At 46.4% G+C, this 57,671-nt stretch carries 43 protein-coding genes (2 of these 43 running past the window's edge); 26 read left to right on the top strand and 17 right to left on the bottom strand.

The genetic code is table 11. The annotated features are described in order from the left end of the window. The 6 genes from AC1DFM_RS10040 to AC1DFM_RS10015 all read left to right on the top strand — a co-directional run. On the top strand, positions 1 to 1,048 hold the 3' end of the coding sequence (locus AC1DFM_RS10040; RefSeq protein ID WP_477076582.1) for a TonB-dependent receptor. 1,325 nt of this gene lie to the left of the window's left edge; 1,048 of the gene's 2,373 nt are visible here — the last part of the coding sequence; its start codon lies off the left edge, out of view; it ends in the stop codon at positions 1,046 to 1,048. A gap of 19 nt (positions 1,049 to 1,067) precedes the next feature. After that, entirely contained in the window at positions 1,068 to 2,312 is a 1,245-nt protein-coding gene (locus AC1DFM_RS10035) for a DUF4374 domain-containing protein (protein ID WP_477076581.1), read from the top strand. 24 nt (positions 2,313 to 2,336) lie between these two features. Next, positions 2,337 to 3,560 carry a PepSY-associated TM helix domain-containing protein gene (locus AC1DFM_RS10030; protein WP_477076580.1) on the top strand — a complete coding sequence of 408 codons (1,224 nt, stop codon included), beginning with the start codon at positions 2,337 to 2,339 and terminating at the stop codon, positions 3,558 to 3,560. A 184-nt stretch (positions 3,561 to 3,744) separates the two neighbouring features. Continuing rightward, on the top strand, positions 3,745 to 4,089 hold the full coding sequence (locus AC1DFM_RS10025) for a nuclear transport factor 2 family protein (RefSeq protein ID WP_477076579.1): 345 nt from the start codon (positions 3,745 to 3,747) through the stop codon (positions 4,087 to 4,089). A 128-nt stretch (positions 4,090 to 4,217) separates the two neighbouring features. Continuing rightward, the gene (locus AC1DFM_RS10020) at positions 4,218 to 5,072 is read left to right on the top strand and encodes a hypothetical protein (RefSeq protein WP_477076578.1); all 855 of its coding nucleotides are present in this window, start codon (positions 4,218 to 4,220) and stop codon (positions 5,070 to 5,072) included. A gap of 299 nt (positions 5,073 to 5,371) precedes the next feature. After that, the gene (locus AC1DFM_RS10015) at positions 5,372 to 6,241 is read left to right on the top strand and encodes an EamA family transporter (RefSeq protein ID WP_477076577.1); all 870 of its coding nucleotides are present in this window, start codon (positions 5,372 to 5,374) and stop codon (positions 6,239 to 6,241) included. A gap of 103 nt (positions 6,242 to 6,344) precedes the next feature. Here the strand turns inward: AC1DFM_RS10015 and AC1DFM_RS10010 are convergent, their stop codons facing one another. Then, positions 6,345 to 6,926 (bottom strand): RNA polymerase sigma factor, encoded by a 582-nt coding sequence (locus AC1DFM_RS10010; RefSeq protein ID WP_477076576.1) that lies wholly within the window; start codon positions 6,924 to 6,926, stop codon positions 6,345 to 6,347. A 162-nt stretch (positions 6,927 to 7,088) separates the two neighbouring features. On the opposite strand from AC1DFM_RS10010, the gene AC1DFM_RS10005 reads away from it, so the two are divergent. From AC1DFM_RS10005 to AC1DFM_RS09955, 11 genes are all read left to right on the top strand, one after another. Beyond that, positions 7,089 to 8,108: a FecR family protein gene (locus tag AC1DFM_RS10005; protein WP_477076575.1), complete on the top strand. Its 1,020-nt coding sequence runs from the start codon at positions 7,089 to 7,091 to the stop codon at positions 8,106 to 8,108. Positions 8,109 to 8,370: 262 nt separating this feature from the next. Further along, entirely contained in the window at positions 8,371 to 11,628 is a 3,258-nt protein-coding gene (locus AC1DFM_RS10000; RefSeq protein ID WP_477076574.1) for a SusC/RagA family TonB-linked outer membrane protein, read from the top strand. Positions 11,629 to 11,650: 22 nt separating this feature from the next. Beyond that, complete coding sequence (locus AC1DFM_RS09995) at positions 11,651 to 13,300, top strand: RagB/SusD family nutrient uptake outer membrane protein (protein ID WP_477076573.1); 1,650 nt, start codon at positions 11,651 to 11,653, stop codon at positions 13,298 to 13,300. Positions 13,301 to 13,329: 29 nt separating this feature from the next. Continuing rightward, on the top strand, positions 13,330 to 14,610 hold the full coding sequence (locus tag AC1DFM_RS09990; RefSeq protein ID WP_477076572.1) for an IPT/TIG domain-containing protein: 1,281 nt from the start codon (positions 13,330 to 13,332) through the stop codon (positions 14,608 to 14,610). A gap of 2 nt (positions 14,611 to 14,612) precedes the next feature. Next, positions 14,613 to 15,746 carry a family 20 glycosylhydrolase gene (locus tag AC1DFM_RS09985; RefSeq protein ID WP_477076571.1) on the top strand — a complete coding sequence of 378 codons (1,134 nt, stop codon included), beginning with the start codon at positions 14,613 to 14,615 and terminating at the stop codon, positions 15,744 to 15,746. 329 nt (positions 15,747 to 16,075) lie between these two features. After that, positions 16,076 to 16,597, top strand: coding sequence for an RNA polymerase sigma factor (locus tag AC1DFM_RS09980; RefSeq protein WP_477076570.1), 522 nt, complete (start codon positions 16,076 to 16,078; stop codon positions 16,595 to 16,597). 42 nt (positions 16,598 to 16,639) lie between these two features. Then, positions 16,640 to 17,653 (top strand): FecR family protein, encoded by a 1,014-nt coding sequence (locus AC1DFM_RS09975; RefSeq protein WP_477076569.1) that lies wholly within the window; start codon positions 16,640 to 16,642, stop codon positions 17,651 to 17,653. Between the two features lie 24 nt (positions 17,654 to 17,677). Continuing rightward, positions 17,678 to 21,199, top strand: a complete 3,522-nt coding sequence (locus AC1DFM_RS09970; protein ID WP_477076568.1) for a SusC/RagA family TonB-linked outer membrane protein — start codon at positions 17,678 to 17,680, stop codon at positions 21,197 to 21,199. A gap of 11 nt (positions 21,200 to 21,210) precedes the next feature. After that, entirely contained in the window at positions 21,211 to 22,596 is a 1,386-nt protein-coding gene (locus AC1DFM_RS09965) for a RagB/SusD family nutrient uptake outer membrane protein (protein WP_477076567.1), read from the top strand. A gap of 60 nt (positions 22,597 to 22,656) precedes the next feature. Then, positions 22,657 to 23,712: a TlpA family protein disulfide reductase gene (locus AC1DFM_RS09960; protein WP_477076566.1), complete on the top strand. Its 1,056-nt coding sequence runs from the start codon at positions 22,657 to 22,659 to the stop codon at positions 23,710 to 23,712. 9 nt (positions 23,713 to 23,721) lie between these two features. Beyond that, positions 23,722 to 24,969: an amidohydrolase family protein gene (locus AC1DFM_RS09955; RefSeq protein WP_477076565.1), complete on the top strand. Its 1,248-nt coding sequence runs from the start codon at positions 23,722 to 23,724 to the stop codon at positions 24,967 to 24,969. Positions 24,970 to 24,983: 14 nt separating this feature from the next. On the opposite strand, the gene AC1DFM_RS09950 is transcribed toward AC1DFM_RS09955, so the two are convergent. Then, positions 24,984 to 25,391, bottom strand: coding sequence for a hypothetical protein (locus AC1DFM_RS09950; RefSeq protein WP_477076564.1), 408 nt, complete (start codon positions 25,389 to 25,391; stop codon positions 24,984 to 24,986). 166 nt (positions 25,392 to 25,557) lie between these two features. On the opposite strand from AC1DFM_RS09950, the gene AC1DFM_RS09945 reads away from it, so the two are divergent. Then, positions 25,558 to 27,576, top strand: coding sequence for a hypothetical protein (locus AC1DFM_RS09945; RefSeq protein ID WP_477076563.1), 2,019 nt, complete (start codon positions 25,558 to 25,560; stop codon positions 27,574 to 27,576). Between the two features lie 69 nt (positions 27,577 to 27,645). Here the strand turns inward: AC1DFM_RS09945 and AC1DFM_RS09940 are convergent, their stop codons facing one another. Genes AC1DFM_RS09940 through AC1DFM_RS09925 form a run of 4 tightly spaced genes read right to left on the bottom strand, consistent with a single transcriptional unit; the run spans position 27,646 to position 34,494 of the window. Then, entirely contained in the window at positions 27,646 to 28,818 is a 1,173-nt protein-coding gene (locus AC1DFM_RS09940; protein ID WP_477076562.1) for a redoxin family protein, read from the bottom strand. Between the two features lie 16 nt (positions 28,819 to 28,834). Beyond that, a complete protein-coding gene (locus AC1DFM_RS09935; protein WP_477076561.1) occupies positions 28,835 to 30,067 on the bottom strand; it encodes a TlpA family protein disulfide reductase in 1,233 nt (410 codons plus the stop codon). Between the two features lie 33 nt (positions 30,068 to 30,100). Beyond that, on the bottom strand, positions 30,101 to 31,426 hold the full coding sequence (locus AC1DFM_RS09930; RefSeq protein ID WP_477076560.1) for a RagB/SusD family nutrient uptake outer membrane protein: 1,326 nt from the start codon (positions 31,424 to 31,426) through the stop codon (positions 30,101 to 30,103). A gap of 11 nt (positions 31,427 to 31,437) precedes the next feature. After that, positions 31,438 to 34,494 (bottom strand): SusC/RagA family TonB-linked outer membrane protein, encoded by a 3,057-nt coding sequence (locus tag AC1DFM_RS09925; RefSeq protein ID WP_477076559.1) that lies wholly within the window; start codon positions 34,492 to 34,494, stop codon positions 31,438 to 31,440. 306 nt (positions 34,495 to 34,800) lie between these two features. Between AC1DFM_RS09925 and AC1DFM_RS09920 the strand changes: the two genes are divergently transcribed. From AC1DFM_RS09920 to AC1DFM_RS09905, 4 genes are read left to right on the top strand one after another with little or no spacing between them, the layout of a single operon-like run. Beyond that, the gene (locus AC1DFM_RS09920) at positions 34,801 to 35,799 is read left to right on the top strand and encodes a LytS family sensor histidine kinase (protein ID WP_477076558.1); all 999 of its coding nucleotides are present in this window, start codon (positions 34,801 to 34,803) and stop codon (positions 35,797 to 35,799) included. Continuing rightward, a complete protein-coding gene (locus tag AC1DFM_RS09915) occupies positions 35,792 to 36,853 on the top strand; it encodes a sensor histidine kinase (protein WP_477076557.1) in 1,062 nt (353 codons plus the stop codon). Before AC1DFM_RS09920 ends, AC1DFM_RS09915 begins: the two co-directional genes overlap by 8 nt. Before the next feature lie 4 nt (positions 36,854 to 36,857). After that, complete coding sequence (locus AC1DFM_RS09910; protein ID WP_477076556.1) at positions 36,858 to 37,553, top strand: LytR/AlgR family response regulator transcription factor; 696 nt, start codon at positions 36,858 to 36,860, stop codon at positions 37,551 to 37,553. 41 nt (positions 37,554 to 37,594) lie between these two features. Continuing rightward, positions 37,595 to 38,203 (top strand): hypothetical protein, encoded by a 609-nt coding sequence (locus AC1DFM_RS09905; RefSeq protein ID WP_477076555.1) that lies wholly within the window; start codon positions 37,595 to 37,597, stop codon positions 38,201 to 38,203. A gap of 76 nt (positions 38,204 to 38,279) precedes the next feature. Here the strand turns inward: AC1DFM_RS09905 and AC1DFM_RS09900 are convergent, their stop codons facing one another. Then, positions 38,280 to 39,575: an EndoS/ChiA family endoglycosidase gene (locus tag AC1DFM_RS09900; RefSeq protein WP_477076554.1), complete on the bottom strand. Its 1,296-nt coding sequence runs from the start codon at positions 39,573 to 39,575 to the stop codon at positions 38,280 to 38,282. Positions 39,576 to 39,952: 377 nt separating this feature from the next. On the opposite strand from AC1DFM_RS09900, the gene AC1DFM_RS09895 reads away from it, so the two are divergent. Beyond that, positions 39,953 to 40,579, top strand: coding sequence for a hypothetical protein (locus tag AC1DFM_RS09895; protein WP_477076553.1), 627 nt, complete (start codon positions 39,953 to 39,955; stop codon positions 40,577 to 40,579). 54 nt (positions 40,580 to 40,633) lie between these two features. Here AC1DFM_RS09895 and ppsA read toward each other — a convergent pair whose 3' ends face one another. Next, positions 40,634 to 43,054 carry a phosphoenolpyruvate synthase gene (gene ppsA, locus AC1DFM_RS09890; protein ID WP_477076552.1) on the bottom strand — a complete coding sequence of 807 codons (2,421 nt, stop codon included), beginning with the start codon at positions 43,052 to 43,054 and terminating at the stop codon, positions 40,634 to 40,636. Between the two features lie 209 nt (positions 43,055 to 43,263). Here ppsA and AC1DFM_RS09885 point away from each other — a divergent pair, with 209 nt between their 5' ends. Continuing rightward, on the top strand, positions 43,264 to 43,764 hold the full coding sequence (locus AC1DFM_RS09885) for an Lrp/AsnC family transcriptional regulator (RefSeq protein ID WP_477076551.1): 501 nt from the start codon (positions 43,264 to 43,266) through the stop codon (positions 43,762 to 43,764). Between the two features lie 55 nt (positions 43,765 to 43,819). On the opposite strand, the gene AC1DFM_RS09880 is transcribed toward AC1DFM_RS09885, so the two are convergent. From AC1DFM_RS09880 to AC1DFM_RS09870, 3 genes are all read right to left on the bottom strand, one after another. After that, positions 43,820 to 44,350 (bottom strand): helix-turn-helix domain-containing protein, encoded by a 531-nt coding sequence (locus AC1DFM_RS09880; RefSeq protein WP_477076550.1) that lies wholly within the window; start codon positions 44,348 to 44,350, stop codon positions 43,820 to 43,822. A 188-nt stretch (positions 44,351 to 44,538) separates the two neighbouring features. Further along, the gene (locus AC1DFM_RS09875; protein ID WP_477076549.1) at positions 44,539 to 46,563 is read right to left on the bottom strand and encodes a beta-L-arabinofuranosidase domain-containing protein; all 2,025 of its coding nucleotides are present in this window, start codon (positions 46,561 to 46,563) and stop codon (positions 44,539 to 44,541) included. Positions 46,564 to 46,702: 139 nt separating this feature from the next. Beyond that, complete coding sequence (locus AC1DFM_RS09870) at positions 46,703 to 48,001, bottom strand: purple acid phosphatase family protein (RefSeq protein ID WP_477076548.1); 1,299 nt, start codon at positions 47,999 to 48,001, stop codon at positions 46,703 to 46,705. Between the two features lie 147 nt (positions 48,002 to 48,148). On the opposite strand from AC1DFM_RS09870, the gene AC1DFM_RS09865 reads away from it, so the two are divergent. Continuing rightward, positions 48,149 to 48,934, top strand: a complete 786-nt coding sequence (locus AC1DFM_RS09865) for an alpha/beta hydrolase (RefSeq protein WP_477076547.1) — start codon at positions 48,149 to 48,151, stop codon at positions 48,932 to 48,934. Between the two features lie 3 nt (positions 48,935 to 48,937). Here the strand turns inward: AC1DFM_RS09865 and AC1DFM_RS09860 are convergent, their stop codons facing one another. Next, positions 48,938 to 49,393 (bottom strand): carboxypeptidase-like regulatory domain-containing protein, encoded by a 456-nt coding sequence (locus tag AC1DFM_RS09860; RefSeq protein WP_477076546.1) that lies wholly within the window; start codon positions 49,391 to 49,393, stop codon positions 48,938 to 48,940. A gap of 159 nt (positions 49,394 to 49,552) precedes the next feature. On the opposite strand from AC1DFM_RS09860, the gene AC1DFM_RS09855 reads away from it, so the two are divergent. Beyond that, positions 49,553 to 50,401 carry a protease complex subunit PrcB family protein gene (locus tag AC1DFM_RS09855; protein ID WP_477076545.1) on the top strand — a complete coding sequence of 283 codons (849 nt, stop codon included), beginning with the start codon at positions 49,553 to 49,555 and terminating at the stop codon, positions 50,399 to 50,401. A gap of 112 nt (positions 50,402 to 50,513) precedes the next feature. Here AC1DFM_RS09855 and AC1DFM_RS09850 read toward each other — a convergent pair whose 3' ends face one another. From AC1DFM_RS09850 to AC1DFM_RS09830, 5 genes are all read right to left on the bottom strand, one after another. Continuing rightward, positions 50,514 to 51,365, bottom strand: a complete 852-nt coding sequence (locus AC1DFM_RS09850) for an NAD(P)-dependent oxidoreductase (RefSeq protein ID WP_477076544.1) — start codon at positions 51,363 to 51,365, stop codon at positions 50,514 to 50,516. A 256-nt stretch (positions 51,366 to 51,621) separates the two neighbouring features. Next, on the bottom strand, positions 51,622 to 53,064 hold the full coding sequence (locus AC1DFM_RS09845) for an alpha-L-fucosidase (RefSeq protein ID WP_477076543.1): 1,443 nt from the start codon (positions 53,062 to 53,064) through the stop codon (positions 51,622 to 51,624). 9 nt (positions 53,065 to 53,073) lie between these two features. Further along, the gene (locus AC1DFM_RS09840) at positions 53,074 to 55,122 is read right to left on the bottom strand and encodes a glycoside hydrolase family 2 protein (RefSeq protein WP_477076542.1); all 2,049 of its coding nucleotides are present in this window, start codon (positions 55,120 to 55,122) and stop codon (positions 53,074 to 53,076) included. Positions 55,123 to 55,135: 13 nt separating this feature from the next. Beyond that, a complete protein-coding gene (locus AC1DFM_RS09835; RefSeq protein ID WP_477076541.1) occupies positions 55,136 to 56,719 on the bottom strand; it encodes a RagB/SusD family nutrient uptake outer membrane protein in 1,584 nt (527 codons plus the stop codon). Between the two features lie 17 nt (positions 56,720 to 56,736). Next, a protein-coding gene (locus AC1DFM_RS09830; protein ID WP_477076540.1) for a TonB-dependent receptor crosses the window boundary here: on the bottom strand, positions 56,737 to 57,671 show its 3' portion. It continues 2,419 nt past the right edge of the window; the window shows 935 of its 3,354 coding nt (coding positions 2,420–3,354); its start codon lies off the right edge, out of view — the gene reads right to left on this strand; the stop codon is at positions 56,737 to 56,739.

Raw genomic sequence — 57,671 nt, 5'->3', positions numbered from 1 at the left:
CTTTGTATTGAATAATGTATACTCCACCTTCAACAGGAAAGGAACAGATGAGCTGTTTCCATCTGATGAAAAATACCAGCAGCCACAGAAAGTGACTAAGAATATAGTGGGGCTGGGATATAAATTTGATTACAATGAGAAATGGAATACCTCGCTGTTTGTAAAGAATTATCAGCAGCATAATCGTTTCTCTGTTCGCTACAACCCCAGCGGTAACTGGGGGGACATTGCCTACGAGTTAGTAGAAACAAAATTCAGTAAGCTGGGATATGGCGCGGCTACCACTTACTTTTTGCTGCCGGCATTACAACTGAAAACATCGTTCGAGAGAAGTTACCGTTTACCGGAGCCGGAAGAGTTGTTTGGCGATGTGGTGAATCTGGATGGTAACCTGAATCTGAAACCGGAAACAAGCGACAACTTTAACTTCGGCGTAAATTATCAAACGCATATCCGCGAGGCGCATCGTTTCAGCTTCGACGCTAATTTCCTGTATCGTAACGCCAAAGATTTTATTCGTCCGGGATTCGCGAATAATCACGGAAAGCAAACCAATTTCAATCAGGCCGCTGTTACCAATGTGGGCGTAGATGCAGAAGTAAGGTACTCGTTCTTGCAGTTGTTTACCGCCGGCTTTAATGTTACCTATCAGAATTTGCGCAATAATACCGAGTATGAATTAGAACAGAAAAACAGGAGTCCATTGTACCGGGATCGTATTCCCAATTTGCCGTATCTGTTCGGAAATGCAGATGCCTCCCTGTTTTTCAGGAATGTGCTGAAGAAAGGCAACAACCTTACACTGGGATACAACTTCTTGTATGTACACACCTATTATCTCTCCTGGCCGGGACAGGCAGCTGAAAAGCAGGAAATTCCCCGGCAGTTTTGCCAGGACGTGAACATGGTATACAGCCTGGCTAATGGCCGGTACAATATCGCTGTAGAATGTAAGAATCTGGTAGATAATAAACTCTTTGACAATTTCAGTCTGCAGAAACCTGGTCGTGCTTTCTATGCCAAGCTGAGGTATTTTATTAGTAAATAAAAAATAACCCATCATCGTGATGAAAAATATATGGAAGTGCTTACTGCTGGTCAGTAGCATGGTTTTGACGGGCATCTCCTGCGATAAAGAAGACCCATTGGATAGTATTGATTTTGTAGAAGGAACGCCGCAGGGGCTTTCTAAGTATGTGGTAACGGTCACGCCTATAGGTACTACCGGCATCGCGGATATACTCCTCACGGCTGATAGTCTGGATGGCGGATCTATTACTACAGCTCGCAATGGTAAAGAGCAGGATGGTTCCTATCGTTACTACGTGACACATAAAGGACGTTTCTTCAGTTTGCTGTATGGACAGGGAAACCCCGGCGCCGTGACCACCTACCGTTTTACACCGGCAGGTAAACTGGTGAAAACATCCAATTTCCAAACGGAAACCGTACAGGCATTTACCAAGGTGAATGATGAACTGCTGTTGGTGAAGATACCGAGAAGTGGCGCCAATGAAACCGCTACCATGTACCGCATTGATGCGCTGAAATCCAGGATTGTGGGAAACGATAGTGTCAATATTGTGAAGCTGGCGGCCAATGGTGAGCGGGCGCATTTTACCTGGTTCACGCAGGTAGGCGATAAGGTGTTTGCTCCTTACATGAGCATCAAAGGATGCTGCAATGATGCCTTTGGTACCCAGTACCCCGATAGCAGCTGGATCGCTGTGTTCTCTTATCCGCAGCTGAAGTTACAGCATATCATCCGGGATAACCGTACCAGTTATCTGGGTGCTTATTTCAACAACGGTTTAGGCGTGATGGAGAATGGCGATGTATATGGTTTTTCCGCTGCAGCCGCTACTAACAATGGAAAGATCACCACTACCAAACCTTCTGCTGTGGTAAGAGTGCTGAAGGGCGCAAAGGAGTTCGATAAGAGTTATTTCTTTAACCTGGAAGAAGCCTCCGGCGGGCATCATGTGGCTACACAAACCTACCTGGGCGACAACGTGTTTCTGTTGATGATGTATGAAACGCCTAATGCCGTAAGTGGTCGTTTACGCATGGCGCTGGTGAACGTGGTACGGAAAACATTTACCTGGGTGAGTGGCGCGCCTGCAGAGATTTTAACCACCTCGGCGGCGTATAACAACAATACGTTATCGACCAATGGGAAAACCGGTTATATGGGTTTAAATACCACCACTGGTAGCTGGGTATATAAAATTGATATTGCAACGGCAACGGCTACACGTGGTTTAACGGTAGAAGGGGGCAAGATCACCGCCATTACAAAAGTTGACTATTAATCATCCGTTTAAGCAGTGCAAAAAATGAATAGTTCAAAGAAAGCGACCGGGAAGAAAACCCAATCCCGGTCGCTGTTTTACCGCATTTCCGCCTGGCTGCATCTGTGGCTGGGACTTGTATCGGGTATTATCGTCGTGATTATTTGTATTACGGGTTGTATCTACGTATTTAATGAAGAAATTACCGGGTGGACGGAGCCGGAGGCCAATGTGCCGGTACAATCACAGGCGCTGGTGACCCCTTCGCAAGTGATGGCGGTAGCAGGAAAAGTATATCCCGGAAAACAGGTGGGCTACCTGTTATATAAAGAAGGCAAAGCCATAGAAGCCAATATTGGCGGGCGTCGTGGAGGTTCTACACTGAAAATACATCCGTATACCGGTGAAGTGATCAGCAAAACAGACCGCAAAGAAGGAGACGTGAGCTTTTTCCGGTGGGTACTCAATGGTCATCGTTTCCTTTGGTTGCCTTTTAAAATAGGGCGTCCGATTATCAATTACAGTACCCTGGTTTGTGTGATCACGTTAATCAGTGGGTTGGTATTGTGGTGGCCTAAAAAATGGAATAAAAGCACCCGCAACCAGCGTTTTAAAATAAAATGGGGCGCCAGCACCAAGCGTATCAACTATGATTTGCATAATGTATTGGGTTTTTACGCATTACTGGTGCTTTTTGCTATTGGCGTGACCGGCATGGTGTATGGACTGGAATGGTGGAGTAAAGGGCTGTATTGGGCTACTTCAGGCGGTAAAAGTCTCCCTGAATTTGTGGAGCTGAAATCAGATTCTTTGCAGGCCGATAAACATCATTTCGATAACCTGGGGCAAAAGATGGATATCGCGTGGAAAAAGACCATTGGCCAGCATCCGGAAGCTACCGGGTTTTATCTCGGGTTGCCGGATACCACTAAAAGTCAGGCCACCATATCAGTGATCGTTTATCCTTCAAAGGGACAATACTACAATAACCGCCGTTACGCGTATGATCAGCATACACTGGAGCCGCTTACCGGCAACAAATTATATGAGCAGTCTTATGCGGAGGCTGATTTTGCGGGCAAGTTGCGGCGCATGAATTATGATATCCATGTAGGCAGCATACTGGGTTTGCCTGGTAAGTTCCTGGCATTTTTTGCCAGTCTTATTGGGGCTACCTTGCCTGTTACCGGGTTTATTATCTGGTGGGGCAAGGGCCGGAAAAAGAAAACCGCGCCAGCTGGTAAAAAGGCCAGCGCAGTGAGTGTATAACTTACAATCCGTCGTAGATTTGAAGGGGGGCTGCATCTACGGATGCGCCCCTTTTTGTATTCATTGAGTAACAAGTGCCGCAACAGATGCCCTGAATGCGGAATTTTGTACCCTGAAATGGACATATCCGGCCCTAAAAGAACGGTATGATTTTTTCGCGGCTATTCATAAAATCTAGTGTACGATGGAAAAGATTAACCCGGTATCCGACAACGCGAAAGTGGTACTTTCCCTGATACAAGCCATTAATGAAGAAGATTTTGACGCAGCGCAGCGCCTGGCGAACGAAAACATGACCTTCGAAGGCGTACTGGGTAAGCGGGAAGGCGCGGCCGCTTATTTTGATGACATGAGAAAAATGAAGCTGAAATACGATATACAGAAAGTATTTGCAGATCAGGAAGACGTATGCCTGTTTTATGACCTTACTATGTCTGGTAAAACCATTTTCGGCTGCGCCTGGTACCACCTGGACGGTGGCAAGGTAAGTTCACTAAAAGTGATTTTTGATCCCCGGCCTTTCCTGTAATGCATGAAATAGCGATTTGTTGTGCGTTTTAAAATTATCGGGATGTTTTTTTAAAAGAAAACATCCCGATAAAGTATTAATTTCCCCTTGCTTATGAACTTTTGTTGTTTACCTATATTCATACTACCATGCGGATCGCTTATGTTTTTGCTTTGTTTTTCGGTTTGTTATTGAGTGCCGGCTGCGGCAGTAAAAAAGACAATACCACGCCTGCTCCTGAAAAGAAAACACCTGTAGAAATACATATTAATCACACCTATAGAAACTATGGAACCTATGGTGTTAAAGGGATTTACCTGGGTGTTTTGTATAACCGTGTCATCGCGGAGCCAGTTACTTTTAAGGTGCAGATTTCCCGGACAGATGGAAAGCCGGATACTGTGATTACGACTGTCATTCCATCAGGGTTTAAAAACCTGGTGCGTAGTGATATTGCCGGTAACGGTATTATGAATTTGTATGAAAAATATATTGGAGACGGATATAAAGAGGGGATAAAGATATTGTCGATTGATTGTGAGAACAAACAACTTTCTTTTTCCGAAGACCGCGATCCGGAGAACCACCTGGATTTTATTACCCTCGCGGATTTTAAATCGAATGACATTGCCATACGTTATCATGGTTACAGTGAATTTACCGGTATGGATTTTCTAAAGTCAAATAAGACCTATGCTTTTTCGGCTGGCAAGGAGCTGCGGGCGATTTCTGAAACAGGCCAGCAGCCTACCTTATTTGTGGGCCAGCAAATAAAGATGCCTTATTTCAGATATTATTACCGTGGAGATCATGGCACGGAACTGAATAATATGGAGGAGATTGCCGAGGGCTCCGGTTCCACAGTGGTATTTACCATTATCCGTGTAGGAGACAAGAGTTTTGACGCCACTTTTTCCGGTAAGGTATGGTCAAAAAATGAATCTGATACCCTGGTGATCCGGGAAGGTATTTTGACGAACGCCATGCTTCCCAGAGCACATTGATTTCTTAGATAATAGTGGCGCCACCGTTACCGTAACGGTGGCGTTTTTATTGCAGCATAGGAGAAGCCAGATTTTTTTTCTATCTTGCTTTAATAATAATATTCAATTACATGCACCGCATTTATTCCAGCACACCTCCTCCTGCTGTTGTTGTTTTCTAGGAAAATAACCAGCATATCTTCTACTTAGCCGCTGTTCCGGATGCCGGAAGCAGCAGGTTTGTTATAGCTGTCTAAGTCTTTACGACCTGGTTATTTTTTCGTGCCCTTTATTCTCCTTTTTCTATTTAATCGAAAATAATGACCAGGTATATATTAATGGTTTTCGCCGGGGCGTGCAGCTTTGGCATACTTTCCACATTTGTAAAATTAGCTTACCGCGAAGGGTATACGCCCGCTGAAATATCGGCCACACAAGCCTTTACGGGCATGATCGTATTGTGCCTACTATGGCGGCTATATCAAAAAAATAGCACCACGATGAATGCGCGGCAGTGGGGCGGACTACTGCTAACAGGCGCCAGTATTGGATTTACCAGCTTTGTATACTATGTATCTGTGGCTTATATCCCGGCTTCTGTGGCGATTGTTGTATTGATGCAGTTTACCTGGATAGGGCTGCTGCTCGAATGGTTACTATTCGGAAAACGGCCATCGGGGCTACAGTTAATCACCACGGCATTAATTATTACCGGCACCTGGCTGGGCAGCGGATTGGCCACAGGTGGCTCACTGTCGTTGTCTGTAAAAGGATTGGGGTATGCGGGTGCATCGGCTTTTTTGTATGCGGTATATGTTGTAGCCAACAGCCGCGCAGGAAAACAGTTAGCGCCGCTGCAGAAAAGCGCCGTGATCATGATTGGCTCTACTATCGGTATTTTATTAGTGAATGCAGCGCCGTTATTGGCCAGCACACATTTTAACGCAGGCCTGCTGAAATGGGCGTTGTTTCTGGCGTTATTTGGTACTATTATTCCACCTTTGTTGTTTGCAAAGGGCATCCCTAAAATAGGTGCGGGTATCAGCGCTGTGATCATGACAGCCGAGTTGCCGGTAGCAATTGTATGTTCTCATTTCATTTTACAGGAGCCGGTAAATGGCTGGCAATGGGTGGGAGTGGTGCTGATGTTATTGTCTATACTGCTGCTGAATAAAGAGCAGAAGGCATAAAGCAAAAAGCAAAAAGCTATTTTAGCGAGTGATCAAAGCGTATCATTATTTGCAGTGTTCACTCGCTAAAATAGCTTTTTGCTTTACGCTTTCAGCTTCTTGTTCAGCTGTGAAAAACCGTGGAGAGCGCCACCAGCAATAGTCCATAGTCCCTGAATTCCTCCCGCATTACCTGCAGGGATTTCCCCATATGCTTTTCCACTGCTTTCACGGAAATGCCTAAACGTTGCGCAATTTCCTTATTGGACAGGTGATCGCGTCTGCTGAGCAGGAATACTTCCCGGCTGCGTTCCGTTAATTGGTCCAGGGCCGCGGCAAATCTTTTCTCCAGCAGCTTGTAGTCATAGGCATGCTCATTTTCTGCTGTTTTGGTAATAGGGAGATGTTGATGATGTTGCTGATGTAACAGTGAATTACGCAATTCATTGAGGATGCGGTTGCGCAGGGCGCCGTGAAGATAAGCACTGAGATTTTGTATGCCGTTGAGCGTTGAGCGTTTTTTATACAGGGTAGTAAAAATGTCTTGTAGCATGTCTTCCAGCAGATGTGGTACTGGAAATTTCTTATAGGCATGGTTGTATAGTGTAGCAGCATAACGTTGGTACAAGGTTTCGAAAGCCTTGTTATCATTATTCGCCAGTAATGCTATTAATGCGTCATCCTGTAGTGCAATATACTCCGTCATGCGTACCCACTTATGCCGGTATAGTTTTGGTGTCCGGCCGCCATAAAGGGCAAAAGATATAAAAAATGGGTGGTTACCGGTAATAAAAGCAGAAAATTAATTTCATAAAGGGGGTAGGGTAGGTGATAAGTGCCGTGTCTATACCAACAGACAACCAAAATAATGAGTGATCAACAACTGATTGGATTATTGGAAAAATACCTGCAGGGCCAATGTACAGAAGACGAACAAGCGGCGCTGGAATCCTGGTATGAAAACTACAGAACAGCTCAAATGCCTGACAGGGGCGATGTGCAGCCGGATTTGCTGCGCATGTACACGGATATTACAGATCGTTTAAAGCAGGAAGGTGAATGGCAGGAAGCTCCTGTAGCGGTTGTGCGTAATGCCTCGTTCAAATGGTGGAAGATGACCGCCGCCGCGGTATTGCTATTGCTGGCAGCTTCAGCCATATGGATATGGTTGCCCCGGGCTAACCGTCAGCTGGCGCTGGATACGCCTGAAGGCGTGCGGAAAAAGGTGTCGCTGGACGACGGTACCCAGGTATGGCTCAATGTGGGTAGTCATCTCACCTATCCCGCCAATATCAGCAGCAGTAACCGGGAGGTATATCTCCGGGGAGAGGCTTTTTTCGAGGTAGCTCAACAGGCCACGCATCCTTTTGTGATTCATACGGCCGACCTGAATGTGCAGGTATTGGGTACCCGCTTCAATGTGAAAGCTTATGAGGGAGAAGGCAGCATTGAAACTACACTGGTAGAAGGCCGGGTGGCCATTAGTCGCCATGGCAACAGCCTGGTACTGGAGCCCGGTGAAAAAGCCATTCTGAAAAAGAAAACTTCCGCGACGAATAAATTGGCGGTGAACGGACGTATGGTAGACTGGGGCGATGTATTACTCATCGTGGAAAAAGTGGCGCCTGATGTGAGCAGTCAGGAGGTGAGCGAACTGGTATGGATGGATAACCGTCTGGAGTTTAAAGATAAAACATTCCCGGAGCTGGCCAGGCTGATGAGCCGCTGGTACAACCGTAAAATTATATTAACGGATACATTTCCGGCAGATTATAAATTCAAAGGCACTTTTAAGCAAGAAACTGTCACCGACGTGCTGAAAGCATTACAGATCACAGCCGATTTTAATTATACCATAAAAGGAGATACTATTTACATACATCATTAGTCAACCAGATCACAAAAACAGTAACACGATGAAAAACAATACGCCGATTCCACCAGAACCTGTATAACACTCTCTTTCCGCCAAAAAAAGAGGGAAGTGTCGCCACACCTCCCTTTTAAAAGCTAAACATGGAACGAAACAAGTAGTCCGTGAGGGATTTTTATTGTTTCAAATGTCTAACGTTCAATTCAAATGTATGAAAAAATCGCTGTGTTTAAAAACAGCCCTTTCCAACTATTTAGTGAGAAAAACATTCTTGTGTATGAAGCTTTGCCTCATCCTCATTACGGCTTTCATCCTACAGGCGCGTGCCGATGTGCACTCGCAGAGCCGGTTTACGCTTAACAGCAAGCAAATTGCATTGCATAAGCTACTGGAGTGGGTGGAAACGAAGAGCGACTACCGTTTCCTGTACAACTACAAAACCTTTCCGAAAGATGAAAAGGTAGATGTGAATTTCAAAGAAGCCACGCTCTCTGAGATCCTGGACCAGGTACTGGCCAAAAACTTTCGCTACAAAATGTTGGAAGGTGGACTGGTGGCTATTTCTGAAAGTACGGTAGACATAACAATATCGGGTAAGGTAGTGGCGGAAAATGGTCAGGAGCTCCCCGGCGTAAGTGTGCAGTTGAAAGGTACCAGTAAAGGAACCGCTACTGATGTAGATGGTAACTTTAAAATGACCGTACCGGAAAATGGAACCCTGGTGATTTCCTATCTCGGGTATGAAACCAAAGAAGTGCCGGTAAAAGGGAGTCAGCAGTTATTGATTAAACTGAAAGCAGCAGAATCGGGCCTCAACGAGGTAGTGGTATTGGGCTACGGACAAAAACAAACCAGGCAAAGTGTTACCGGTGCGGTATCCAGCATACAAACCAAAGAGCTGAAACAAAGCCCTGTGGCCAACTTATCCAATGCCCTGGCCGGAAGGCTTCCGGGTTTGATCACCGCACAACACTCGGGTCGCCCGGGTAGCGATGATGCGCAGCTGTTTATCCGCGGTATTGGTACTACCGGCGCGACCAACCCGCTGGTGGTCATAGATGGTTTGCCCAGGGGAGATGCCAACATCGGTCAGCTTGATCCGAATGAAATAGAATCCGTGTCTATCCTGAAAGACGCCTCCTCTACTGCATTGTACGGGATAYAAGGCGCCAACGGGATTGTACTCGTTACCACCAAACGCGGAAAGGATGGCCCTCCCAATATCCAGGTAAATATGCAATATGCTTTGCAGCAGCCTACTAATTTTCCCCGCTTCCTCAGCTCGTACGAGTCTGGTGTACTGGAAAATGAAGCCGCTAAAAATGATGGCATGCCTGCTGTATTTACAGACCAGGAACTGGAATATTATAAAACCGGCCTGAAACCATATGACTACCCCAATACCGACTGGTACAGCGAAATGATCCGGAAAAACTCACCGCAGAAAACACTGAATATTAATATCGGTGGTGGATCGAAGTATGTAAAATATTTCGTTTCCGGATCTTACCTGCGCCAGGAGCCTATTTACAACCACGCCAATGAGAACATCTACGGCATCAAGTATAAATACGATCGTTTTAATTTCCGTTCTAACGTAGATATCACCCTGGACAAAAATACGGACCTGCAGGTGGATCTGGCATCGCGACTGGAAAACAGAACCAGTCCTTCCGGCGACCGTGGCAACAACGAATTTTTCTGGGTGGTATTATCGCAGATGACGAATCGCCTTACGCCCCGGCTCAACCCCAACGGGAGCATCGCTTCCGGTACCATGCGGGAGGACTTTTATAATCCTTATGGACTGATCACCCGCAACGGCTACCTCGATGCCTACTGGCATAGTACCAATGGTAGTGTGGCATTGACCCGCAAGCTGGATTTTATTACGCCCGGCCTGAAAGTAAAAGGGCTCTTCACTTTTGAAAACTACGGTGATATTAACTTTGCATTGGATCAGGAATTTGATTCCTATCGCTATAAATCCAATCCCGGTGGAGAAGGTACCTATACCCAACACCGCAAAGCTACCAGCCTGCAACGCTCCGGCTTTTCCAGCGGAGAAAGATATTATTACTATGACCTAAAACTCATGTACGACCGCGATTTCGGCAAACACGCCGTAAGTGGTTTGTTCCTCTTTAACCGTAATTATCGTTCCCAGTCGGGCAACCTGCCACGGGTATACGAAGGATATGTGGGAAGAATTGCCTATAACTATGCGACCAAATATTACCTGGAATTCAACGCCGGTTACAATGGGTCGGAGAACTTCCCTCCGCGTAAGCGCTATGGATTTTTCCCGGCTATTTCAGCGGCATGGATCGTGAGCCAGGAGAATTTCATGAAAGATCAACATGCGTTCAGCTTCCTGAAAATGCGCTTCTCTCATGGATACGTGGGTAACGACCAGGTGAACGGCGGTCGTTGGCTGTATTTATCTGACTACTCCCGTGGTGGCGGATTTACCTTTGGTAGCGTGGCTTCCGGCGCAGGGGGGTATTATGAAAACAGGATTGGTAATCCCGTTATTACCTGGGAGAAAGCCGCTAAAACAGACCTCGGTATAGAAACCGGTTTTCTGAGAGATAAGCTGAAATTTTCTGTGGACTTCTTCAATGAACTGCGTAAAGATATTCTCGTATCGGCTCGCACCATTCCCGGCTATATGGGTATTACGGCAGACCTGAACAGAAATATGGGTCGTATCCAGAACAGAGGGATAGAAGCAGAATTGAATCTCAACGCTAATGCCGGCCAGGTAGGCTTGTTTGCAAAATTGAATTACCAGTTTGTGAAAAATAAGATCCTGGAACTGGATGAACCCAAGTTGGCCTATCCTTACCAAAGCCAGGTAGGACTGCCTATCGGCTATGACCTGGGATACATTGCAGAAGGACTGTTCCAGAGCCAGGATGAAATCAATAAAAGCCCGAAACAAACCTTTGCACCATTGATTCCCGGTGATATCAAATACAAGGATCTCAACGGTGATAACAAAATCGACGAGGCCGACAGAACGATGCTGCCGATGTTGAATGTGCCTACTGGTTATTTCGGCGCCACTTTCGGCATCGATTATAAGGGAATAGATGTGAGCGTATTGTTCCAGGGCGCTACCGGTGGCCGCCAGATATATTCTTCGCAGCTTACCGCCAACTACCGCGAAAGCTATCGTCCCATTCATGAGGGCAGATGGACACCGGAAAATGCAGCCAATGCTACGTTCCCGGCTTTGCACCTGTCAGAAAGTAACATGGCCAATAATTTCGTTAGCTCTACTTACTGGATCAGAAAAACCGATTACGTGAAGTTGAAGAATGCGGAAATAGGTTATCGCTTGCCGGCTCATTTACTGAAGAGCGTAAAAATAAAGAGTGCGCGTATTTATGTGAATGGTATGAACCTGATTAGCTGGGATAATGTAAAAGACCTGGGTATAGATCCGGAATCCAACACCGGCGGACGCTGGGGCTGGCAACCTTATCCGATTATGCGCATATATAACGCAGGTATTACCATCAATCTTTAATCACGGTAGATAAATTATAATGATGAAAAAGGTATTCATAAAAACAGGGATTGCTGCCGTGCTGCTGTGTGCAACTGCCTGCAGTAAAAATTATCTCGACAGAAAGCCCAGTGACCTGATCACAGAAAAGGAAGTATTTTCCAATATTGAAAATACAGAGGGCTTTGTCAATACTATTTACCAGAGCTTACCGAATATGTTTAAACCGGGATCAGCCTGGGGTTTAAACAGTGCTACGGATGAAACCAACCAGAGTATTGATAACTCGGCTTCTTATCCGGATGCAGGTAACTTTAATACCGGCTCTATGAGTCCATCGAATTTTCCGATGTCTGATCTGTGGAGCAGCTACTATGGAAAAATCCGCGCCTGTAATAAGTTCCTGGCTAACTATGACCTGGTGCCCGTAGATCCCAATTATCCGGAACGCCGTGGCCGTCTCAAAGGAGAAGTGTTGCTACTGCGTGGCTACTATTATTTTGAGTTGATGCGTACCTGGGGCGGACTGCCTTTGCTGTTGACGGAAAAGAGCCCTTTCGATGATCCGGCCAGTCTTTACTATAAACGCAACAACATTGACGAAGTAACGGCCAGCATTCTGAAAGACTTGCAGGAAGCCGGTAGCTTGTTACCGGTTACTTACGCCGATCGTCCATCTAACTGGGGACGTGGCAGCAAAATGATTGCCATGGCGCTGGAAGGACGGGTACGTTTGTTTTATGCCAGTCCGTTGTTTAATCCTGGCAATGATCTCTCCCGCTGGCAACAGGCGGCGTTAGCATGTCGCGCTGCATTGGATACGGCTGTCACCAACGGCTATACGTTGAGCGATAGCTACCCTGATATTTTTACGCAGTATTTCAACCGGGAAGTGATCTGGAGCCGTCCAGCCCCTGGCGCTTTCGGCGATGGTGGTATTGACCGCGAAATGAATCCCCGTAGTGCCAACGGTTATGGTAACGTTACGCCTTTACAGGAGCTGGTAGATGACTATGAAATGAAAAAGAGCGGTTTACCTATTACAGATCCTAATTCCGGCTATATCGCACAAAGGCCTTACGAGGGAAGAGATCCCCGCTTTGAAGCTACCATCCTGTATCCTGGGGCTACCTGGAAAGGAAAGATACTGGACCCTAATGGTGCGGATGCCCCACGTTCCGGACAAATTTCCACCAACTACTGGCAGCGTAAATACCTGCTGCCTTCTGTGGACCTGTTTTCCGGTACCGGTGGAAGTGATCGTAAATGGGTGCTGATCAGAACTGCAGAACTATATCTCAACTATGCAGAAGCGCAGAATGAAGCGGCAGGTCCTGGTGCAGATGTATACAATGCATTGAATGCGGTGCGCGCCCGTGCAGGAATGCCTGCCTACAGTGGCGGCGATCAGGCAGCTTTACGCGCTAAAATCCGTCACGAAAGAAGAATAGAACTGGCATTGGAAGATCATCGCTTTTGGGATGTACGTCGCTGGAAAATAGCAGAGCAGGTGGATAATAAAGATGTACACGGGGTAGTCGTTTCCGGTAGTGGGAACGTTACCTACACCTATCCGGTGATAGAGAAGCGGGTATTTGACGCGAAGAAAAATTACTGGTTGCCTATTCCGCAAAGCGAGATAGACAAGGTGAGTGGTCATAATCCTGACTTCACACAAAATCCCGGTTGGTAACTGTCACTGTTTCACTTAAACAAGAACGAATGAAAACTATATTATATCGTTTGCAGATACTGCTGCTGATAGTGGTGGCAGCCGCCTGTAAAAAAGACAAAGGCTTTGTACACGACAACAATGCCCCGGTGATCGTAGATAAATTTACGCCTGAATCGGGTGCTGCAGGCACAGAAGTGCTCATTTATGGCAGCAACTTCACCACAGATACGGCTGCTGTCAGCGTTACCGTAAATGGCGTAAAGGCCCTGGTGGAAGGTGTTATCAGCGATCATATCCTGGTAGTGATACCGGAAAAAGCAGGTAGTGGTAAAATCACCGTGACCATTAACGGAAAAACTACTACCGCCGCAAAAGAGTTCGGATATATCACTTCCTATAAAGTAAGCACGCTGGCCGGCAACGGTGCTGCGGGTTTTTCTGATGGGAAGGGCATTTTCTCTTCTTTCAATTTTAATAAAAGATGTGGGCTGGATGTAGACGACGCTGGTAATATTTATGTGGCAGATGCTGGCAATTATCGCGTGCGTAAAGTAGCACCGGATGGTACGGTGACCACCCTGGCCGGTAACGGTAATGGCGGATACCAGGAAGGTAAAGGCGCCACTGCACAGTTCTCTCTGCCGCTGGATGTTGCGGTTGACAAAGATGGCACCGTGATTGTGGCAGATCCGGCCGACTGGACCATCCGCAGGGTTACTGCTGATGGCACTACTTCTCTCATTGCCTGGGGCGAAGCCTGGGGAATTGGCATCGACAAGCGCAATGGCAATATCTATTATGCCAACGCCCGTGGCTCCGGCAGCATTTTCCAGGTAACGCCTTCCGGTACGGCCACAGAGATCATTAAGAATCTCGTGTATCCGGTGGATGTAGCCGTAGACGACAAAGGCAACCTGTATGTATCAGAGAATGGTACTTCTATGATTAAAAAATTTGCAGCAGATACCTGGGAACCTACGGTGATTGCGGGGGCAGCTTATCAAACTGGTTTGGTAAATGGAAAAGGTACAGATGCCCGTTTTGACTATCCATGGGCTATTGCTGTAGATGCGAACAACAACCTCTTTGTGGCAGGTAATGGCACCGGCGATGGTTCTACGGTGAATACGAATCAATGTATTCGTAAAATCACCGCCAACACCTGGGACGTGACCACCTACATTGGTGGCAGCACCGCCGGATTTGCGGATGGCGCGGGCGCTGCGGCCCTGTTTAGCGCACCTACTGGTGTAACAGTAGATAAAAACGGGGTGGTATATGTATTGGATAGAAATAATAACAGGATTAGAAAAGTAATAGGAGAATAAATATGACCAGGTTAAGGAAGATGATATTAGCGGGCTGTTTGATGCTGTTATTCTTTCAGGTACGCGCACAACAGCCCGCTCCTTTTAAATGGAATGTACTTCCCGTAAAAGGATTGTTGTTGAGTGTGCCGCAACGGCAGGATGTACCATTGCTCTGTGATTTTATAAAAAAAGCATTGGTAGCGGAAGGTGTGAATACGCTGGCATTAAGAATTGAATTGGCCTATAAGTTTAAATCTGATCCGGAAGTAGCCGAGTGGAATGGTATCACCGAAGAAGACCTGAAACAGATTGTAGCGGCATGTAAGGAAGCGAAGATCCGGTTTATTCCAACAGTGAACCTGCTGGCGCATCAGTCCGAGCAAACGGAGATAGGACCGCTGTTGAAGAAGTATCCGCAGCTGGATGAGTCGCCGGATTTTAATCCGCCGGTGCCCTGGAAGGATGGTGGAATGTTCGACTTCTACAGTAAGTGCCTGTGTACACAGCATCCGGATTTATTCAACATCATTTTTCCTTTGGTGGATGAACTGATTGCTGTCACCGGCGCTGATGCCTTTCACGTGGGCCTTGACGAAGCCTGGATCATCGGGTATAATAAGTGTCCACGTTGTGGCGGCAAAGATCCGGCGGAACTGTTTGGGGCTTATGTAACCGCCCTGCATCAGCATCTCAAAGAAAAAAAATGCCAGATGTGGATGTGGAGCGATCGCCTGATAGATGGTAAGGAAACCAACCTGCTGGCATGGCAGGCCAGTATGAACAATACCGCCAGGGCCATAGATATGATACCGAAAGATATCATGATTTGTGACTGGAAGTATGAAGATGCGCCTCCAACGCCTGCCTACTTTGCCGTGAAAGGATTCCAGGTATTACCTTCTTCGTGTGGAAAGGAATCGTCTGCCATGGTGCAGCTGGAACAGGTATATGCTGCCCGTAAAAATGCGCTGCAGGCCGATTTCTCCCGCACGCTGGCGGAGCGTATGCCCGGTATATTTGAAACCATGTGGGTAAATACGAAAGAGTTTATTGATGGATATTATGGGCGCAAAGGTGTTCGCCCGGGCACTATGGCCAACGTAAATACCTTTAAAGCATTGTTTGCAGAAATAAGAAAGAAAGAAAAAATGTAAGGCAGTGGATGATCGGAGCGGATTTTGTCTGTGAGCAGGATTATTCTGATTATACTGATTTTTATTTTTGATTTTAAAAGATAAAGGGAGATATAGGCATATGCTTATATCTCCCTTTATCTTTTTTATCTTCCCAAATTCTTAAAAAACAAAATCAGTATAATCAGAATAATCCTGCTCACAGACAAAATCCGCTCTGATCATCCGCTAAAATGGCTTTTTGCTTTCCGCTTTCTGCTTTCTGCTCTTTTATATATCTTTGGCCTCAACCAAAACACGAGAGAAACGCCTGTAGGCGATGTGGTATGCCTGATGAACGCGATATCTGGATGAAATTTTGTGCTGGTGAACAAGCTGCATTCCGTGAATTATATGATACATATTATTCGCGCATGTTTGTTTGGGGCTGTAAGTGGTTGGATGGCGACACGGCTTTCGTAAAGGATCATCTGCACGATTTTTTTATTTATATCTGGGAGAAGCGGGCCAATTTGTCGTCTGATATCAACGTATCAGCTTACCTGCTCACCGCCTTTAAACGGCGTTTAATTGAACAATGGGGGAAGAAAAAGAAGCTGACCGATGTGAGCAGCCTGATTAATCTTTCCGCGGAGGCCCAGGAAGACAGCGATCTTTTTACTGCACAGTTTACCCGTATACAACAGGCTTTACAAACATTAACCCCGGCCCAAAGAGAGGTTATTGAGCTCCGGTTCCTCCAAAATATGTCCCTCCAGCAAATTGCAGACGCTAAAAATACCAGTCTCCGTACGGTCTATAACCTTACCCACAGGGCGATTGTACAGCTTCGTCAGGAGGTGGGCAAAAAAAATATTTTTTTTCTGTGGTAAATCCATCCTGCTTTTCCCTCTGTATAGAAAAAGCACACGGGCATGGCCAATATTTCAGTAGACCAGTTAATAGGACAGCCGTCGTTTATTAATTATTGTTTTCATACGAATGAAAACGACGTCAACTATTGGAATAACTGGATCGCGGCTCATCCGGAGCATGAGGCTATTGTTCAGGAGGCCACCGGCATGGTGAAAGCCGCCGGCTGGCTGCTGGTGGCGGAAAAGGAAAAGCCGGCAGCCATGGCTAAAATGGACGCCTGGTTGCTGGAAACAGCTACGCCTGTACGCCGTATGCGCTGGTATTATCCGGCTGCAGCTGCCGCGGTGCTGCTGTTGGCAGCAGTATGGTATTTCCGCCCTGCGCCGGTGAAGGAACAGCCGAAACTGGCTACCGCCGCAACTCCTCTTAAATTATATTACAGCAATACCAGCGGCGCCATGCAAGGATTTGTGTTGCCGGATAGCAGTTATGTACTGTTAGAAAGTGGCGCCAGTCTGCAACTAGACAGCGCCTTCGGCAGAACCATCCGCAGCATGGCCCTGAATGGAACGGCTTATTTTAAAGTATCGCGTGATCCGCTGCATCGCTTCGAAGTAACAGGAGGCAGCTACATTGTAACCGCACTGGGCACCGCTTTCCGGATGACGGCCACCAACGGGACATTACAGGTGTTGCTGGAAACGGGTAAGGTGATGGTAGAAAACAATCAGCATGGGGTACGTAAGCTGGTGGCTTATTTGCAGCCTACAGAAAGCCTGCTGATAGATCCATCTCACCAAAACAAACAACAGCAGCACACCTTTACAGCAGCCACCCTGAATGCCTGGAAGGCACAGGAAATGGTATTTGACCACACTCCTGTACAGGATGTGATACTGCAACTGGAGGCTAGTTATAATATTAAGATTCAAATAAAAGATAACACGCTACAACAGGAAGTTTTTTCAGGACGATTTAAAAATGATGCATTACCAGCGGTATTGGATGTACTGTGTTTTACTTTAAACAAGCAATATCAATTCATTGATTCAACCAATGTAATAATTCAATAATCAACCAAAACCATTCGTAGTATTATGTATTTACGTTTTTGCCGGTTATCCGCGAGGATAACGAGTAGACATTCCCATGCCTTGTTTGCGATGATGATGGTGTTAGTATTTACACTGGCGCTATTGCCCGCGCAAGCGCAGGAGAAGAAGCAGGTAGCTTTGGAGAAAGTCCCTGCTGAGAAGGCGTTTCGCAGCTTGTCGGCCTTGTATAAAGTCCGCTTTTTTTACGCTGGTTCTGCCATTTCCGCCAGTGAAATGATCAGTATTCCTGCCGGTGAAAAATCACTGGAAGAAGTACTACAGTACCTCACAGCACATTATCGTTATGCGTTTCGCAGAAATGATAATATGATCAGTGTGAGCCGGGTGACCACCGCTACGCCGGCATTGGCCGAGCGCAGTATCCGTGGGCGTATCGGCCTGTATGAAGGCGATGGCATTGTGTATAATGCAGGGGTGACCATCCGGGAAGCCGGCAGCACCAATGCCGCTATCACCGATGAGAAAGGGTATTTTTCCATGAAGCTCAAAACAAACGAAGCACAGCTGAGCATCAGCTGCGTGGGCTATGAAACGAGTGAACTGGAAGCGGGCGACAGAAGTATGGTCAATGTTACGCTACGTCAGTCTTTACGCAATATCCCCGAAGTGGTGATTTCTACGGGGTACCAGTCGCTGGCCCGGAAAAACACTACCGGCGCTTATTCCCAGATTGGCAGCGCGGAAATACAACGCAGAAGCAGCCAGTCGCTCACCAGTTTACTGGAAGGAAGTATCCCCGGATTAACGCTGGCTACGGGTTATACCGGTACGAGTAAAGACCGTCAGCAGAATGGCATCAATATCCAGGTACGTGGTGGTAGCGCCATACAAACAGAACGTACTGCGCCACTGATCATCGTAGATGGATTTCCGGTGAATCAGTTACCGGATAACATGAATGACGTGGAAAAAGTGGATGTGCTGAAAGATGCGGCTGCCGCTGCTATCTGGGGAGCCAGGGCTTCCAATGGCGTGATTGTGGTGACAACTAAAAGAGGGAAAGAAGGAAAACTGAAAGTGAACTACGCGACTAATATGTACTTCACACAGCGTCCGGACTATTCCACATTGAAACGTGCCAACAGTGCAGATCTGGTGGATTACGATAAAGAACTGTATGATAGAGGGTTCATTAAGCCCTACATCTTCGAAGGATCACGCGGTGGATATTCTCCTTCTTTCGACCTCCTCTTTCAATTGGATAAGGGGTTGATTACAGATGCGGAATTCAAACGTAAACAGGACTCATTGGGAAGTATTTCCAACCGTTCGCAGGTGAGCGATTTATTGTTGCGTACCGGCGTACGGCAGAACCATTACCTGTCGCTTTCCGGCGGCGGTAAAGGATACCGCTTTATGGTGTCTGGCTCGTACGACAAAGGTAAATCTGTGTACATCACGGATAAAACCGAATCGATGCAGTTAAATACGCGGGGCGATTTTGAATTGAATCCMAATCTGCGTTTCAATGTAGATATCAATAGCGTATTCCAGGATCTGAAAACTGCGCCCAATATCAGTGGGAATATACAGCAGCTGGCGCCTTATCAGTTGTTGGTGGATGCGAACGGAAATTACTTATACGACTATACGGATTTTAATAAGGCTGCCAACGATGAGTTAAAACCCTTAGGTTACGCTGATAATGGCCGGAATTTGCTGCAGGATGCCAGATTATCCAATAACAGAAATAAGAACTTCGGATTAAGAACCAATGTAGGGGGTGAATGGAAAATTATTAAGGGACTGACACTGAGTGCCGGATTTTTGTATGACCGTATGAAGCAGAGTGGCCGTGATTTAGTATCACAGTACTCCTCTGATCAGCGTGTTTATATTAACCAGTTTACCACGCTGGATGGCAATAAAGCGATATACAACCTACCACAGGGTGATCGTTTGAACCAGTCGGAGTATACTAATAACAACTGGGCGTTCCGTTCTCAGCTGAATTATACCAACCTGTTTAAGGGCAAGCATTTTGTGAATTTTATTGCCGGTACAGAAGTGAAACGTTACGTGTCAGAAGGATTTACCGCCACAAAATTTGGGTATAATGATGACTTACAGAGCTGGGTGCCGTTTGATCAGAAAATGTTGCTGAATGGCAACCAGAAGTGGTGGGATGGGAATTATATCCCGGTGTATGATGCCACCAAAAATGATCTGTTTTCCTACAATGATGAAAGACAAAGATCTTATTATGGTACAGGCACCTATACTTACAATGATCGCTATACTTTTACCGGTAGCTATCGTGTAGACCAGTCGAACTTATTTGGTACTGATCCTAAATATCGCCGTACGCCGTTATGGTCATTGGGTGGCGCCTGGGATATAGCCCGGGAAGAGTTTTTCCATATGGATAATGTGAGCATGTTAAAGTTGCGTGGCTCCGTGGGATTAACGGGTAACTTTGATCGGACTACTACACCATTATTGGTGGCCAATCGTCTTTATTCTGCCAAGCTCAATGAGTTTTATGCGAGGGTCAACAACTTTAACCCCAAGCTGCGTTGGGAAAGAACCCGTACCGTCAACCTGGGAGTAGATCTGACGATGTATGATGGCCGTTTACAGGTCAGCGTAGATGCATATAATAAATATGGCTATGACCTGTTAGGGAACACGTTGCTGGACCCTACTGTCGGGTTCACCAATATGAAAATCAATGCTGCCAAAATGAGGAACAAAGGTATTGAGCTGGCTATACAGGGCAATATCATTGAAACCAGGCAATTCAAATGGAATAGCCGTTTGAACGCCGGTTATAATAAAAACGTGATCGTAGAGAATAAAATTCCGGATGGTAGTCCTGAGTTAAACCGGATATCCGGTACTACACAATATGTAGAAGGATATGCAAGGGAATCGGTGTGGAGCTATCGTTGGGCAGGACTGGATGATCATGGTAATCCACAGGTATATGGTGATAAAGGTGAGAAGGTAAAAGTAGCGCAGTTCTCTTCGTTGGTAAATAGTGGTACTTATCGTGCACCTTTCTCTGGTGGCTTTACCAACGTATTTACCTATCGTGGATTTTTTGCCAGCGCACTCACCACGTTCAATTTTGGTAATGTGCTCCGCCGTGAAATGCCGGATATGTATGGTTATTCTTTCTCCAATGCGTTGAATTACCAGATTAAAGATCGCTGGCGTAAACCGGGTGATGAAGCCAAAACAGATATTGCAGCGATCACGCCATCTTTTGATCCGGCCGACTTCTACGATGGAAGAGAACGTGCGATGCAATATTCTTCCAATAGCGTAATTCCGGGTGATTATATCCGTTTACGTGAAATACAGTTGGGCTACAACCTACCAGCTTCTTTGTTAAAAGGCTCTTTCCTGAGAGGGGTACACCTGATTGCACAGATGAACAACGTGGCCTTATGGAAGAAAAATAAATACGGTATCGATCCGGAAGCTATTGATCCAATGAATGGTAGCTATTATTTACCGGAACCTAAGGTAACAACCATTACCATTCGTGTTGAACTGTAAAAAAAGAGATCATGAAGAAATTAGCGATATACTCAATAACGTTGCTGGCGCTGTTTTCCAGCAGCTGTAAAAAATTCCTGGACGTAACGCCCAAAGGAAAGTTTCTGCCTAAAACAGTGGCAGAGTATGAACTGTTTATGAATGATCCGCTGATAGCGGATGCCGCCTATGGATATGAAGAATGGATGACCGATGATGTAGCGTTGACGGATGATGGCCTGGGATTGCTGGGAGATAGTCGTAGTGCCAGGAGCTATCTTTGGGCGAAAGACCTGTTCAAGGTAATGGAAGACGACGGAGAATGGAATGGGTTGTATAAGAATATCTATAACTGCAATCTGGTATTGCAGGAAATAGGCACCGCTACAGGTGGTACCCCGGAAGATGTAAGTCGTATTACCGCCGAAGCGAAGATCCATCGCGCTTTTGCATATTTCCACCTGGCGGGTTTATTTGGCAACGATTACCAGGCAGCTACCGCCGGTACAGATCTGGCCGTTCCTATACTGCTGGTGCCGGACCTGGAAGCTAAAACCAAACGCGCTACCGTAAAGGAAGTGTTGGATCAGGTGATCAAGGATTTGTCGGAAGCGTTAGCAGAAAGTGGCTTACCGGATATGGGCAGAAATTATGTACATCCTGGTAAAGCGGGCGCTTATGCCTTGCAGGCAAGAGTGTACCTGTATATGGGTAATTATGAACAGGCGCAGAAAGCGGCATCTGCTGCACTGGCCTTGAAAAATACCTTGTTGGATTACAATACGATCAGTTTCAGTAATCCGGCAAAACCATATAGCGGTTTAAAGGGTCTTCCGACAGTAGATGCCAACCCGGAAAATATTCTCTCCAGAACTACCAGCCAGGGCGGCATTATTGCGCGTTTTATGATTAACCCGGAGTTACTGGGTATATTGGGAGAGAAGGACTTACGCTACGTATATTCGTTTACGAGAATTCTGAAAAATGCCTCTTATCMTGTCAATCCTTATCCTGATTATTTCGCTAACTATATTAACTACAGTATAGGTGTACCAGAAATGATGCTGACAAAAGCAGAATGCATGGCCCGTAGTAATAGTAAAGACGAAGCCATCAATCTGTTGAATACTCTGCGTCAGAAAAGGTTTAAACCCGCTGAATACACCGCGCTAACGGCTAGCACAGCAGAAGAAGCTCTGGTACAGGTGCTGCAGGAAAGGAGAAGAGAACTGATGTACCACGGCGTACGTTGGTTTGATCTGAAAAGATTGAATCGTGATCCACGCTTCAAAAAAGATCTGACCCGCAGTTATAAGAATGTGACTTATACCCTGGAAGCGAATAGCGCCCGCTACCTGTTACAGATTGCACCGAAAATTATTACTATAAACCCAGCCATTATACAAAATCCCAGGTAATCACCTGTTCACAGGCGGACTAAAAAATGCTTTTAGTCCGCCTTTTTTAAAAAATTGTATATGAAATTTTTAAACGCGCTTTCGGCGGTATTGCTGCTTGGTACTGCTACCCAGGCACAACAGTTAACTTTTACGACTGCTTTACATGCAGAGAAAGAAAAAGTAACCATTTACCGGGAGTGGCCTACCCGGCAGTTGATAGATACGCTGCGGCTTTCCGGCGGTACGGTTACTTATACGCTGCCTACAGGTGCAGGCGTGTATTCCGTTCGTTTGCGGAAACCTTTTGTGGATGCTGTTTTGTTGGAAGAAGGGGAGAAGGTGACGATCAATGTTACCAAAGATACGGCGGTGATAGTGAAGGGTGGCGCACTACAAAAGAAGTGGAGCGATTTTGAGAAAGCCATCAAACCAGATGAGAAGGCCTGGAATGAATGGGGCCATAAATATGAAACAGCACCTAACCTGGAGGAGAAATTAAAAGCCAATACTGAAAGCAACCGATATGCGGAAAAAGTGAATCAGAAAAGGTTGGCTTTTGTATTGAATAATGCGGGTAACCTGGCTGGCGCCTGGATGGGCTACTACTATGCTTTTGCCTGGTCACCGGACAATCTCGAAAAACTGGTGCCGGCATTTCAGCAACACCCTGCTGCACAAAGCACTTATCAATTATTATCAGACAAACAAAAGGCCGCCGCGGCTTTTAATATGACCGGTAAAAAAGCGCCGTTGTTTACCTTACCTGCTATGAATGGCAGTAACATCGCATTGGACAGCCTGTTTAAACAGCATCAGTATGTATTATTGGATGTATGGGCGTCCTGGTGCACTCCCTGCCGCGCTACCAACCGCAAACTGGCGCCCCTGTACGAAAAGTTCAGCCAAAAAGGAATTGGCTTTGTATCTGTTTCCGTAGATGAGAAAAGAGAATTGTGGGAGAAAGCGGTGGCAGCAGATAAGATCCCATGGACACAGCTGTTAAGTCCTCACGGGATGAACAGCGAATTTGTAAAGCAGTACAAAGTACAATCACTGCCAGCTACTTTCCTGATCGATAAAAACGGTACCATTATTCAGCAACACATTGAGGTGGCTGACCTGGAAAAATTATAACTACTTTTTATGAAACAAGGCGTATTGCTATTACTCGCGTTGCTTGGCTTCGCGCCGCACAGCCGTGCCCAGCTGTTGCTGAAAAATGCCACTATCATTGATGGCGATGCTGGGGTAAAGCCCCGTATAGGATCTATCCTGGTGCGTAATGGCATCATTGAACGGATCATTGAAGATGGTTCCATGCCCACCGAAAAGGTAACGGTGATGGATTGTACGGGTCAGTTTATCACACCCGGACTGATGGATGCGCATGTGCACCTGGCCACGGTAGATATGGATGATCAGAAAGGCATGCATCTGAAAACAGATAGTATCCTGGAAAACATGATCCGGCATGGCATTACCACCGTGCGGGATATGGCGGGCGACGCCATTTTCCTGGCGGAGTATAAAAGGAAAACGGCCACCGGTCAACTAACGGGACCGGATATATTTTATGCAGCGCAGTTTGCGGGCCCCGGGTATTTTGACTTAATGAAAGGAGGACGCCGTGGCGACAACGATCTGGGTAATACTCCCTGGTACCGCGCTATTACACCGAAAACAAATTTGCAGTTGGCGGTTGCCGAAGCCAAAGGTGCGGGCGTTACCGGCATTAAAGTGTATGCAGATCTTACCAAAAAACAAATAGCGGCTATTACAGAAGCAGCACACGCACAGGGTATACAGGTATGGAGTCATGGTACCGTGTTCCCTGCCAAACCGGCGGATGGCGTGGCGGCTGGTGTGAATAGCTTATCTCATGCAGCGGATCTTTGTTTCCAGCAGCTGGCAGGAGATACTTTGAACTTTAGTAAATCATGGGAACAAATCTACAAGCATTTCGTACTGGATACCCTCGTGCAACGAAAATTACTAACAGGCATGCAGCAACGGAATATTTTCCTTGATCCCACTATTTTCCATGCCACCAATAATAAAATGTGGAATGCGCTGACGATTACCCGGATGGCGCACCAATTGGGCGTAAAGATTGTTACAGGCACCGATTGGATTTATCCGGAAAAGAATGAAGCGGTGCCATTAGAGCAGGAAATGGCATTGCTGGTGAGCAAGTGTGGGTTAAGCACTGCGGAGGTAATTCAATGCGCTACCCTTAACGGTGCGGCTGTTACTGGCTTGCAGGATAGGGGCGTGGTGCGTGTTGGTAAACGCGCAGACTTATTGATCACTAAGGTAGATCCATATATTAATTTAGCCACGCTGTTTACGCCGGCAACGGTGATAAAAGATGGTAAGGTATTGCGTTGGTAATAACCGTCGGGATGCTATTTCAACGGTACCATACAGCGTATATCCGTATCGTTGAAATAGTCTTCCAGGCAATAACCCTGTGGATCAATGTCCGGTGTATCCAGTAATCGCTCAAAGGTGGGCGTTATCGCCATGAGGTGCTGTTGGTACTGATGTAAGACTTCGCTGATATAAACCCCCTTGCGGACGGTAAAACTCCTCAATCCATACTGATCCCCTTCCCCTGGTGTTTTAGCCGCTACTGCCGCCCTGTAAACAATGCCGTGGCCTCCTTCCGGGCGGGAGATCCCATATAGGCGTCTTCCGGTCATATCTCCGAGCAAAGCTGTCAGTTTTTCGAAAGCGGGCTGTATGCCCATTGGAAAAGAATCTGCCTGCACATAAAATACTTCGATATCGTGTTCCAGGGTAATGGTTTCCATGGTGTGATGATTTAGTAGTTTCCTAAAGGTACCCGGTATTCCTGGTTCGCATACGGTGTAAACACGACAATTTGAATGGCATATTGGGCCAATTAATTCACGCAATCGTTTGTTCGGGTATTTCTGGGTAAAATCTGTTAACATTATCCCATTCAACAATTGATGTATGAAAAATAATTGGATTGGCAGTCTGGCCCTKGTGTGCCTGCTGGCCATACAACTGCCCGCACCCGCCCAGGTGTTTTATGCCGGCAAAGCCCCGGCAAAAGCGGTGACCCTACCCGGAAAGAATGTGTTGGAGAATGCCGTGCTGGAAGTAAACCTGGGAATGATAAAGGAGCAATTGGGCCCAGTGACGTTCCGCGATAAGTTATCATCCACGCAGGTGCAATTTGCCGCTAATCAGTTGTTCATTTTAAAGTTGAACGATGGCAGCACGTTGCTCCCATCCGATTTTACGGTGACCAGCCGCCAGGAGCAAGGGGTGGCAGCGGCGCCAGCGGCCATCCGCGGGGTAGACCGCCTACCAGGGAAGCAGCTGGTATTGGGCTTGTCCAACAAAGCACACCGCATCAATATGGTATGGCGCATTGTATTACACGACAACTGCAATTTTATTCAACAATATTTCCACTTCACGGACCCGCAACATCACATTCAGGATTTATCGCTGGTGAATATTCCGGCGGCGGCAAAACCGGTGCTTTCCGGTGTGGTGGATGGTTCGCCGGTGTTGGTGGACAACCTGTTTTTTGCATTGGAGCATCCGATGGCGCACCAGGAAGAAGGCGCCACCATGACACAAAGCAGCGTAGCGGCTTCGGCCACACTGCGCTCCGGCGACGGTTTTGACGTTAGTGTTGCCTGGGGAGTTACGCCTGCGGGGCAACTTCGGCGGGGTTTTCTAACTTACCTCGAGAAAGTAAGGGCAGTACCTTATCGCGTGTTTCCCCATTATAATTCCTGGTACGACGTAGGATATGATGGTCGCGAAATTACAGAGGCAAATGCGCTGGATCGTATCCGGGTATTTGGGGATAGCCTGGTGGTAAAGCGCAAAGCCAGGATGAGCGCCTTTTTATGGGATAGTGGCTGGGACGATTATAACCGGCTTTGGTATTTCAGTAGCAAGCTGCCCAATGGTTTTAAGAAGATGGAAGCGCTGGCCCGCCAGTATCATGCGGCCATGGGCGTATGGGTATCACCCTGGGGTGGTTATGACCAGGAAAAGATCAGTCGCCTGGCGAGCATTGAGAAGCTGCATTTGCCATTTACGCCCAACGACAATGGTTTGAGTTTAGCGGACCCGCATTATTTCGATTATTTCATGAAGCTCACCGCAGACTTTGTGCAACACCAGGGCGTAGTGAGTTTCAAGTTTGATGGAGTGGGCGCCGGTAATGGCGTTGGAGGAGCAGGAGAGAAGTATGCGAAAGATGTGGAATCATTTCTGCGGGTGATTACCGGTTTGCGCAAAATAAAACCGGACCTGTATTTTAACCTGACAGTGGGCACCTGGCCTTCTCCCTACTGGCTGAATTATGGCGACGCCATCTGGAGAGCCGGTGAAGACATGGGCTTACTGGGCGCAGGTACTAAAAGACAACAATGGATGAACTACCGCGATGCGGAAGTATATAAAAACATCGTACAACGTTCACGGCTATATCCACTCAATGCATTGATGTATCATGGCATTGTAGTAAATAATGAAAATGGCCTGGGTGCGTCGTTTACGAATGATGAGGCAGGACTGGCAGAAGATGTATGGGCATTTTTCGGTAATGGTACCGGTATGCAGGAGTTGTATATTAATCCGCACCTGATGAGTGCCAGTGGCTGGGATATATTAGCGAGCGGGATGAAGTGGTCGGCACAGCACCGGGACCTATTATCCGATGTACACTGGATAGGCGGCGACCCTGGTAAGGAAGAAGTATATGGCTTTGCGGCATGGAACCATAAAGAAGGAACGTTGACATGGCGGAATCCATCTGCCAAAACAACAAAAATTACTTTCCGGTTAAAAGAAGTACTGGAGTTGCCGGAAGGCTATCATACAGGGTTTTCGGCCTTTAATGTGATCAATAATACCGGAATTGGTAATATGGATAGTGAAGAGAATATTACCATCACACTGGCGCCATTTGAAGTGAAAGTGTTGGAGTTAACGCCAGTGAAATAACAAGCAGGTAATGCCTGAGGGGGCTTACGATAAAAGGGTGTACCGGGTAATGCCGGTACACCTTTATTATTAGATGCCGAGGATGGCTTTTAGTTTTTGATCCAGTTCTTCACCGCCATTACCAACGATTTTGAACAATACTTTACCGGTTTTATCCAGTAGTATTTTGGTAGGGAAGCCGGTAATACCATATGACATGGCCAGGTTATTGGTGGCTTTGTCGTAGTTATTCAGTACCTGTATCCAGTTGATGCCATCATCTTTAATGGCTTTTAACCATGCGGCTTTGGCGTTGTTGATATCATCTGCTTTTTCATCTGCAATACCTACAATTTCCAGCCCTTTGTCTTTATACTTTGCGTATATTTCTTTCAGGTGAGGATGACTGGCTCTGCATGGGCCGCACCAGCTGCCCCAGAAGTCGAGCAATACATATTTTCCGCGGAGGGAAGATAGCGTAAAGATGTTATCCTGGTTATCTTTTTTGTTGAAGTTGATCACAGCGCCTTCGCTGGTAGCTTTGGCGCCAGTGATGCGGGAAGACAGGTATTTACCGAGGTAAGTATCTTTGTACGTATCGCTCAGTTTATTGAATGCCTGTTCATACGCCACCGGATCGAAATCGCTTTGCAGCCTGGTGAGTAAGTTAACGCTTAAAAATGACTTGGGATGAGCCGCAACGAACGCTTTCTGCATGGCAGTGAGTTCTTCGGTGGTTGCCAGCATTTCCGCTACTGCGGCTTTTTTCGCGGTGCTGTCTTCCGGTTTACGCATCCCGGCAGTTTTTTTACGCAGTTCCCATATCTTGGCAGTCAATGGCATTGATTTTTGCCTGAATGCATTCATTTCTTCATTGGCTTTATCTCCTTTTACAGTGGCCTTGTAGAGCTCTTCTGCATCACCCGTGATCTGTACATTCGTTTTATCCGATAGGATAATTTCCAGGGCGGGTGCAGGCATAAACATACCGCCTTTCACCATTTCGAATTTGCTGGCTGGATGACGGCTGAAGAAGGTGGCTATTAGAGGTTCGTTGATGCTACCAGAAAATACAAACTCGTCGCCTTTATGCGAGATGGCGGTATCTACTTTGTGACCGTCTGCGGTAACATAAGATATGGTCAGTTTATAATCTTCCTGCCCTTTGATGTGAGCCGTTACTTTGTAGCTTTTCTGCGCGGTGGCGGGGAGAAAAGAGGCCAGCAGCAAGCTGCCGGCCATTAAGAGGATGTTTTTTTTCATGGTTGGTGTATGATTTTTAGAATCCCATCATTTTAACAGCGCCGGCTTGACTCGGTGCTGCTTTGGCGCCTTTATTCAGACTTTCCTTTATTTTAGCTTCTGCTTCTTCGCCATAGCCGGTGAAGCGCTCCAGGATTTTGCCTTCGCGGTCTACCAGGTACATGGTAGGGATACCGGAAAACTGGAATTGCTCCATGGTTTTATCTTTGTTGTCGCTCAACATTTGTTCCCATGGCATTGCTTCTTCCTTCATGGCTTTTTTCCACGCGTTTTTGTCGGTGTCAATAGAAATGCTCACTACTTCGAAGCCTTTGTCTTTATAGCTGGCATACAGTTCTTTTACCTTTGGAATGGCTTGTCTGCATGGACCGCACCAGCTTGCCCAGAAGTCAACCAGCAGGTATTTGCCTTTGTATTTTTCCAGTCCGGCCAGTTGACCGTTAGCATCAGGATATTGTACACTCGGCATTGGTTGGCCTGATTTCAGGCGCATGGCTTGTGCTTTGTTAGTGATGATAGTTTCTTTTAAATCTTTGGCTTCGGTTAACCAGGGATAGCGCGCAATTAACAGATCCAGCATTTTCATGGCTTTATCATATTTCTCGCCTGCTTCTGTACCCGCCATGCCACGGATTGCAGATACGATTACCGGACGGTCTGCATAAGATTTTATCAGAACTTCCTCGCGTATTTTGTAATCTTCACTCATCGGGTTATACTTTTTGGTATTTTTCATATAACCGTACCAGGTAGTATCCGTTGCTTTCTTGGCATAATATTCCATGTTATATTCATCGATCATCCGGCGATAGCTAAGTTCGTTATTCAGCGAACTCATGTTGATGAAATTATTATCGTAAGATCCTTCTACATAATTGTAGTGAGGTACTTTTACTTTGTAGCGGGCAGTATCATAGCCTCTCATGGCTACCTTTACATCTGCATCACTCCAGAACGTTGCGTGGTCCCAGTTCATGGCATTGAGTTGGTAAACGCCCTGGTGATCCTGTTTGATGTTGAAGGAAAAGGTATTGTCTTTCCCAACAACGCAGGAATCTACCACTACTGGTTTCCCTTTCAGGTTATCTTTCAGCAGAAATACTTTGTTAACATCCTGTTTAGGATCGGTAAATTCTACACTACCTTTTACCGTAATGGCTTTTACTAATTTGTTTTGTTGCGCCATCAGTGCCGCAGGAGCGGTAAGCAACATGAGCGGTGCGCAAAATTTCAACATTGTTTTTTTCATCACTATTAGTTTAAATATAATTGATTTCCGTTTTTACTTACTGTAGTCAGCGTTTTGTGTCAGGTTTTCATTAATGAAAAACTCTCTGGATGGAATGGGCATCAATACGTGTGTAATGGGTTGTCCGAACGATTGCAGCCAGGCATTCATTTTGCCGAATCGTTGCATATCGCTCCATCTGAGTCTTTCTCCAATAAATTCTCTTCTTCTTTCCTGTTCAATAGTGGCGAGGAAAGCAGTAGGTGTAGCAAAATCAGCGTTGTTCACCGTGCTGGCTTTGCGGGCGCTGCGTAGCTGGTTATAGGTAGTTACGTCTACGGTACCTTTGCGGGCATTGGCTTCGGCAACAATCAGGAATGCTTCGCTATAACGGCATATCACATACGAAGGAGTGAGCTCCTGTGGAAATTTATTGAGGAAGTATACCGTGTCGATAATGCTACCGCCTTTGGTGCGAACAAAATAACTGCGGCGAACATCTGTTGCATCGTATGACTTTACAATATTGCTATCTACCCAGGTACTGCCTGTACCGGCTTGTCCGGTGCCTCCCTGGCCATATAGATTGGGAAGACCATTGAACGCACTGAGGCTGGTTTCGTTGATTTTATAAACCGCTTCGGCGCTATTCACGGAAGATTTGAAAATATCGCCAAAGTTGGGTTGCAGGCTGAGTTTTCCGGAGCTGATCACGGCGTTGGCCATCGATAGCGCGTCGTCATATTTAGCATGATTCAGATAGTATCTTGCCAGCAGCAGTTGTGCGCCTTGTTTGGAGCCGCTTACCGGGCTGGTATACGCAGGCAGCAGATCGATTGCGCTTTTGAGATCTTTTTCAATCAGCTGATTTACTTCCGCCACCGGATTGCGGGGCGGTCGGCTTTTAGGATTTTCGTTTCCGTAAACGATGACTACATCTCCGAAACATTCGGTGAGGAGCATATACGAAAACGCGCGCAGGAGATAAGCTTCTCCGAGTGTGGCACTAACGCTGCTGTCACCGGTGAGTGACTGTGCATAGTTGATTACCATATTCGCATTGGCAATGCATTGATACGGCTGTCTGTAGACAGGTACCAGTGCATTATCATTAGAAGGAATATTATTGCTCTCATAAGGGATGAAGCCCACGGTTTGAAAGTCATCGCTCATAATATCCTGTAGCCCATAGTAGGCATAGAATGCATTGTTATTGGAGAGCGCCAGTTTCGCCCCATTGATCACCAATGGCAGGTTGCTTTTGGAGAGCTGGGAAAAGGCAATCTTTGTATTAGGATCTACTTCTCCCAGCTGTTTGCTGCAGGAAGAGAAGCCGATGGTGAAGAACGCTGCAATAGGTAATAAAATATGTTGTTTCATGTGGTGACGTATTAAAATGAAAGATCTATACCAATAACAGCCGAACGCGGATTCGGCATGTTGGAAGTGACAACGCCGGCGTTGTTGGCCGCTTCGGGATCAAATCCTATGTATTTGGTGATCGTGAAAACATTCTGTGCAGATGCGTAGATGCGTGCCCGTGTAATTTTTGCTTTCGAGAGCAACGCAGTCGGCAGTTCATAGCTGACACTCAGATTACGAAGGCGAACATAAGAGGCATCGTAGATGAACTGGGTAGAAGGCCGTGAGTTCCAGTCATTGGTTTGTCCGGCGCCATGCGGTCCTGTAATGGCTCTGGGTACATCGGTGATATCTCCTTTTTGTTTCCAGCGTTTGTTGATTATATCAAATTTATTGGGCATCGCATTATAATAGTCCAGATCATAGTTGCGAAGTGTTTGCTCATAGAAGTCGTATATTTTGTTGCCTACCACATAGTTGAATAAAGCGGATACCGTAATTTTTTTGTAAGACAGGGTAATGTTGGTACCACCGGTAAATTTGGGTAATGCTACGGGCACGCTAATCATATCATTGGCATCCCATCTACCATCTTTATTCTGGTCTTTATACATCATGTCACCCGTTTGCGGATCTACGCCCAGTGATTGATATACCTGTACGGAGCCGAGTGATTGTCCTATTACAGCCCGGCTGTAAGGGCCGCCAAAAGTAAAGGTGCCGTAGTTGGTGAGGGAGTCTTTTAATGACACCAGCAAATTCCTGTTGATGTTCATATTGGTTTCCACTTTCCAGGAGAAGGCGGCGCCGCTGCGGCTGCTGACAGCCAGTTCCAGGTCTACTCCGTAGTTGCGGATGGTGCCAATGTTGTCGGGAATGGTGGCAGCACCATAGATATAAGAGATATTATTGTTGCTTAATAAACCGTCGGTGGTTTTATTGTAATAATCTGCTGTAAAAGTAACCCTGTTGTTAAGTAAGGTTACATCTATACCTGCGTCCACCTGTTTGGTACGTTCCCATCGAATGTCTGGATTCCCAATGGTAGTACCCAGGATAAGCGCGGGATTACCCATGTAGGAAGTGGCGGTGAGCAGGTTTTGCGCATCAAAGTATCCGAGCGGCCGGATGTTGCCACTCATGCCGTAGCTGCTGCGGATCTTGAGCTGATTAATGAGGCGGCTGCCGGCGAGGAAATTTTCGCGAGCCATATCCCATCCGCCGGAAATAGAAGGGAACCAGGCATAACGGGAATCGGCATTTAACTTGGAAGAACCGTCGCGACGAATAGAGGCATTGAGCAGGTATTTACCATCCCAGTCGAAACCGGTGCGCAGGAAATACGCATCAGATACTTCTTTGTTGTTGAGATTATAGCTGCCAATACTGGAAGGGCTACCGTAAGTAGCGCCGGATGCCGCACCGGTAATGCCATCCACTTTAGGGAATCCATAGATATCATAACCGAAGGAATTCAGTTCGTTACTATAGAAAGTATATCCTAATGTGCTGTTGATGCCCAGGTGCTTTACTCTTTTCGTATAGGTGAAGTAGTTGTCGAAGTTGTAAGAGAAGTTATCTACGCCCAGATTTTTGAACATACCTTTGTTAAAGGCGCCCTGGTAGCCGGCAGCCGGGTAAAAGGTAATGGCGAGATCATTAAATTTGGTAGCATTGAAAGAAGAGCGGAAAGAGAGGCCATCCAGCAGTTTCACATCTGCCGACAGGCTACCCAGGTATACATTATTTTTATCTTTGTTATTATTATCCATCATCACCCCCAGCGGATGCTGTTGCTGGCCTACATAGTAAGTCAGCGAACCATCCGGATTGCGTACAGGATCATCCGGGGTGTCAGGCCGGGCATTGAATGCAGCAACGATAGGGTTGCTCATATTTTTTTTGACAGATTGTGTAATGTTGATACTACCATTTACTTTGAGCCAGTTGTTTACCTGCTGGGTGAGGTCGAGGCGACCGGTATATCTTTCGAAGTTGCCGGTACCCAGAGAGGATGCTTCTGCATAACGGCCTAGCGACATGTAATAATTGTTTTTGTCGCCGCCGCCGCTCATACTGGCTTGAATGTTATTAACAGGTGCATTTTTATTCTTAATACGATCAAGCCAGTCGGTGCTGCGATTAGCCATCTGTAAGCCATTCAGCTGCCCCTGGAACCTGATGATATCATTTTTCAGCTGACTGATTCTGTCGGGGGAAAGGTTGCCGGGATGGGCCAGCAGGGTATCAATATCGTTGATCCGGTTGTTGCGGGAATCATCGAAAGCAGATTTATAATCTGCGGAATTGAGCATATGCCGGGAAGTGGGAACATTGTTTACCCCCGTGTACATGTTGATGTTTAGCGTTGGTCTGCTATTCAGCTTCCCTTTTTTAGTTGTAACGATAATCACACCGGTGGAGCCCCTGGCGCCGTATATCGCTGCTGATGCGGCGTCTTTCAGTACCTCTATCGACTCAATGTCCTGTGGATTGAGATTATTAATAGAGACGGTATTGCCTTCCAGGATGAGTCCATCTACTACAATCAGTGGATTGGCATTGTTGGCACTGATAGATTGTGATCCACGGATGAGAATATTAGGCGTGCTTCCGGGGGCACCATCTTTAGACGATACAAATACGCCGGCCACCCGGCCGGTGAGCGCTTTCCCGAAATCGCTGGCAATGTTTTTTTCCGGCGACAAAGCATCCGCTTTTACGGTGGAAATGGAGGTAGTCACATTCGACTTTTTTTGACTACCATATCCCACCACAACAGCATCGGTGAGATGAATGGCCTGCATCTTCATCAGAATGGGGCCTGTTTTAATCAGGCTGGCAGCTACTACTACATTTTCAAAACCAATAGAGGTGATTTGCAGTTGTGCATTGCCGGGCACATTCAGTTCAAATTCCCCTTTGTCGTTGGTGGTGGCCCCTTTTGTGGCGCCGATTACTTTTACCGTTGCTCCCGGAACTGGTTGATGGGATACCGCGTCCTTCACGGTCCCCTTTAAAATCTGCTGTGCATAGGCGGAGATACCGGACATGCATAGGAGGATAAATAAAAATGACTTTCTCATACAATAGTTGGTTGATTTTACGATATGTGAACGGTCCCGAACAAGAATGAAAATCCAAAGTACTTATCCTGTTATTTATTTTATCAGATAATGGACATACCCGGCAGTAAAAAGTACATTCCGACGTTTTATGTGGATGAAACAATTTTGATACTGAAATGCCGGAATATGCCTGAAATGACTGTTGGTAAGTACTTTGAGGGATTTGGTGAGGACGAACGGCGCATTAACAGGTACGAAAAAAATAAGCGCGGATTTATGCCGAAACAGTGGTGGTAAATACTATCTTCAAGGTTGTAAGTGTATATGAAACACCATAAACCATACCGGTACTTTGCGCACCTGGCTGTTTGGATGGCCCTGATACTGCTGTATATCTATCCGCAGATAAAGGGCGCATTGGCGAACGCACATCTGCTGAAATGGACTACTGTAAAATATCTGTTGTACGGCGCTATCAACTTCCAGTTGTTTTACCTGCTGGTGTTTGTATTCCTGCCAGATGTGGTAAAGCAACGGCAATACGGCCGGATGGTACTGTATACAATGGCGTCGATCCTGGGATTTTCTGTAGTTAAATATCTTATTGGCTATTTTATTTTTCCGGACGAAGTACTATTCAGGGCTATTCCGTTGAAGATGATGCCGGGTAAAGGGATGGCATCCATGTCGATAGCAGTGCCCAAGCACATGACTTTTATGGAGTATTTACCGTTGACGATACAGATGGGTACTGGCGTGGCGCTACTGGCCTATAGTTACCGGCTCTTTCTTGAATGGCGGAATGCCGCTCCGGGCGACCGGCTACTGGCAACTACCGCCGCGCAGGCACGGCAGCGGTATGAACGCATGCAGGAAGGCTCCCGGCAGTTGTTGTATAACCTGCAGCAATTGGGCCCGCTATTAGAGCACCCGGAGAAGCGCCAGAAAGAAGGCCCGCAGGCCATGTTATTGCTATCGGACCTGCTGAGATATATGTTATATGATAAAGCGATGGAACAGGATAAAGTGAGTTTGAAAAAGGAATTACTGAACTTTGAACGATACATAGCATTACGTAATCTTTATAATACAACTCAATCCATCACACTGGAAATAACAGGTAGTGAACCGGGAGGATTGGTAGAAGCCTTGCGTTTGCAATACCTGGCAGATAAGAGATTACGGGAACTGCAGCACGTTTCCGGTAGGTTGATGATAACAATTGATATTGGGAAAGAAGCGCTATGCTTGTCGGTGATCACGGAAAGGGCTGTTGATCCCTTTTCCATGGATGAAATAAATATAGGGTCGGAGCATGAATAATACCCGTAAAAATATCATTGAGTTTTTTGTGCTGATGCTGGTGTGGATGATACTGGTGTACGGACTGAATGCTATTACCCTTGTGAAGCGTACCCCGGTGGTGATGCGTAGTTTCCATATTAATTATGGTTTTTTCGGCATACTCAATTTCCTGTTATGTTATGTTTATCTGCGATGGGTGGTGCCTCCGTTCCTGCAACACAATAATTGGGGCCGGTTGTTAATGGTAGTACTGCCATTACTGGTGGGTAGCATCGTATTGAAATATCTGATTGCAGACACGTTTTTTCGGGATGTCGTTTTAAGTGGGGGATACCATTATGTGAACCATGAAAAGGTGCAGCTATATCAATCATTCCAGGCGTACTTTGTAAATGGTTTGTGGAGTGGTGTTGTTATCCTGGTAGCAGCGTTTGCCTATTGCTTTTTTATTTTATGGCAGCAGGAAGATAAACGGAAAGCCCTGTTGCAACAACAGCAACAACAGGCAGAATCAGGTTTTCTGAAGATGCAGTTAAATTCACACTTTCTGATCAACAGTCTTAACAGCATTTACTCGCTGGCGCTGGTGAATTCACCGGAAGTCGTAACGGCGCATAAAACCCTCACGGATCTGTTGGCCTATATGGTCAACCAGCCACCTGATATTGCTTACCGCGCCCCAATAGGAGAGGAGGTGCGTTATCTGCAGGACTTTGTTACCTTACAGCGTATTCGTACCGGTTGTCCGGAAGGTATTGTATTTAATTTTCCGACGGCTTTGCCGGAAAAAGTGGTAGCGCCATTATTGCTGGTTCCTTTTGTAGAAAATGCGTTTAAACATGGTGTCAGCAATAGGCCGGACAAACCCATCACCATTACGCTGACCTGCAATCCGCAAACACTCCTGTTTCAGGTGCATAACTACATATCCGGGCAACAGCGTGATAGAACGGGCGGTATAGGGCTGGATAATGTCCGTAAGCGCTTGCAATTGATTTATCCCGGCAAACATGCGCTGGAGATTGTGTCATTGAAAGAGGAATATTATAGTAATTTAGAGATTAACTGGTAATCATATGGCAGTAAAGTGTATAGTGGTAGATGACGAACCGTTGGCGGCGCAGGTATTGGTGTCCTTCATCAATAAAACGCCGGACCTGCAGCTGGTAAAAACATTTCTCCATCCACAGGAAGCATTGCTATTTCTGAAGCAGGAGAAGGTAGACCTGGTGTTCCTGGATATTCAGATGCAGGAGTTGAGTGGCATTGAGTTTATGCAGCTGGCGCCGCCGGGAATACAAATCGTTATTGTGTCTGCCTACGATGAATATGCCGTAGAAAGCTTTGATCGGGAGGCAGTAGATTATTTGCTGAAACCAGTATCCTTTGAGCGTTTTGCGAGAGCCGTACAAAGAGTACAAGCTAAAATTACCCCGGCTATTTCACAACCTGCCGGCACCGATTATATTTTTGTTCGCACGGATAAACGCATTGTGCGCGTAGATGTAAAGGATATCCTTTTTGTGGAAGCGCTGCGTAATTATGTGGCCATTCAAACAACGCAACAGAAAATTCTTACCCTGCAGAACTTACGCAGTTTTGAAGAGATCCTGGCGCCATTTCGCTTTTTCAGGGTACATAAATCCTATATTATCTCACTGGATAAAATAGATAGCATAGAACGCCAACGCATTTTTACAGGCACCTATAATGTGCCTATCGGCGATGCCTATATGAAACAATTTATGGAGGTGATTAATATGCCAAGATGAGTTATTTTTGATCGTAGTAATCACTGAATATCCATCTTCTCATGATAAAATTACTTGTGTTAATCATCATCGCTATTGCCTTTTTTATAGGCGCAGTAGTGACGATCGTTGTTGCCATTGTAAAGAAGAGAAAAGGAGGCTACTGGCTGTCGGCCATCCTGTTTATGTGTTGGGGAGCTGTTTCATTTTATACACTTTACTATGGCGTATGGAAAGGAACAGAGAAGGCGTTTCAAATGGCCGGCAATGTATTTCCCACCTTTGACAGTGATCAACCGGATACTGACGCCAATAAAAAGAATTTCAAAGCATTTTTAAAAGTGGAGGTGACCCCCGATGTGAAAAATATTTACTGTTTTGACGATGCCATAGGAATAGATGCAGATTATATGTTCTCCTTTAATTGTGATACGTCAACGGTAGCACAAATTATACTACGCAACGAGTTGAAGAAGGATACTATTTTGGGTGGAAATGAAGATGGGCTGCAACACGATTTTGATTGGTGGGATAAGGAACGGATTAAAATGCTGCCAAGGTATTCCTGGGATACAGAAGGCGATGCTACGAAGAAGACAGGTAATAATCATAAGCGCTTCTGGTATGATGAAGTGAATCAAAAGGCATACTATTTCGAATTCGATCTTTGAGAGTGGTGTTTTAAGTTTACTACTACTTAAAATAGAAAACCCACGTATTTACGACGTGGGTTTTCTATTTTAGGTATTACTGGATTTTTGCAGAACTCATTTTATCATTTGCACTGGGACTTAGGCCACCCAGCCAACTATTATTACTGGTAAGTGTCCACGAGGTACCGGAGAAATTATCATCTGCATAGATAATAACCGTCCAGCYGGAAGGTATTTTTACAGAAGAAGCCCAATCATTTACCACTCCCTTTGCCTGTAATTGAGATAATGTATAATTCCCTTTAGGAATGAATTGTGAGGCGGTACCTCCATAATTGGCATCCTGGTAAAATACAACACCAGTTGTGCCGCTACTGCCACCAACAGGGTTCATTATTTGTATCAGTTGTTTACTGACGATATAAGTAGGGGCATAGGCGGTGTTATCTGTGGAGGAAGTCAATGGTGCATCCCTATCTACCGCATAGCCAAATACGCCCCCTTTTTTACCGGTAGTAGGTTCCCAGCGGGCATAATCATATGCGCGGCCGGTACCATTTACCGGATAGGTAACATCATACCAAACATTGGAGGGGTATCCTCTTTCTTCATAAAAAGAAAAGCCAGGTACAAATTGTGTTGATTGAATATAAGGGGAGAAGGTATTCCAGGTKGATTGCAAAGTACTGGCGCCACGACCGTAAGCCTGTAACCATACATAGTTCACCATGGTATACACTTTTTTGAAGAGGTTGTTGTTGCCATCCTGGTTGGTATCAAATGTAAGCAGTTTTCCGGTACCTGATTTAGGACCGAGGTAGCTGGAAAGTGCTTTGTATACACCCGCCATGTCGGTCAGGGTTTGACCAGAAGGATTGCTTTCTATGTCAATATCATAACCATCGAATCCATATTTATTGATGGTACTATCCATAATATGTTTTGCTGTCAGGGCATAACCGGCAGAATCATGCGTAGCGCCGGAAACAAGGTCTAGTCCGCCTGTCAGGATTACTTTGGTACCTTTTGTATGTAGTGTATTAATCCATCCAGGCACCTGGCTAGCCACGGGCGAAGTGGGTGAAAAGCAAAACAGGATGAGTACATCCAGACTATCTGGTACCTGTGAAAAATTAGTGCCGAATGGAGCCGGTCCATAACAAGGCCCTTCCAGGCGATAAAAGGCTGCATAAATTTCGTGAGGACGGCTTTTGTACGCCAGCAGACTATCGAGGGGGCCATTCAGTGTGGTTGCATTGGCGCCTGCTGCCAGAGAGGCATTACTGTTGGCGGATAACTGATCGGAGCGTAGATTTTTGGTACAACCAGTGCCCAATAAAAGGATTAACAGCGCGGATAATAACGGGAATAATAAACACTTTTTTTTCATGTGGATGAATTTTATGGTGAATAATGATGCCGGTGGCCAATGATATGGGAATGATGATGTGGCATAGATGATGCGCTTTAGTAATGGGCTAACATATACTTAAGACATCCCTATGTGTTGGGTTAAATACGCTCTCTTATTGCTCGATTTGGGTCTATATGCTCTTTCTCATTGCTCGATTTGGGTCCGTAACGATATAATCGCCAACTGTTACTAAGATACGTTAAAATCAAATACGCGTTATTTTTTTCTGAGGGTATGCCAGGCCAAAGCCAGGTGGATAATGTGAATAGTTTTCAGCTCATTTGTAGTGGTGTTGATAGTCGTCATATTCACAGGACAATTGTTCTAAGCTTTAAAATCATTACATTCATTCTATGCGTATCCTCCTATACCTTGTTATTGTACTGGTAGCTGCTGCCTGTCAAGCTCCGAAAGAACCTGCCCGTAATACTACTTTAGTATTGAAAGATAATCGTGGTATTATTAAGATGAACCTGCCGTCCACCTGGGATACAGCATTGCAGTGGAAGCAAAATAGTGATTGTTCATCCTGTGATGAACTTAAATACCGCTTTCAACCTAAAAAATTTCCTATTGCTTTAGAAAGGGGCTCTTTTTATACACGATTTCCCAAGGATTCAATTGAGCAATTAACTATTATACAATCGGTAGAGAAAAGGAAAATAAGGTATACTTTGGAAGACTTCAAACAAGATCGCAGTGCCATGAGGGAATATTTTCTGAAAGAGAATTATCATGCAAAATTCGTGATGGATACAATCTGTCAGGTAGGGACGCATTTTATAGCGGCAGTAGGTGTTACTAATAAGAGTGTGGATGAGGGGATGCTGTCTTACGATATTAATGCCATCACCATTGTAAAAGGTGATAGGGCGACATTGGAATTTAAGTTTTTATCAAAAGAAGGAGGTGAGGATGGAAAGCTTTTTGTGGGAAAAGTGATGGACATCATTAATTCACTGCAATTGGAAGATGAGTAGCTAAAATGACGAAACCCTGTGTCTCCACAGGGCTTCATCTGCATCTAACTTTTCCTACTTTTCTAACTTTTCCGCCTCATGAATCGCTCTTACCGTTTTTATGATTGCATCTGGTGTAACTGAAATACTGTCAATGCCCTGTTGTACCAGGAACTTGGTGAACTCCGGAAAGTCGGATGGTCCTTGTCCGCAAATACCTACTTTCACTTTTTGTTGCTTCGCTACTTTAATCAGATGTGCAATCATCCGCTGTACTGCCGGGTTCAGTTCATTGTAAAGATTGGCCACCAGGGAGGAATCCCTGTCGAGACCAAGTGTGAGCTGCGTCAGATCATTTGATCCTATCGAGAAGCCATCAATGAAAGCGGAAAATTCTTCCGCCATCATAATATTGGAGGGGAGTTCTGCCATCAGGTATACTTCGAGTCCATCGTCGCCACGGCGTAATCCGAATTCTTCCATGGTAGCCAGTACCAACTGAAGTTCTTCTACGGTGCGGCAGAAAGGAATCATTACCACTACGTTTTTGAGTCCCATGGTTTGTCGTACTTTGAGGAGGGCTTTACACTCCAGTTCAAAGGCCGCTTTATATTGGGGAGAGTAGTAGCGGGATGCGCCTCTCCAGCCGATCATGGGATTTTCTTCAATAGGCTCAAAGTATTTACCACCTAGGAGGTTGAAGTATTCGTTGCTTTTGAAATCAGAGAAGCGCACAATTACTTTTTCCGGATAAAATGCGGATGCAATTTTTCCTACGCCGTAGGCCAGTTTGTTCACGAAGTAATCTGTTTCGTTATCGTGGCCTTGTATCAGCTGGGCTATTTCGGCGGAGAGTGCAGCGTCCTGCAGTTCTTTGTGCTTTAATAACGCCAACGGATGTACTTTGATGTAGTTGTTGATGATGAACTCTTCTCTGGCCAGTCCTACGCCCTTGTTGGGCAGATGTGCGAACTGGAAAGCCATAGAAGGAGAGCCAACGTTGAGCATCAGCGGCGTGCGTATTGCAGGCAGTTGGGTAAGGTCCAGTTGTTCTTCCCGGAAAGGCAACAGTCCTTCGTATACAATGCCATCGGTGCCTTGTGCGCAGCAGACGGTGATTTCCTGGCCATCATTTAATTTTTCGGTAGCGTCGCCGCAGCCAACAATAGCAGGGATACCCATTTCACGCGCTACGATGGCAGCGTGACAAGTACGTCCGCCCTTATTGGTGACGATAGCGGAGGCCATTTTCATGATGGGCTCCCAGTCGGGGTCCGTCATATCGGTGACCAGTACATCGCCGGGTTTGAATTCACTACCGGTAATTAAGCGGTTATCCAGGGAAAAGAGGATATTGACTTTGCCGGAAGCAATTTTATCACCTACCGCAATACCTTTTAATAATTGTTTGGCCGTGTCGGTATGATCAATGGCGTAGGAGGTGATCAGGTTATGATCTTTCCTGGAGTGGATAGTTTCCGGGCGGGCCTGTACAATGTATAATTCATTGGTGAGGCCATCTACTGCCCATTCGATATCCATTGGGCACCAGCGGCCTTTTTTATCGGAGTAGTAGGTTTCAATGCTGCATACCCAGGTAGCCAGTTGCATGATTTGAGCATCACTCAGGCAAAAATGTTGCTGTTGCTTTTTTTCTACCTGGATGATTTTCGTTCTTTCATCGCTGCTTTCTCCATACACCATTTTCTTGTCTTTCACGCCCAGCTTCTTTTCGATGATGGGGATGTAGCCGGCTTGCATGCAGGGTTTGAACACGATGAATTCATCGGGAGATACAGCGCCCTGTACCACCATTTCCCCTAAGCCGAAGGAGCCGTTGATCACTACTACATCTTTGAATCCGGACTCTGTGTCAAGAGAGAAGGCAACGCCGGAGGCGCCGAGATCGGAGCGTACCATTTTTTGTATACATACGGACAAGCCTATACTAAAATGGTCGTAGCCGAAGTTAGCGCGATAGCTGATGGCGCGGTCGGTAAAGAGGGAGGCAAAACAGTTTCTTACGGCATCAATTAATGCAGCGGGACCTCTTACATTGAGGAAGGTTTCCTGCTGGCCTGCGAAAGAGGCGTCGGGGAGGTCTTCAGCGGTAGCGGAAGATCTTACCGCCACATCTGTTTGTTCCTGTCCGTATTCCTGTGATAACTGATGATAGGCGGCAATGATCTGATCACTCAGTTCATGTGGAAACCGGGTGTTGCTGATGGCCTGTCTTATTTTTTGCCCGGCTCTGCGCAGGGTGAGGATATCGTTAAAGTCGACCGTAGCTACCTGTTCGGCGATAAAATTTTCCAGCCCGCTATGCTTCATAAATTCGTAGTAAGCGGTAGTGGTGATAGCAAATCCATCGGGCACGGCTACGCCCATTTTGTCGAGGTTGGCAATCATTTCTCCCAATGAGGCTGATTTCCCGCCTACCAGGGCAATAGCATCCATGCCCACCGCTTTTAGCGGTAGTACAATACTTTCTCTCATATCGAAATGAGTTTAATGAATAAAAAATATGGAAGGATGATGTATGTCTTCCAAACGTGGTTTGATTTCTATTGCAGCAAATTATAGCATGTGAAGGTGTAACGACAACAAGCCGGATAAAAGCGAAAACAAAACTAAAAAAAATGGTTGCCGCCGATTTTTTTTCCTAAATCAGTAACAGTTCCCCTATTTTTGATAAAAATACGAGCATGAGTTTCATACCTGACCAGATTGATATGTGTATAATGGACATATTGCAGGAAGACGCCAGAACAACAAATAAAGAGATTGCTTCCAGGTTAGGTAAGTCAGTTACTTCTATCTTTGAAAGAGTAAAACGACTGGAAGCAGAAGGGTATATTTTACGTTATATCGCGGTACTCAACAGGAATAAGCTGGGCAAAAACCTGGTGGCTTATACCAGCGTAACGCTGAAGGAGCATGGCCACGACCGGCTGCTGGCCTTTGAGCATAAGATCAATTCTTTCCCCGAAGTGATGGAATGTTATAAGATGAACGGACAATTTGACTACCTGTTAAAAGTGCTGGTAGCAGATATGGAAGCCTATGAACAGTTTAACCTCAGTAAATTATCCAAGCTGGACAATATCTATAAGATCCGCAGCCTGTTTGTTTTAGCAGAGTCTAAGTTTGAAGTGGACCTGAATTTAACAACGGGTATGCAAACGAAATTGCAGCATAAAAAATAAATAAATTTAAAAAGTAGGGGAGGCGGGTCAGGCGTCCCTTACTTTTTAAAAGTATTTATAATTGGGAGGGAAACGAGAAGTATTGCGTAACATGTCGTTTCTCCTCTTTCCTCAGCTTGATATTGGTTTGTAGTTCGTATTCTTTCTCTCTCTCCAGCATTCTATGCCATAGGACCGCATCAATATTCTTATTTGAATGAAGTTCCAGCCGGATCAGAATTTTGTCGCCGGGTTTTCTATGACCGTTGAGTATCTGACTTAATTCTGACGGCTCCATTCCTATTTGTTCTGCAAAATCTTTATTCTTTAGCTGAAGCCTGGAAATATATTCTTTCAGAAAAAAGCCAAAAGACATTTCTTTATTATAGGGCTTCTTTTTTAAGTAGTCTTCCATTTGAAATCGCAACTGAAGGATGGCAGCAAGTATTCTTTTTTCATTTGATAAATTGGAGACTAATGCTTTGTTTAACTTTCCAAACTCCTTTAGTATGGCTTTTCTTTCCTCTTTGCCGGGATCTTCTGATATGATATGAGCATCTGCAATTTCTTCAGCAGAAAACTTTCGTGACTTTTTGTTGTGAACCATAGTAAACCTCCTGTGTAATTTTGACTTTCAGAATGCGGAATTGGTAACTATTAAAGTTACGAAAGAAGTAAATAAAAATTACAAAAAATGTAATTTTTTATCTCCCAAAATGAGATTTATAATAACAAGGAGTTACAAACCATCATGATGGTTGTGATCAGACAATACCGCTGACTATTATTGATAATCTACCGGTTTCCCAACACCGGAAATTCTGAAATCCGCAACCGCGTGCAGCCATAGGGGATGAGTGTTATTTCTTCTTCTTTATCATCGCTTTCCATACCATAACTGATATTAGGAATGGGCCCACTCATTTCATTATACAATTGCCAGGAAGGGATTCTTCTGGCCGTTGTTTTTATGGAGATGGGTACCTGTTTGGTGTGCCATGGATCAAGGGGAATCACAGGTGCCTTTACTACTTTGTATTGCCCCTCATTTTGACGATCAGGACTGTTTATCAGGCCGTAGTTCCAGGGTGTGGCTGGTCGTATTTCCGTATACGTTTGACCGTAGTCGCCCGGATCTTTTGTATTGTGGATGAGTTGTTCCGTTTCCCCGATTTGCAAGGCATAGGTAAGCGGACCGCGTTCTACCGACAGGGAATTTTCATTCCACGTTTGCTGATAGAGGTGCATGGGGAGTTCCAGCGTGAGCACATCGCCGGGAGCCCATTCACGGGCTACCTTCACTACCTGGTTGCCGGTAGCTTCCTGCCATACATTCCCATTTATTTTGATGATACCTTTTTTGCACCAGGCAGGTATGCGCAGGTGAAAGGGGAATTGTATTCTCTTAGGACTGTTCAGCGTAAACCGGATGCTTTCTTCAAAAGGGTAGTTGGTTTCTTCTTTGATGGTAGCCGGTATTTGCGCGCCTACATATACTTTCACTTCACTGGGTGCATAGAGGAGCGCGGCCACACCACTGTCGGTAGTAGCATACCATAAGTTTTGGGTGAATTTAGGCCAGCCCTGGTGCATGTTGGAAGTACAGCAGGGGTAGCCGGTCAACAGGCCATAACAGAGGTCTGTGCCGCTATGATTCACGTCGAAGTTGCGAATATGCCGGGTAGCCATTACCTGGTTGGCCTGCTGGAAATACTGATGCGTCATGAAGTCGGCCGACATCTGCGTGGGAAGTGCATTGAATGCAATTTTTTCCAGTTGATCCGCATAGCTTACTTCGCCGCTTATTTCCAGGATGCTTTCCAGGGTAAACATCATTTCTACCGCGGTGCAGAGTTCAGCCCCCTGCGTTGGGTTGTTACCATGCAAGGCTTCATCGCCGCCAAAGAGTCCCTGTGGCGTGCCATTGAAGCGGCGCAGGTCTTCAAAGCCTTTGAGCGTAGCCGCTCTATATTTGGCGTCCGGCTGCTGCTGATAGTAGATCATAGGCTCTTTCATGCCCTGGGCAAGGTTTACGCCGTGAATACTACCGGTGGTAGATAAGAGAGCTGTATGCAGGAATGCATCCGTGTAGTCAAACGTTTGATGATGTAATAGTTTGGCAAGATCCAGCAGAAAGGCATCCCCGGTGATATTATATAACCAGTAAACCACCATCAGGTTATCGCCGGCCCGGTAGCGTGCCCAGAAGGTCCAGTGATCCAATGGATGTTGCGGTAGTTCTTTTAACTGATAGCGGAAGTAGTTCGTCATCAGGCGAATAATGCGGGGATCGGCGGTGGCTTCGTAGTATTGTTTCAATACTTTCAGCATCACCATTTTGGGCCACCAGTCGCGGCTATTATCCCGTTGGACACCAGATTCCGCGGGGTAGTCTTTGGCGGGTCCAAAATAGCCATCGGGTTGCTGACTTTTAATAGACCATTCCACCCAGGGTTTTACTTTCGCGATGAGCGCGGTGTCTTTCAGGATATAGGCGAGTGGGAGCAGGCCGTCGATCCAGTAGGGGCCACGTTCCCATTGATCGCCGTCGCCGCCCAGCCAGCCATTGCGTGGTCCCATGACCAGTGGATACAGCTGATCCAGTTGCCCGGTAGCGCCATTTTTTTGTTGTACTAACAGATGAAGCAGCCAGCCTTTGGGCGTGATAGCGCCCAGTGGAAGGGCGAGGTAAGGTTTGGGTGCAAGTGGTGCCCGGTTAGGATGATAAGAAGGCACAGGGGTGATACTCTTTTTCCCCTGTGCCAGGGTGGCTAAGGAAAGACCCAGCCATAGCGTGGAAATAATAGCAACGAATTTCATGAACGGTTAACGCAATTTACCTGACTAAGGTAGCCGGAATAGGGACCCGCTGTTATCGCAAATGGCTCATTCTTTCCATAAAACGTATCAAAATGAGCCATCAGGCAGCTTCATGATAAAATGCGTATAGGTGTGGGCGTCAGGACTTGCGCTCTACCAGCCGGTTGGTACGTCCGGGCCGTTTCACCAGATCGAAGGCATCGAATACTTCGCCGGTGGCCAGGCAGGAGCGGAAAGACAACGTATCTTTATCGATCGTGATCAGGCTGTACAATTGGATATCGCCGGTGACTACATCGGTCCATTCGATGTTGCTGTCGTATTCATACATTTTGGAACCGCTTACGGTAACGAGGTACATAGTGCCTCCCGGCGCTACCTTTTGCATGCCGCGACCATAGGCATGATCGTGTCCCTGCAGTACGATGTCCACTTTATATTGATCGAAGAGCGGTTTGAACCAGGTTTTCACGGCTTTGTTATCCCGTCCTTTTTTAGTGGAGAATACGGGGTGGTGCATGGTGACACAGGTCCATTTGCAGGGATTGTTTTTCAGCACATTTTCCAGCCACGCAGTTTGACGGCGTATCTGTGTTTCGTTGATAGCATCTTCTATCATCATGGTATTGAGCGAAATGAAACGTACGTTTTGGATGTCCGTATAATAGACGCTGCCATCGAGGTAATCATCTCCTGTACCATTGGCCGGCAGGCCAAACTGTTCTTTCCAGTACACCGATAGATGTGGCTGGTCATTTTCGTGGGTGTATTCATGGTTGCCTGGCGTAACAATGGCGGGTACGCTGCCATGTATATAACCACCGGCTTCAAACCACTGGCCCCATTCTTCGTCGCTGTTGGCGCGGTTAACGAGGTCGCCGGCGTGAATCACCAGCTGGGCATCGGGTAGCTGTGCATAGGCTTTCCGGATTACGCGGCTCCAGAAGGGGCGGATGCCAACCTGGGCATCGCCGAGGTAAATAAAAGACAAACGGCTGCTATCGGCGGCGGCTGTACGAAAAGTCATCCACTCGCTCCAGCTGTTATCGTTGCCCACCCGGTAGGTATAAGTAGTGGCTGGCTGCAGCTCCTGCAGGGTAACGCGGTGATGTGCGGCAGTCACCTGTTCAAACCGGAAGCTGCGGGCATCCGCATTTACCCGGATGGCTTTGGCGGCAAAAGAAGGATGTGCATCTGCAATGGCGTATTCTGCATAATGCGCGCCGGTAGCACTGGCTGTACGCCAATTCAGGGTCACCGACGTAGCCGGTTTATCCGTTACCGTTAGTATAATGCGGTCCGGGATATTGCTGGCGGGATAGGCCAGGGGCGCCGGTTCACCGGGAATGGCGGCCGATTGTAATAATGCCGCACCACCCGCAAATGGGAGCAGGCTGCCGGCTTTGAGAAAGTTGCCGAGGAATTTTCTTCGCTTCATCTGTTGCATAATAAAGTGTTGTTGGAATCAGAAGGCCACTTGTACATCATGGTATCAGGACATACAAATATAACCGGGGCATGTTATGCCATTGTTAAGTCAGCCATGGTGACTATCTTTTTTATGTGTAAGTTTGAAAGAAAAAAAATGCGTCTGTTATTCTTATTGTTTGGCATCTTACTCGTTAGCACAGCTCACGCACAAACCACTCCCTTCACCATTGGCGAGGTACAGCAGCTCCGGTCCAATGAATTGAACGAAGAACGCACACTGAATATCTATCTCCCGGAGGGATATCAAAAAAATACCCAACAACAGTACCCGGTGATCTACCTGCTGGATGGATCGGCTAATGAAGATTTCCTGCATATGGTAGGACTGGTACAGTTTTTAACGATGATTGAAAAAATGCCGCCTACCATAGTGGTGGGTATCGCTAATGTAGACCGTAAGCGCGACTTTACCTTTCCTACAACTATTGAAGAAGATAAGAAAGCATATCCTACCACCGGGTATTCTGCGCGGTTTATCCGTTTTCTGGAAAAGGAGCTACAACCTTATGTAAAACAACATTTCCGGACCAATGACACCACTACGCTGATCGGGCAATCGTTAGGCGGTTTGCTGGCCACTACGGTGCTGGCTGAACGCCCGCAGTTATTCAGCCGCTATGTGATTATCAGTCCGAGTTTATGGTGGGACAATGAATCGCTACTGGCCAAAGTAAAACCTCCTTTTGCGAACGCGCAGATTTTTATTGTCGTGGGTAAGGAAGGCAAACAAATGGAGGACGATGCAAAAGCACTGGCTACAAAGCTACAGGCGGCAAAGGCGTCGGTAACGTTTGCACCTATGCCGGAGGAAAATCATCTCACTATTTTGCATAATGCCGCGTATAAAGCATTACAGGTGTTGAATGCGCCGAAGAAGTAAGGGTTAGTGTTTGTTTTTATGCCGCTTTATTCCTTTTACAGGAGGGCAGGGTACATCTGATCCCGCTGGGCGCGGATTCATCATAACGTTCCCCAGGTCCATCCCGTTTTCAGCGTGCAGGTTGGTGATCGTAATTTCCTTATTATAAAAAGTCATAGCTGAAAATACCAGTGTGATGGTATCTCTACCCGGAACATAACGGAGCTGAAAATCCCCGTTGCCGCCAGATATCACACCAATGTTCGTTCCTTTTATCATGATAGTGGTGGCAGGGAGTCCTTCTACCGTTTTCGTATAGTCGTTTACTGCCTGAACAGTGCCTTTCACCAGAAAGGTATCCGGTTGTATGGCCGGCATTGCCAAACGGGCATGCGCCGGGGTGAAACTCAGTAACCATGCGGCTCCGCCGATGGCAGCTCCGCATAAAAAGGTGCGTATAGGTAGTGCTATTTTCTTCATGGCTGCTACAGGTTGATGGTAACGGGATGTTATTAAATATAAGTTTTTTTAATAACAATGGAGGGATGTGGTGGCACGAACGTTGTCTTATTAATCCAGAGGGTTTTAAAAACCTCTCATAAATGCCTAATTTCGGTGCATTGATTAAAACCTGCTTATATGAAACTATACACGGCCGTAGCATTACCGGTATTTCTCCTGACCCTGTCATCTCAGGACCTTTACAGCAAAGATAAGCCTGTAACGGAAGTTGTTGCCCCCAAACCTCAAACACGTATCTCTTTTGGTAGCGGTATTGACCTGATTGTAAAAGGCCTGGGCCTGAACATCGATAATATCCGCTTTATCAAGGCGCCTAAGGCCAGTGATTATTTTAAGAAGGCCAACGACAAAGCTGCTTATGCGGAGTCACTTATCATTGCCGGTAATAACGGGATTGAATCCGGCCGTGATCTGAATCCGGAAGCACCGGCTACCAGGGAACAATTTGCCCTGGCGCTGCAGGAAGCTATTCAGCATACTGGCCCGTACCCGGAAAACATGATGTGGATCAATGTAAAAGATGAAAAGTCTTTTTCAGGGAATAGCCTCAATGCGGTTCAATCTCTGATTAAATCTAAAGTTGTAGTGCTGGAAAACGGTAATTTCCGCCCTAAAGCATATATCACAAAATCAGAAGCCACAGCCATGGTAAAAAAAGCAGCCGCCTTTATCCAATCAATAAAAGCGCATATGGGTGATGTACAAGCTACCGATGGTACGGTTAGCTTCACCACTACACCGGTGAACGATCATGTAAACAGTGTGGTACTTTCTGCAGGTAACAAGTCTACCGGCGGTTACGTATTGCAGGTAACCCGCATTGATTTCACCGCAGATCACCAGGCGATTATTCATTATAAACTCACCGCGCCGGCTCCGGGTAGTATGAATATACAAGTGATTACTGAGCCTAAAGCGGAAACGTTTGTTGGGAGCGACTATAAAGTGACTCTTAAAGCGGAATAAGCTGAAAGCAAAAAGCTATTGTAGCGATTGATAAAAGCGAGTATTTTAATTGTTATCCGCTTTTATCAATCGCTACAATAGCTTTTTGCTTTCAGCTTTCTGCTTTCAGCTCTCAGGAAATGCCATCTTTCCCAATCACTACCCAGTCTTCATTACCATGACCTTTTGCGATCCAGCGATCCATTTCTTCCGCAATAGCAGGTAATACAGCCAGATGACCGTTTCCTTTTTCTACAGCGTCTATAAACAGCTGGGTATCTTTTCTGGCCATGCTCAGTTCCCAGGAAGGATTGCTGTAATCGCCGCTGGTCATGCGCTTCAGCCTGTTGTTGATGCCTGCGCCTGGATTCCAGAGCTCCAGCAAACCAGCTATTTCATTGTTGTGGATATTCAATGCTTTGGCGAGTGAGAGGGTATCCGACAAGCTGGCCGTTAATCCCACCAGGAAGCTGTTACCTACCAGCTTGATACCAGCGGCTTTGCCTGTTACATCGCCGAGGTTAATCAGTCTGCCGGTCATTTTCCCGAGAGCAGGGGAAATGCTGCTGATCACTGCCTGATCGCCGGAAACCAGCATGTAGCCGGCGCTTTTCAGCGCTTCGGGCGGGCCCATGAATACCGGGGCGTGTACATACGTAAATCCGCGGGCGCCCCAGTCTTTCGTTCTTTGAATGGCGCCATCAACAGAGGTCGTGGTATGGTCGATGATGACAGCTCCGGGGGTGAGTCCGGCTGCAGCGGCGGCCAGTACTTCATCTACCGTGTGGTCATCTTTAAGTGTAATATGTATGCGATCGGCGCCTTTTACAGCGGCCGTTACATCGGCAAATGCTTTGGCGCCGTATTGTTCCAGCGCAGTGGCTTTTGAGGTGGTGCGGTTCCATACCTGTACCGTTTCTCCATTGCTGATAAGCGCCCTCACGAAATTTGATCCCAGAAGGCCCATGCCTAAGAATGCTATCATAACCTTGATTTTTTTTTCGAAGGTAGCGAAAAGTTACCCAACGAAATTGGACGAAAACAACACCGGGCTGCCTGTATTCTGCAAGGTTTTTCCTACGGGGATTTTGTCTTGTTCAGGATTATACTGATTAAACTGATTTTATTTTTTGATTAAAAGAATTTTGGGAGATAAATAAACAGTGTGTTCATCTATCTCCCAAAATCAAAAAATAAAATCAGTTTAATCAGTATAATCCTGAACAAGACAAAAAATCGCGCTAGGTTTTCGCTTTTTCGAAATGCCCGTTATCCACTGCGGTAGTATTGCTGGTATTTAGTAAGATGACTACCGGTGTCTGATATTGTTTTTTCGTATCTAGATGCAGGAAGTATTCGTGGGTACCAATCACTTCCGGTATGAGTGTTATGCCGGGATTTTCCAGGTAACTGGCCTGCGTCAGCGTGGTGTTGGCAGGCAGTTTTATCCGTAGGCTACCGGATACCGGTACATTGCATACTACCATGAAAATGCTGTCGGTACCGGTTTTACGGATATAGTATCCCCAATCCTGTTTCTCGAATCCGGCGTAGCCGCCGCCGCGTATAGCCGTTCCATTTACCTTCATCCACTGACCAATTTCCTGCATACGTTGTACTTCTTCTGTGCGGAAAGTACCATCGCTTTTAGGACCGAAGTTGATCACGAAGTTGCCGCCCAGAGAGGTGGATTTCACCAGCATCTCGATTAATTCGTTCGAGTTTTTGATATGTCCGGCCCATTTGGCATTGTATCCCCACTGATTTTCGGGGATGGTCATGACGCCTTCCCAGTCGTTGCCATGTATATCTGTGAATTGCGTAGGTAGCTTGCGTTCCCAGCCTTGTTCGTAATCACCCATAAGGCGACCGTTGCTATCAAAGTGTCTGGCGCCTTTTTCATCTGCGCGTAAGCGGCTGCCTATAATCAGTCCGGGATGAATTTTTTGCAGGTATTGTTCCAGCTCATCGGAGAAAGCGCCGTCGTTTTTCCAGGAGTTGTCCCAGGTACCGTCGAACCAGAAACCTTTAATGGTGGGATATCTTACTAATAACTCCTGTAACTGGTTTTTTACAAACACCTTAAAGCGACTATAAGCCGCGCTATCTGCCGGCGTTTTCAGCGAAGTGCGCCAGTCCGGATGATTCCAGTCGATGATAGAAAAGTAGAGATATACATCGATGCCCTGTTTATTATATGCATCTACCATGGGGCCGATGATATCTTTTTTCCAGGGCGAAGAGGCTACGGTGTAGCGGCTATACTTACTGGGCCATAAACAGAAGCCATCGTGATGTTTGGTGGTGATGATCATGTAGCCGGCGCCCATGTCTTTCGCTTGCTGCGCCCATTGTTCCGGGCGGTAGTTCACCGGATTAAACTGTTTATACAGGTTGTCGTAATCCGCTTGCGGCATTTCTTTCCAGGAGCGTATCCATTCTGCTGCGCCGTTATAGGTTTTCCCATTCCATTCACCGCCGGGAATAGCATAAAGGCCCCAGTGGATAAACTGTCCGAGGCGGAGCGATCGCCACCGCGCCATATCGGCATCTGTTCTGTTACCAATGCGATGAGCGCCATGCTCCAGTGGGATGGTATCTTTGGCGGGAGCAGTGGTTTGTGCCTGCCCGGGTAGTTGTAACAACAGTAATGCGCTGGCTGCAGCTATACAAAGTTTCTTCATGTTGATCAGTTAATGCGTCCAGGTAATGGTGTCAGTGTATACTTTACCGTTATGAATGCCCGATGCCTGCAGGGTATTTACGCCTGTTTGCAGGGTGATGTTGTCGAAAATAAAATCCCGTTTATTAGCGCCGGGATGGCCGGTTACGGGCTTGTTGCCGTTGACGGTCAGCGTGATATTTTCCAGGTTACTGAATACTTCCACCTTTACCGTTGCCGGCCGGTTCGTGTTATTACGACGTTCCGCGATATAAATCATGGGCGCCGGATTCCAGTTGGCTTTGTACCAGTAAAACGCATCCTTTTTCTGTTGGCGATCGTACGTAATCAATCCTTTCAGGTTCCGGGCATTGACGCCACCCCGGTTCCACATGGGCACGGCAAATTCAAACATATTCCACAAATAGGACGCGGCAATATAAGGGTGTTTTTCTATCACCGACCATTGTTTTACGTGAGTGGCCGTTTGATAGGTTTCAGGAAAAAACTGTCCGCTTACAGGATCAAAGTCGGTGCTAAGGCTATCGGTATGTTGATTGATATTGCCGTCGGCGCCGTATTCGGTCAGCATCAGTTTATAGTCGGGATAGTTTTTTTCCAATCCGCTCACCCAGGGTTCTATATCATCTATTTTGCCCTCATACCAGCCGAAGTAGCGGTTCATGCCTTGTATGTCTGCCGCCAGGTTGGCCGGACGATTCATTTCACCATAGCCACTAACGGCTACGGTATAACGATCGGGATCTTCTGTTTTAGCCAGGTCATTGAGTTGTCTGGTTAGTACGGCTACATGTTCATCCGGTGTTTTGGAATAGACTTCATTGTGCATCCCCCATACATAAATCGCGGGGTGGTTGCGGTTTTGCCGGATTAATTCTGTGAGTTGTTGCCGGGCATTTTCACTTTCTTTTCCGGAGAAGTTGTTCACAAAAGGTATCTCTGCCCAGATCACAAAACCCATGGTATCACATTGGGAGTAGAGATATTCTGATTGTTGATAGTGCGCAAAGCGAATGGTGGTGGCGCCTATTTCGCGGATCAGGTCCAGATCTGTTTTGTGTTGTGCGTTCGAGAGCGCGTTGCCGCAGTCCTGCCATTCCTGGTGGCGGGTAACACCATGCATGGCGTAAGGTTGACCGTTGAGGAAGAAGCCCTTGCCAGGGATTACTTCAAAACGACGGATACCCAGTGGCTGCGTCACCGCGTCCAGTGTTTGCCCTTTCAGCAGCACGGAGGTAGTGAGGGAATACAAGTAAGGATCTTTTACGCCGTTCCATCGGTGTGGACGGGCTACCGGCAAGTCCTGGCGGATGATGTTGATTCCTTGCGGACTGAGTGTTACTTCTCTAACGGTGATAGCTACACGCTTCCCTTGCCGGTCTTTAATCTCCGTTTGTACCTGTACGTTAGTATGATGTGCTTGCTTATTTTCAATTTTGGCTACTACATGAATATCGGCGCTTTTATCGCTGATATGATCCTGGGTGATGGCCAGTCCGGAGGAGGCGTAGTCGGTAGTAGTGATATTAATATCATTCGTGATCAGCAGGTTTACCGGACGATAAATTCCGCCGAAGATGCCGAAGAGAAAATTGTTGATAGGCAACACATCTTCTCTTGCCTGGTTGTTGGCTTTGAGTACAATCGTGTTTGCTTCTCCATACTTCACGGAATGCGTAATTTCAAAACAGAAGGCAGCATAAGAGCCTTTGTGCTCGCCGATCAGGCGATTGTTGACGTAGAGCGTTGCCACGGAGCCCACACCATCGAAACGAAGGAATAATCGTTTGCCTTTCAGCGCCGGGTCTACGGTAAACACTTTTTTATAACAGCCATCGCCGGCATAGAAATTTTTTCCTTCCTGCATGTCTCTGTTATTCCAGGTATGCGGCACGGTGACATTGGTCCAGGCCGTATCTGTAGCATTCGCAGGCGCGGTGAGTGTTCCTTTTCTGAACGCCCATCCATCGTTGAAGGAAATGACTTGTCTTCCTTCCTGTCCGTACCCCTGTAAAAACAGGAGTACAGAAAGGAATGTGATAAAGGTATGTTTATTCATTGTTCAGCGCTGATTATTTACCGTATCCGTCATTCTGTTGCAGTACGGCGTCTTTGTTTACATCTATTTCCGATTGTGGAATAGGCAAATGTATGTTGAAGTCGCTAATGGTAGGTGCTACTTTCGGATTGTATTTCTTCACACGGTCTACCAGTTTTCGTGTACGTGTCAGCGTTAGACGGCGTAATTCTTCTGCAGTAAGTTCACGTGCTCTTTCGTCGAGGATATAATCCATCGTCACGTCAGCAGCCACTACAGGTGTTGCTTTGGCGCGGTTGCGGATTACATTGATACTGGTGGCCGCATCGCCGGGACGCCCTTGCAGGAGCTGTGCTTCCGCCATCAGCAGGTAGGTTTCACCGAGGCGCATTTGTATACGGTCTTTGTACGATTGTGCGCCTTGAATATCCTGTGGCTGGAACTCGTACCATTTGGTGGTATGTGCATAAATATTCTGAATGGTATCGAAGCCGCTTACTACTACTGGTTGTCCGTATTTAGGAGAAGCCGGATCATTGTAGTAGTAACTGCGCCGGATATTGTACGGAGAGTTACGCATATCTTTTTGTTCGTACAGTTCATACGTCCACCAGTTAGTAGGACGAATTCTGCCGATGCCACGGCCACCGAGGGAGTCGCACACTTTCATGCCAGCCACGTTGACATAGAATGGTCCCCATTCGCGGCGGCGCTGATCGAAGGTGGAGCCGCCACCGGTTACATTATAGGTTTGTTCCAATACCCAGATGGCTTCTGTATTTCCCTGACTGCGGCGCATGTTGCCGTAGGTGAACATATCGGCAAACGGATCGCCGGGCTGCGAAGCCTTTACGCCATAGCGGCTGGTGATCAGGGTAAAGAATTTGCTGTCGATGACGCGTTTGGCAGCAGCTTCTGCATCCGCTGGTTTGTTGGCGCGGAGATAAGCTTCTGCCAGCAGTTGTGTGGCTGCAAATTTATTGATACGTCCCTGTTTGATTACATTGGCAGGATCTGGAAGATGTGCTTCTGCGAAGGTCAGGTCAGTAATGATCTGCTGAATCACCGCATCTTCTGTGGCCCGTGTATAATCCGTGCGTGGTACTGATACTGATGCGGTAATCAGCGGCACGCCACCAAACAGGATGGAGAGGTGGTTATACGCATAGGCGCGGAAGAAGCAGGCTTCTGCCGTGTAAAAGTCACGTTGCGCTTGTGTGAGAGTAGCCTTAGGATTTTTCGCCGCATCGATGATGACGTTGGCGGTATTAATCACCTTATATCCATAGTTCCAGATGCTCACCAGGGAACCCGTTTGTGAATTCAGGTTCTGATAATTTTCGTACGGCGCCTGTACGGTATTGGGTTGTCCGGTGATGGCCATATCGGTGCCTACGAAAAAGGTGGCCAATAATCCCTGTACATCCCCGTAATCGTTACGCACGTTGCTCAACATGCCGGTGCTGGCGGCTTCAAAGCCGAGCGGATCTACCAGGGTATTGTCTGGTGCATAATCCGATTTCAGTTGTTCGTTGAGAAAGCTTTTGCTGCAGGATGACAGCGAAGTGATGAACACACCAGCTGCCAGCATTCCGCATATATATAGACTCTTTTTCATCGTCATATCTTTTTAGGTTATAAACTGATATTTACCCCCAGTATGATGGTGGTGTTAAGCGGATAAAAATTGGAACTCTGCAGATCAGGACCCTGTCCGTTGGCTAAACGGAGGTCTTTGGTAGCTCCTGAAGTAGCCAGTGTAGTAGGAGCGGTTTCCGGATCATAGCCCTGCCATTTGGTAAAGGTGGCGAGGTTACGGCCGCTGATATACACTTGCAGGTTCGAAATTTTATACCGCTGTAAGGTGTGCTTATCAAAATTATAACTGAGTGTTACATCTTTCAGGCGCGCGAAAGACGCATCCTGTGCATATTTGTATCCTTTAGGATTCGTGTAAAACAACGCCGGGTTGGAGTTGATTTTATTATCCGTAGTCCAGTAAGGAATATCCGCTGGCAGGTTCACTACGCCGGCCTGATCCCTGTTGTCGAGGATGGGATTAGGACGTAAAGCACCATGTACATCCTGTATGAAGATGTTCAACGTAAAGTTCTTGTAGCGGAACGTATTGGTTAAGCCAGCTACATATTTTGGTAATTGTGTACCGAGATAAGAGCGGTCGGCTGCATCTATTTTTCCRCTGTTGTCCAGGTCTTTAAACTTGATGTAGCCTGGTTTTGCGCCTGGATCTACCTTTGAGTCTTCGCCTACCTGCCAGATGCCTGTCATGGTGTAATCGTAGATGCCGAGCATAGGTTTACCAATAAACAGGTTGTTGCCGATGTCATCTTTATTATCACCATACAGGGCCACTACTTTATTTTTATTAAAGGAGATGTTGAATGACGTTTGCCAGGTGAAGTTCTCAGATTCGATATTGCGACTGTTCAACAGTATCTCTAAGCCTTTGTTAGCAGTTTCTCCGATGTTATCATACACGGAAGTGTAACCATTGGCAGCAGGAATTTTTCTGTTGAGGAGCAGGTCGCTCGTGTGGGTACTATATCCTT

The sequence above is a fragment of the Chitinophaga sp. 05T412 genome (assembly GCF_056396465.1).
This window is presented reverse-complemented; position numbering and strand designations above follow the sequence as displayed.

Bases quoted from the DNA above. Each gene is read 5' to 3' on its own strand.
- AC1DFM_RS09975 (WP_477076569.1), top strand. From the start codon at position 16,640: ATGGCCAATATTTCAGTAGACCAGTTAATAGGACAGCCGTCGTTTATT.
- AC1DFM_RS09985 (WP_477076571.1), top strand. From the start codon at position 14,613: ATGACCAGGTTAAGGAAGATGATATTAGCGGGCTGTTTGATGCTGTTA.
- AC1DFM_RS09835 (WP_477076541.1), bottom strand. From the start codon at position 56,719: ATGAAAAAGAGTCTATATATATGCGGAATGCTGGCAGCTGGTGTGTTC.
- AC1DFM_RS09955 (WP_477076565.1), top strand. From the start codon at position 23,722: ATGAAACAAGGCGTATTGCTATTACTCGCGTTGCTTGGCTTCGCGCCG.
- AC1DFM_RS09870 (WP_477076548.1), bottom strand. From the start codon at position 48,001: ATGAAGCGAAGAAAATTCCTCGGCAACTTTCTCAAAGCCGGCAGCCTG.
- AC1DFM_RS09960 (WP_477076566.1), top strand. From the start codon at position 22,657: ATGAAATTTTTAAACGCGCTTTCGGCGGTATTGCTGCTTGGTACTGCT.
- AC1DFM_RS09880 (WP_477076550.1), bottom strand. From the start codon at position 44,350: ATGGTTCACAACAAAAAGTCACGAAAGTTTTCTGCTGAAGAAATTGCA.
- AC1DFM_RS09930 (WP_477076560.1), bottom strand. From the start codon at position 31,426: ATGAAACAACATATTTTATTACCTATTGCAGCGTTCTTCACCATCGGC.
- AC1DFM_RS09995 (WP_477076573.1), top strand. From the start codon at position 11,651: ATGAAAAAGGTATTCATAAAAACAGGGATTGCTGCCGTGCTGCTGTGT.
- AC1DFM_RS09935 (WP_477076561.1), bottom strand. From the start codon at position 30,067: ATGAAAAAAACAATGTTGAAATTTTGCGCACCGCTCATGTTGCTTACC.
- AC1DFM_RS09860 (WP_477076546.1), bottom strand. From the start codon at position 49,393: ATGAAGAAAATAGCACTACCTATACGCACCTTTTTATGCGGAGCTGCC.
- AC1DFM_RS09940 (WP_477076562.1), bottom strand. From the start codon at position 28,818: ATGAAAAAAAACATCCTCTTAATGGCCGGCAGCTTGCTGCTGGCCTCT.
- AC1DFM_RS09950 (WP_477076564.1), bottom strand. From the start codon at position 25,391: ATGGAAACCATTACCCTGGAACACGATATCGAAGTATTTTATGTGCAG.
- AC1DFM_RS09845 (WP_477076543.1), bottom strand. From the start codon at position 53,064: ATGAAGAAACTTTGTATAGCTGCAGCCAGCGCATTACTGTTGTTACAA.
- AC1DFM_RS10030 (WP_477076580.1), top strand. From the start codon at position 2,337: ATGAATAGTTCAAAGAAAGCGACCGGGAAGAAAACCCAATCCCGGTCG.
- AC1DFM_RS09925 (WP_477076559.1), bottom strand. From the start codon at position 34,494: ATGAGAAAGTCATTTTTATTTATCCTCCTATGCATGTCCGGTATCTCC.
- AC1DFM_RS09855 (WP_477076545.1), top strand. From the start codon at position 49,553: ATGAAACTATACACGGCCGTAGCATTACCGGTATTTCTCCTGACCCTG.
- AC1DFM_RS09920 (WP_477076558.1), top strand. From the start codon at position 34,801: ATGAAACACCATAAACCATACCGGTACTTTGCGCACCTGGCTGTTTGG.
- AC1DFM_RS09895 (WP_477076553.1), top strand. From the start codon at position 39,953: ATGCGTATCCTCCTATACCTTGTTATTGTACTGGTAGCTGCTGCCTGT.
- AC1DFM_RS10035 (WP_477076581.1), top strand. From the start codon at position 1,068: ATGAAAAATATATGGAAGTGCTTACTGCTGGTCAGTAGCATGGTTTTG.
- AC1DFM_RS10015 (WP_477076577.1), top strand. From the start codon at position 5,372: ATGACCAGGTATATATTAATGGTTTTCGCCGGGGCGTGCAGCTTTGGC.
- AC1DFM_RS10020 (WP_477076578.1), top strand. From the start codon at position 4,218: ATGCGGATCGCTTATGTTTTTGCTTTGTTTTTCGGTTTGTTATTGAGT.
- ppsA (WP_477076552.1), bottom strand. From the start codon at position 43,054: ATGAGAGAAAGTATTGTACTACCGCTAAAAGCGGTGGGCATGGATGCT.
- AC1DFM_RS09990 (WP_477076572.1), top strand. From the start codon at position 13,330: ATGAAAACTATATTATATCGTTTGCAGATACTGCTGCTGATAGTGGTG.
- AC1DFM_RS09980 (WP_477076570.1), top strand. From the start codon at position 16,076: ATGAAATTTTGTGCTGGTGAACAAGCTGCATTCCGTGAATTATATGAT.
- AC1DFM_RS09905 (WP_477076555.1), top strand. From the start codon at position 37,595: ATGATAAAATTACTTGTGTTAATCATCATCGCTATTGCCTTTTTTATA.
- AC1DFM_RS09865 (WP_477076547.1), top strand. From the start codon at position 48,149: ATGCGTCTGTTATTCTTATTGTTTGGCATCTTACTCGTTAGCACAGCT.
- AC1DFM_RS09875 (WP_477076549.1), bottom strand. From the start codon at position 46,563: ATGAAATTCGTTGCTATTATTTCCACGCTATGGCTGGGTCTTTCCTTA.
- AC1DFM_RS09840 (WP_477076542.1), bottom strand. From the start codon at position 55,122: ATGAATAAACATACCTTTATCACATTCCTTTCTGTACTCCTGTTTTTA.
- AC1DFM_RS10005 (WP_477076575.1), top strand. From the start codon at position 7,089: ATGAGTGATCAACAACTGATTGGATTATTGGAAAAATACCTGCAGGGC.
- AC1DFM_RS09910 (WP_477076556.1), top strand. From the start codon at position 36,858: ATGGCAGTAAAGTGTATAGTGGTAGATGACGAACCGTTGGCGGCGCAG.
- AC1DFM_RS09885 (WP_477076551.1), top strand. From the start codon at position 43,264: ATGAGTTTCATACCTGACCAGATTGATATGTGTATAATGGACATATTG.
- AC1DFM_RS10010 (WP_477076576.1), bottom strand. From the start codon at position 6,926: ATGACGGAGTATATTGCACTACAGGATGACGCATTAATAGCATTACTG.
- AC1DFM_RS09915 (WP_477076557.1), top strand. From the start codon at position 35,792: ATGAATAATACCCGTAAAAATATCATTGAGTTTTTTGTGCTGATGCTG.
- AC1DFM_RS09850 (WP_477076544.1), bottom strand. From the start codon at position 51,365: ATGATAGCATTCTTAGGCATGGGCCTTCTGGGATCAAATTTCGTGAGG.
- AC1DFM_RS10025 (WP_477076579.1), top strand. From the start codon at position 3,745: ATGGAAAAGATTAACCCGGTATCCGACAACGCGAAAGTGGTACTTTCC.